We start from the raw sequence: 57,671 nt of genomic DNA on the forward strand, positions 1-57,671 counted from the left end.
GATGATGGTACCATCCGGATTGGCAGAGATTTTGACCTTGATCCTATGGGACCTGCAATTGAAGGCGGCGTTGGCATCAATGCGCAACTGTCTCACAATTTCTCTCTTCATGGTGATGTAAGCTATCAACAAAAGCTTCGAAAAACCGGTATATCTGGTGCAAGCTTTTCAGGAGGAATACGTTATCAGTTTTAATACAAGGCTGTAAAAATAGCGTATTTCTTTTCTATGCATTAACAAAAAAGGCAGCACATCGTGTTGCCTTTTCGCTTTATAAATCCTAATAACACTACACTATCCCTCCTTAAGAGAGCCCTTGCTTTTTCTACTGCCTGTAAATCAACATCCACACCCAACGCCGCAGCATGTTTGAAACAAAGCTTGAGACGCATCAGTGCTGTATTAGCATCTCCAGCTTTTGTATGACAGATGGGAGCGAGGATATTGCGTATTTCTATTTGTGTAATCTCTGAAATAGGCAGACAGCCTAATTTGGGGAGAATATGGAGTTTTAAAGGTGAAAACCTGTTTCCATCTTTACCATCATTTTTTAATTCAGCTTTACGACTTTCAAAAGCATCTAAGGCAATGTTTTTTAAGTAATGGAGATTACGCATTGCCTCACGTTTTCGTTTCTCACGTTTTTTAATGGGATCATGACCATCACGAAGAACAGAACGCTATTGGGTTTGCCAATTCACGAGCTTGTTTTAAAGAGACATCTCTCAAAGCACCCAAGTCCATTTAGCGACAGCGCCCATGAATGGTATATGAATGGTATAACGGTAAATCCATTGAGTACCCCCATCTTTACGTTTGTGAAAGAGCAATCCGGCACCATCATTATATTTTCCAGCTCGTGGGTGTTGCTAAAGCCCTTGGCTCTTGAGACGATTCATAAGAGCCATTTTAGTCCTTTCTTATACATTTTTTACCCACACGCCCAGCCCCGCTTGTAGTATGCAAGAGAATGGTTTTTCTTGATTTAAGACAAACAGGTTTAAAATGAGAGAATCTTACGTTATTCAGAACTCTAACTCAATGAAAGTAACGCTAAATTATCATTATAAATCAGTATATTATACCATTTTTATCAAGATAAAAGATAAGGTATTTTTATCTAGAATATGTCACAAAGTATGCTGCCTTTTCGTACATGAAATCCATTTTTTCCTGAAGTGTTTTCTTTTCTACTTAAATACGCTTTTCTTCCTCTTCACATGGATTGCGCAGCTATTCATCATCGAATTTTCCCATAAAGCTAAGCAAAGTGTATTTCTAGATAATATAAAGATAACAGCATTAAGAATAAATCTTAAAAAATAGAAGATTTCTTGCTTTTTCACTTATGGAAGTACAACAACTTTACCGTTCAATTATGCTCTTCTTTGAAGATAGATATGGTGCAAATATGCACCATGGAGCTGTCCAAGCAAAGATGATATTAGAAAAATGAAAAGTTAACCACTGCACATTTAAAACAGATAGGAAACCTACAGCCACTCTCATTTATTCCAAAGGATATAGAAAATGAAAAAAAACATACCGGATAAATAATCAATCATAGCTTATAATATAAGAGCATAACAGTGTTTTCATATGGCTACACTCTTCCCTTATGATATCTGGACAGCAAATATCTCTAAAACTTCTATAAAAATACTATTAAAGTTATGCTGTAAAAATGTTAATTGCCTCAACAATCATTTGTCAAAAATTTGCAAAAAATAATCAGAGAACTAACCGTTTGAACCACAAACATAGTTTGTGTGCTAATGATTTGATTTTTAACGACTTTTAACATATTGATAATCTTAAAATTAAATCAGACAGCCTCCCCAGTTAGTCCGGATAAGTAGGTATCTAACAAAAACTATTGTTAGGACCGTAGAAGACCATACCCCATCCTTATATAAGAAAGTGAACTTCCTTAAAAAACTTTGATATTGATGATACTAAACAGATTGGTATTCATTTTTACCTTAATCCGATAGATTCTGCCGTTAAAGGTGCGTTTAGCACAATACACAATTATCTCACAATTTAACTCTCTATATTGATGTAAACTATCAGAAAAAACTTTAAAAGACGTGTAGCCGAGACAAGTTTTTCTGATAGAATACGCTACCAATTTTAATATAAAAATTATAAAAAATAAGCATATTAATCCGTTTACTATTAACAAAAAAACGGACTGTATTTTTTTTATTTACAATCTATTATAGCAATAAAATAATTTCTTTCTTTACGATGTGTTGTCGCTATCTATAAAGATTTATTTACACTTCCATTGCTGGTTCTTCTAAACAAACAGTTTTGAGAAAATTAATGCATGAAAAGAAAATCTAACAACAAGCGCTTTATCTTTCATATACAAAATGCTCAAGAAAGCTAATTTTTTCATTTATAAAATGAAATCACTCAATAAAGTTCTTTTTATATCAATAAAAGATGTTTTAAATTGAATATTCAAAATATTGATTTATAATGATAATTTATCATTACTCATATTGAATTAAAATCTTGAATATCGTAATCTCTCTCATTTAAAACCTGTTCCATGTTGAACTAATCAAAATCATTCACTTGCACATTACAAGCAGAGCTGGCGTGTGAAGCAAAGTTATATAAGAAAAGCCTGAGAAGTCCTATAATGAACTGTCTCAAGTGCCAAGGGCTTATCACAAATATTGGGAGCTAGCAAAATGTGTGACGGGCTTGCTCTTTTATTAAGCGTAAAGGTATCGGCTTGCTCCTTCGTAAGCGTAAATATGATGGAACTCTACGGCTTTAGCGTTATAGCATTCATGAACACCGTCGCGAAATGGGCTGTGCTTCCTTAGAAAAATAGGCTTTGCTACCCTTAGCCTCCTTAAAGAAAGCCTGTGAATAGCCCCCCTCATCTCTTCTTCTTATAGCAGAAAAAATTTGCTGATCGTTTTGGTTAGTGCATCAAATAATACATCTCAACACTATAGAGCTTTTATAGCGATTATCTTTAATAGACAATTTTTAAATATCATACTTCATAGTGCTTTTAGCATAAGCTTAACCAAGCGAGGTTTTATGAAATCCACTTTTCTCAACTTTTTATGATCATGAAAAAAGTTTTTCTGAAGCAAAACTTCAAATCATAGAGAACACCATCAATATAATTCGTTTTGTTATTTACAATAAAAACATAATGATATAGAAACTGTCTGGGTACTTGCGCCATCAGGGGAATGAAGTAAGCATCAAAGCATACCAAATACTAAAGGCATATCTATGTGTAAGAAATATATTTATAAGAAAAATTTTTTGTTATGTACAATTGCTGGAACTTTGATTTTTTCTCATTTCGGTTCAACTTATGCAAATACATCGGCTCCTGAAACTCCTGGAATTTTTGGGAAGATTGAATTAAATAAGGGAGAAGAAAAGACTTTAAATAATGTTCTTGTCCGCGATAAAGGACCTGGAATATTAGCGCATGATAAAGCAGCTATCACAATTGTAAAATCAACAATACACACGGAAATGTCTGCACTTTCTGTATCAGCAGGTGGACGCATTCATGCTAAAGAAATTGAAGTCAATACAGTGTATAAAGGTTTAGAAACAAAGAATGGTATAATCGACGTCGAAGATTCAACCATAACCGTCCAACGAGGAGGTGCCGGTGGTATCGTTTTTTATGAAACAAAAGATTCTTCACTGAAAAGTGGAGAAAAAGTTGTCAATAAGATTGTTCTTAGCAATACAAAACTTCTTGTGAAAAACGGTACCGGTATTCTTGGTCCCTACTGCTCAAAAGCCGTTGCTGAAGTTCAACTTAAAGACTCAGAAATTCGATCTGACGTATTATTGAGAAATAAAACGAAACGTAAATATTATGATAACGATACTCTTCCTGTAACTTTAGCATTAACCGCTGATAATTCAACAATAGAGGGACGAGCAAGAACTTTAAAAGTCAATACAACGGTTTTGACTCTGAATAACAAGAGCAAATGGTACTTAAAGACCTCTCAAGAGGAAGTCGATACTGACTTTAATACGTTTAACTATGAGCTCAGTGATATTAAACAACGAACCCTTTCTACCGTTTCAGTACTGAATCTTAATAATAGTTCTATCATATTTAAGGTACCGCAAGGGCGGGAAAAAGATCATTATCATACCTTGTATGTAGGGCGAACAGCTGAGGTTCGTAGACCTGAGGGAAGTACAATCCCCGATATAGAAAGCACTTATAATACAGTTTACAATGCCACAGGCAATGCAAAAATTTATTTTAATATTGAATGGAGTGATGGTCTAGTAAAAGAACAGCAAAAAGCTGACCGCCTCCTTATTCATGGTGATGTATCAGGCAGCACAACAGTCCATATCAAGAACCTTGCGAAAGGTGAGATATTAAAAGCTGAAGATTCTGTTTCCTCGAATATGCGTGGTCTTTCAGTCATTCAAGTTTCTGGAAATGCAAATGAAGATTCCTTCAAACTTGCACACGGCTACACCACAATGGAGGGATTGCCCTATAAATATATACTCAAAGCCTATGGTCCAACATCCAGCCATGGGACAGCCGATAGCACACAAAGTCATTTTAGCGGAATATCACAAGAATCAAAAGAAAATACCCTCAAAGACTACACAATCTATACGATATCAGAATCAGGAAAAATGATTGAAGGCGTTTCACCAAAAGAGAAAGAAGCGCAAAATACCGGTTCATCATCCCTTGGACAAGCAAACAACGCACAAAACATTTTGGAAAAAAATCAAAATTTCTGGGATTTTCGCTTGCAAAATGCGACTCTCGATAATGAGGGAAAGATCAGAGCTCTCGTTCCTCAAGTGGCAAGCTATTTGTCCATGCCTAACGCACTATTCTCAGCTGGACTGGCTGATATAAACAATCAAAACACTTTACTCAACTCGATGCAGGAAAACACCTTTGAGACAAAAGATCATAAAAACAAAGGAATCTTATTCTCGACTTATGGAAATAAGATGACATTATCCTCTCACCGTACGCCATTACAATATGGCTATGGTGCCGATATTCACTATGCAGCTTTACAGGCAGGCATTACATTAGCAGCTCTAGAAGATCAAAACATGACCACCAATTTTGGTCTTTTAGGGACATATGGGAAATTAGCTTTCACCCCTAAAGACATGGAAGGTGCTGACAAGAGTACACTCAATAAATGGTCAATTGCTGCATATAGTGGGCTGCACCATAATAATGGGATATACATCCATGCACTCTTCTCCTATGGAATGCTCAAGGGAGATATCACCACAGCTCTCATAGGAAAGACTGCAGAATTGAAAAATGCTGATACATTCAGTGCATCAGCAACCATTGGACAAAAATTCGAAACCAGTAGGAACGGATTGGTCTTTGAACCACAAGCACAACTTGTTTATCAACGTCTCATGCTTGGCACACTCTCAGATGTCGATGGTTTTGATGTGGATATGGGAAATCCTTATCAATACTTAGTGCGTGTTGGTGGACGCTTAACGCAAACGAAGCTTTCTATTGAAAACGGCGATATTCTTTCTTTCTATGGTAAATTGAATATTGTTAAAGCTTTTTCTAACAATGGTACGATACAGATTGGTGAATCATTCCACCTTGATTCTATGGGAGCTGCCCTTGAAGGTGGACTTGGTGTAAATGCACAATTATCACAAAATATCGCACTTCATGCTGATGTTAACTATCAATATAAGCTTCAAAAAACAGGTATATCTGGAGCAAGCTTTTCAGGCGGAATACGCTATCAGTTTTAAGAAAAAGCAAAAAATAATTTATATTCTATTCATTTTAATAAAAGGCAGTACAAATGAGCTGCCTTTTTGATTTATAAAAATCAAATGTTTTTAATAAATTTTTTTGTATTTTAAAACACGTAATAAATAATTTTCTGTGTAAGAAAATCAATTAAAAGCTTTTTGTAAGCGCACAACAATAGCTTCTCCAAAAACTTTGTAGAGTTTTCATAACAACAGCCTTAAGCAACAAACATCCTTGCAAAATATTTTGTTTCTTAACACTTTTAAACGGAATACTTATCAATCTAGCTTTTCTGCAATTCATAGTTGCTCACTGCAATTTCTATTTTAAAAACTCTTCTAAGATCATTTTTTAAACGATAAAGAACAGGACGCAATATTTCGTTTTGTTGTTTACAATAAAAACATAATGATATAGAAACTGTCTGGGTACTTGCGCCATCAGGGGAATGAAGTAAGCATCAAAGCATACCAAATACTAAAGGCATATCTATGTGTAAGAAATATATTTATAAGAAAAATTTTTTGTTATGTACAATTGCTGGAACTTTGATTTTTTCTCATTTCGGTTCAACTTATGCAAATACATCAGCTCCTACAATGGTTATGGCTCGTGCGGATAAAGCAGGAGAAGAAAAAACCTTTAATAACGTTTTTATCCGCAGCGCATATACAACAGTGGTTGCTGATGACAAAGCCTTTATCACCATTACAAATTCAACAATGCGTTCAGACTCAAATTTATTTACCGCAACAACAGGTGGACGTATTCATGCTAAAAAAACTGTAGGAAAATCAAATTCCCGTGGTTTAGAAATTTCAAACGGCATCATCCATATTGAAGATTCAATCATTAATGTTTCCGGACATCACAAAAGTCGTGGTATCCTTTTTGATTACATCCCAAGTTCCCAAGTAAAAGAGGGCGAAAAAGTTATCAATAAAGCAATTCTTACCAACACAAAACTTCTTATTGAAAATGGTATTGGTATTCTAGGACCAGATTATGCAAAATCTGTTGCTGAGGTAGAACTTAAAAGTTCAGAAATTCGTTCTGATATATTATTAAAAAATAAAATCCCAGAAAACTCAAAAGATATCGATCCTCGCACTTTTATATTAAGCGCTGACAATTCGATTATAGAAGGACGAGCAAAGACTTTACCTCAAAATACAACGATTTTTACTCTCAACAATAACAGCAAGTGGTCCCTAAAGATTAGTCAATTTGAAGTAGACAAAGAATTTGACAGCTCTAAAGGATACTTGCTCACTGATATTAAACAACGTGCACAGTCTATTGTCTCAGTATTGAACCTTAATAATAGCTCTATTATATTTAATGCGCCGCATAAACTAGCAGACAATCAGTATCAGACCTTGCATGTGGGAAAACAGCCAATAGCTGAAGCTGCAAAAGCAGAGCAAAACAGAAGCTTCGATACAACAACGGTTTACAATGCATTGGGCAACGCAAGGATTTACTTTAATACCGAATGGAGTAATGGTCTTATAAAAGAACAACAAAAAACTGACCGTGTTCTCGTTCATGGTAATGTCTCAGGCACCACAACGATCTATTTCAACAATCTTTCAAAGCGTGCAGAACCATTCGATGATGATGAAGTTTCCATTCCTTTGAATGCGCGTGGTCTCTCACTTGTTCAGGTGTCTGGAAAAGCAGAGGAAGCCGCCTTCACGCTGGTAAATGGCTACACTACAATGGATGGATTACCCTATAAATATGTATTAAATGGCTATGGACCAACATCCAGCCGTGGGAGAGCTGACAAACAGCAAAGTCTTTTGCAAGAAAGTGAAGAGTTTTGGGATTTCCGTCTACAAAATGCGACTCTTGATGATGAAGGAAAAATCAAAGCTCTTGTTCCTCAAATGGCAAGCTATTTGGTTATGCATAATGCAGTATTCTCCTCTGGCTTGGCTGATATAAACAATCAAAATACACTGTTAGATAATATGCATTCAACAGTTTTTGGATTAGAAGGTCATAAACAAAAAGGGATATTTTTATCGACTTATGGCAACAAGATGACGTTATCTTCCAGCCGTAGTCCATTGGAATATGGTTATGGTGCTAATGTTCACTATGCTGCTATACAAGCAGGCATGACATTAACAACGTTAGAAAATCAAAATATAACCGCGAATCTTGGTCTTTTAGGCACATATGGAAAGCTCGCTTTTACGCCAAAGGACATGGAAGGTTCTGACAAAAGCATACTGGATAAATGGTCCTTTACGGCATATGGAAATCTCCACCATGACAATGGTCTCTATATTAATGCACTGTTCTCTTACGGCATTTTAAACGGACATATTACAACAGCCCTTATCGGCAACACCACAGAATTAAACAATACGGATACATTAAATATATCAGCTACCGTTGGACAAAAACTAGCAACTGGTGTTGAAGGGGTGTCCTTTGAACCACAAGTACAACTTATTTATCAACATATTGCCTTTGGCACTCTTTCAGATATTGATGGCTTCCAAGTTAATATAAAGACCCCTCATCAATGGTTGGTCCGTATTGGAGGTCGTTTAACAAAAACAATACTTCCTATTGAAAAAGATCGTGTTCTTTCTTTTTATGGTAAATTGAACGTCATTAAAGCTTTTGGTGAGAAAAATACAATTGATATTGTTGATTCTTTCCATCTTGATTCTATGGACTCTTCTCTTGAAGGTGGGCTTGGCATTAACGCGCAACTTTCTAAAAATATCGCACTTCATGCTGACGTTAATTACCAACATAAACTTCAAAAAGCTGGGTTCTCTGGAATTAATTTTTCCGGAGGAATGCGTTATCGCTTTTAAACAATTTTAGCTCTCTATTTTGACGCATAAGCAGCGCTGAGATGAAAACAGTGCTGCTTAACTACATTACAAAAAACCGTAATGTGTCAAAAAGTGGTTCATTTTTAGCAAAATAAAGAAAATATCTTAAGGAACATCTCTATGCATAAGAATCTTTTGTTATGTACAGCCGCTTGTGCTTTATTTTTTTCTTCTTTTAATTTCACATCTACCAGCACCGCCTCTGCTCTAAGCCCCCAGGAACGCCATGCCATTGAAGGGATTATGAAATTACCTGAACAATATCGCCATGTCATTGATTTAATAAACACACCAACACAAGCAGAAAAAAATCTTGAAAAGATAGCCTCTGGCGCCATGATGGAGGATAATTCGCACTTCAATCAAGCACTTGATGCCAATAACCAACGACGTGTTAATGCTGCGCGCCAAGAATGGATGAGCCAAGACAATCGTAATTGGTCTAAACTGCAAAATAAAGCAGAAATATTACATAAAGCAGTACAATTGGATAGTGCTTTACAAGGACAAAACAAGGAACTTTCCAATACTTTACGCAAAGCAGTATTAGAGACTTTGAACAACGATGGAATAACCAACGTGAAGAAAAAAGAAGAACCAACCCCTCCTGCATCTGAAGAGAATAAACAACCTCTTATTGACTCCAGCACAAGACAAAAACGCGCTAGTGATAAATTACCACCCGCTCACGTTGCTGCCCAACACAAGGACAATTCATTCACAAGAACAGATCATGGAATGAGACAGCCTAAAATAAATGAAAATTCGCAATCTGATATTGATCCCCAAACAAACACCACTTCCTCGGAATCAAAAACGACTCTTAATACATCAGAAAAAGCGCATATGAAATTGCTCCCAAAGGTTGAGAATACCGCTACCGCTGCGACAGAGAGCTCCTCTAAACTTACAGATGATGATAAAGCAACCGCAGCTTCTACTTCTCTTGATGGAACAGAAAAAAGCACAACTCTTACACCACAAGGAGAAAGTTCTTTAACCATGCCTATTGCGATGTTTGCTGTTGGGTTTAGTGATGTCAACAATCAAAATATCTTGTTAGACAATATGCAAATAACAATGTTTGAACCCAAAGATCATCCAGAGAGAGGCGTTTTCTTATCCTCTTATGGCAATAAAAGCACCTTTTCTTCTAAGGTTCAAGCAAAACAAGATGGTATCCAAGCAGATATTCGCTATGCTGCATTGCAAGCAGGAGCAACACTAATAGCGCTAAAAGATCAAAATATCAGCAGCAACTTTGGTCTTTTCGGAACATATGGGAAACTGTCTTTTACTCCTAAAAACAAGGAGAGCTTTCAAAAAAATATGTTTGATAAATGGTCACTCACCGCATATGGAAATATTCAGCATGACAGTGGCATCTATGCAAGTGCCTTTCTCTCTTACGGAATTTTCAAAGAAAATCACGCTACAACTCTCATCAAACATACCTCAAAAGTGAAGAATAGTAAAACATTAGGAGCCGCTGCAACTGTTGGTCAAAAACTGTCAACCAGTTTGGAAGGTGTAATCCTAGAACCGCAAGCACAACTTGTTTATCAACGTCTCATGCTTGGTTCTTTATCAGATAGGAGCTCTTTCTCAGATGACGATAACTCTAAAATAGACATAAGTAATCCTTATCAATGGCTGCTCCGTATTGGCGGACGTTTAACGCAAAACAAAGGACATGCTGTTTCTTTCTACGGCAAACTGAACATGATCAAAACTTTTAGTAAAAATTTTCAGCTTGCAGCTATGGGATCTTTAATCGAAGGTGGTTTTGGTATTCACACACACTTATCACAAAATATTCAGCTTCATAGTGATCTCAGCTATCAACATAAATTCAAAAAAGCTGGCATCTCTGCAATAAATATTTCCGCTGGAATGCGCTATCACTTTTAAAAATACTTGTATTCCTTATCTTGAAATATGAAGAGATCTTATTATGTTTCGTTTTGTCTCTTACAAAAGAGACATAATGAGGTCAAAGTTTTACTTTTTATGAGAGAGGGGGAAATATTTTAGGAATACATCCATATGAAAAAAAGCTTCTTACTATACACAGTTTCCGGAGTTCTGTTTTATTCTTCCAACAGTTTGTCTTATGCTATTCATGCTATGACTCCAACGATAGATCTCTCTTCTCCCCCGACAACATCTGACTCCAAAAGAACGATCATCCCCCCTCATCCTACCGGAAATGAACCTACAAAGTCTACTCCTACAAGCACTGTCGTTCCTCACATGCAACTTGGAGAAAAATTAAGGAGATATACACGCTCTTCATATGGAGAAACGACACATTCTTCAACACACCCCCAATCATCTGAACACCCTACAAAGCCTAAAACCTCCACAGAATCTTCTGAACCTGGAACAATTACACAACCTGAAACACCCCCTAAAAACACAGAAACGTCCAAGGCTTCTTCTCAAAATTCTAAAGGAAAAACGACATTCCCAAATGTAACCATTGAAAATACAACTTCTTCCTCAAAACAAAAGCATAGGCATGCTCGAGAAAGTATACAAACATCAAAAACTAAAACGACAGAAAGTTTACAGTCTAGCCTTACAGCCACACAAAGCGATATTACACAATCACCATCGACAGAAATAGCTCCAACGAGAGAAGAAACTGCAACAACAAAGATAGTTTTAACAAAAGGAACAGCTTCAACAACAGGAATGGAAGCAAAATCGAGAAGGCGTTCAGGAGCCACCACCTCTTCTACAGATTCTTCCAGCGAAAAGACGCCTCCAAATTCTGCTGTCTCTTCACAATCAGAAGCGACACAATCTGCACCCAATTTACAACCAACACCTGCAAACTCTGAATCTACAAGAGCGGAATCTACAAAACCAGCAACAAAGCTATCACCAACGTCTAAAGAACCAGAACTCACACAGCCAACATCATCACGATCACCAGAATCTGTACGACCAACGCCCACACAACCCACATCTGCCCAAAAGGTATCTGGAAACTCTGAATCTACAGAGGCGGGCATTACAAGACCAACAGCAGAACAATCACCAGTGCCTAAAGAGTCAGAACGCATACAGCAAACATCTTTAAGAATAGAAACTGGAAAACCAGCATTGCAGGTACCACCAAAATCTGTAAAACCAGCGCCAGTGCAATCTTCATCTGCACAAAAAATGTATGAAAAACCAGAGATTGAAAAACCAATATCACCGATAAAACAATATGAAAAGTCTACACAAATTGAGGATATAAGCACTGGAGTTGAAGCTAAAAACGGTAAGACCATAACGTTACATAACAAAAAAATTCAAGACAATAGTTTTGCTGTACATGCAGAGGGAAATAATTCAAAAGTCAACATGATAGGGGGAACAGTTGATGCGCGTTTTGTTGCACTAAGCGTATCAGATGGTGGAGAAATTGATGCTACAGGCATTACTGCAACAGCAGAAACAGCTGCTTTGGTAAACATAGAGGGCACAATAAAACTTAAGGATTCAAGCGTACATGTCACGGGAAATTATGAAGCAGACGGTATTATTTTCCGCAACAATCCGTATAATGCCCCTAGAAAACGATATACACGCAATGCTAAAAAGAACACCAATGCCGTTCAAGAACAAGATGTAGCCAATATTGCTGATAAAGTAACCCTAGAGAATACAAAGCTTTTCGTTGAACATGGTAGCGGTATCAACCTTTATGGAACAGGCGTAAACGGAGAAGTCAACCTTAAAAATTCAGAAGTTCATGCCGATATTTTATTAAAAAATATCAAGAACGAAAGTGCCTCCACAAACACCATTACATTAGTTGCAGACCACTCTTCTTTAGAAGGTCGGGTAAGAACTTCTGAAGATAATAGAACAGTTTTTGATCTAAAAGAGAGGACGAAATGGCTTTTAAAGGCGAATAAAAATGTCACAAATAATGATAATATTTTAAATGACTATAGACAGTTTGGTGTTGATGAAAAATCATACTCTAATCTTTCTGAATTGCACCTTACAAACAGTGTCATTATGTTTGACAAGCCAGTGGAGGGACATTATCAAACTCTGTTTATAGGACCTAATCTTTCGCAAGAAGACGAAACAACTCACACAGCAGCGGTTTATAGTACAGCGGGTCTTGCAGAGATTTATGTAAACACTCAATGGGATAAACATTCTCCTATCACGGAACAACAAACTGATCGCGTTGTGATTAATGGCGATGTCTCAGGGAGTACTGTTGTTCACATCAATCTCCAAACCGATAGCTCTGCTATTTGGGAAGAACGCATGGCGTCACTTCCTTTAGGGACACATGGGATTTCAATCATTCAAGTTTCCGGACAAGCAAATGAAAATTCCTTCACGTTAGCAGGAAACTATACGACAATAGGTGAACAACCTTATAAATATGTACTCACAGGCTATAAACCAGGAACATCTCATGAGAGCCAAAATCTTTTTGGCAAAAATAATCATGATTTTTGGGATTTCCGCTTACAGAATGCCTACATTGATAAAGACAAAAAAGTTCGAGCCCTTTTACCACAGGTAGCAAACTATTTAACCATATCTAATACTTTATTTTCTGCTGGATTTACTGATGTAAACAATCAAAACACGTTGTTAGACAATATGCGCACAACAGTATTTGGGGCAAAAGACAATAAAAAGAATGGTATCTTTTTCTCTTCCTACGGCGAGAAGGTCACCCTATCTTCCAACCGCGATCCACTGCACTATGGTTATGGTGCTGATATAAACTATACTGCCTTACAATTAGGAGGCATATTAGCCGCCTTAGAAAGCAAAGACATAAGCGCATATTTTGGTCTTTTAGGAACGTACGGAAAGCTTGCCTTTACGCCAAAAGAGATGCAAGATTCTGAAAAGACAACGCTTGATAAATGGTCACTTACCGCTTATAGCGGCATCCAGCATAGCAATGGTATATATGTCAACGCTCTTCTTTCTTACGGAACCTTAAAAGGAAATATTACCACAGCTCTTGTTGGGAATGCCGCAAAATTAGATGGTACCGAGATGCTTAATATATCTGCAACCATTGGTCAGAAATTAGCAACCGATACAAAAGGGCTGGTCTTTGAACCACAAGCTCAATTCATTTATCAAAATCTCATATTTGATATTTTCTCAGATACCAATGGCTTAAAAGTAGACATGGGCAATCCACATCAATGGTTGATCCGTTTTGGTGGACGTTTAACAAAAACGATAATGGCTGTTGAAGAAAACAAGGCTGTTTCCTTCTATGGTAAAATGAATGTTATCAGAACTTTTGGCGATGGTAAAACAATAAAAATTGCTGATACCTTTCATGTTGATCCTACCGGCTCTTCAGTTGAGGGAGGCATGGGGGTGAATGCATATCTTTCTCAAAATATCGTACTAAACGCCGATATCAGCTATCGGCAAAAACTGCAAAAAGCCGGTGTATCTGGCACCAATTTTTCTGGCGGGATACGTTATCGTTTCTAAAGCAGAAGTTAATTTTAACTTAAATAAAAGGGCAGCACAAAGTGCTGCTTTTTTATTTAAGTTTATACATTTTTTAATTCTCAAAAATCATTATCACATCAAAGAAGATTTTGACTTATAATATTTCTTTTGCGTATTGAATAAAAAACTGAATACCATAACAATCTCTCATCAAAATACCCCACGCATAAAATTTTTATGTCTTATATTATGACCACACCTCAAGCGATAATGTTTTTATAGCACAACAGAATAAGCATTCATGCGGATTTTAAAAAAGTCAGCACCTTCTTCGCTGTAGACGCTCCATTTATTTTAGATGATGTGCATTTAATATACCTGCTATAAAGACTAGTATCTGGTATAAATTCTTAAAGGCATGTTTTTCCTCTAAAATCTCAATGCTACAGCAGCTCCATTATAAGACAAGATATTGATTTATAAAGACAATTAATTGTTTTCCATGTTAAATGAGAATCCAGAATATCGTTAGATTCTTTCATTTTAGACCTGTTCCATGTTGAAGCAACAAAAACCATATTTCTTACAAGTGACAAGAGGGAAGAGCCATGGGGATAAAAAACTATTAAGAAAAGATTAAAAATGCCTCTAATGAACTATCTCAAGTGCCAAGGGCTGTAGCAACATTGGGATCAAACAAAAAATATGACAGTGTTGAAAAATATAACAATATCAACTTGCTCTTTTATTAAGCATAAAGATGGTCGCGCCCTATAGATTTTATATTATTTCCATGGGAACTTTCTTATTATACCATTCACAAGCACCGTTGCATCAAAGATGTCGTTGCACTGCCCCACAAACACCATCCGAAATAGACTTGAGAGCTTAGATATCTCTTTAAAACAAGGCCGTGAATTAGGAATAACAAATCCATTCTATTTTGAGTATTTTGTTGAGTATGAAAGCCATCCCCCCAGTAAAAAACACAATAAAAAAAGCGTGAAACAATGTGTAATCTTCATTATTTAACAGATAGTGCTTTAGATACTTTTGAAAGACATAAGCTAAATTAAAGGACAGTGGTACAAAGGGAAGCTGATTTCTACCCTCTTTATTCTTTCCCAATAAGATCACCTCCCCATTTCAAATATTACGCCAACAAAGGTATCGCACTATATTCACTCAAATCTGGATGCTCTCTCCAATCTGGTATACAAAAACTAAAAACAGCAGAAGAGAATATTAAACCGCTTTAATTTTTGTCTCAAACATATAGATTTAAGCAACTAACCGCTTCATATCACCACACTTCAAAGGACAATACTTCATGAAGCTTAGGCAATATTCATCACATACTCTTCATCATTCATGCTTTTTGCTGACTTGGTGGTTATAGCAGAGTGAACGCACCCGATCCCATCACGAACTCGGCCGTGAAACGCTCCAGCGCTGATAATATTTTACCTTAAGGCAAGGGAGAGTAAGTCGCCGCCAGATCTGCTAAATGCATGCAGAAGACCAATGTATAAACCTTACATTACCACAGCCTCAAGGAAGCTGTTTTTAAGGCATCACAGGCTGGTCTAAATATTCTCTTGATCGCCTCTCCCCCTAAACTAAAAAATGAAGCTCCCTATTAACTCAGTCTGCAAACAATGCTCTGTAAATAATCCGCCTTCTCTGAGTTCTCTTCCGGCCAGCTTCTCACCGCATGCGGTTCACATCACGATACCTTTAAAAATACTGTTTTAAGAACAGCGTTTTACAGTACATCAGGATAATAATTTAAATACCAAAATGCGCTTAAAACAAGTCTACTCACTAAACGCACTATTTATCCAAATCAACTGCCCCACCTAATCATTGTCATTAGTTAGAACAGCCCGTATTAATCAGATTTGAATTTATTCCTCTATTTCTTTTGCACGTCCAGATAGTTGTATAGCTTTAGAAAGATCATTAACTGCATTTAAATGTGTTTGAAGTAATTCACTATTACGCTGTAATTTTTCTTGTAAATCAGACAACAAACTTTCAACCTCATGCTCAATATCTTGATTCATGTAGCGCTTCACATCACTCATGGATTTATTAAGATCACGCAAACCACGTATTTTACGCAAATTTATTTCTTCGTAATCTGGAACACCACTGCTCTCTAGCATATTGCTTTCATAATCAACAACTTGAGCTAATCCTTTAACAGCAGCAACAAATTTTGTCATCGCCCAATCACGATCAATAAGGTTGTTATCAAGAACTTTTGCTTTTGCCGCAAAACTATCATCACCATATTGCACTACAGACATTTTTACTTCCCCTTCAACACTATTGTTCAATCTTACTTTCAAATGAGGGAGATTAAACAGGTTCTCTTCAATGCTGATACACTCAACCAAGCTCGTAATCGAACATTGCTACAACAGCACGACAATCCTTCAAAGTGTATACCACTTCAACTTTTAACGCGTTCTCTCAAATATTTTTTCTTTGCTCCAAAACCATCATTGTGGCTATACTAATCCATCAAAACGCTATAAACTCAAACCTTACAGCAATATCGAAACTTCCATATTTGCTCTGTCTATTTCGCCTTGCCGATTTTATCTTTGCCGATTTTATCACGAGCTCATCTTCAATAGAAAATAACAATGCTTTCACGAGAACTTCAGCCACAAAAATATCTGCCGACAAAAAACCGCAGTCTATCTTGCAGCATATAAAGACTTAAGCCCATCAAAAATTTCAGCATTTTACTGATAGAAGCACTTTACCCTCCATAACCTCATGGCTCTCTCTGCACTTAAACTTGTACACCTTCTGGCACCCCATAAGATGGCGCCCGACAAGATCAGTTTGCACCCATTCAAAAGGACACCCCCTCTCCCATACTCTTTCTGCACACATGCAGTATTTTGCATAAAACACAAAAAGAATGCTCTTTTGAACAGATCAGCCATACAGCAATATAAAAAAAGACACCTTAAAATAGCTAAACAGCCATCAATCTTCCTTTTTTAAATTATCATTCGCTTTTCTTTGCAATGAACGACTATATAAGATTTTTTGAACCTTTTCAAGAGTTTCTTAGCCAATCAGTTCGATACGTCTTCAATCGCATATTCACGCGCTTGTTTTAAAGAAATATCTCTTAAGTGCACCCAAGCCTATTTAGCACCGCGGCCCATGAATGCATGAATGGTACAATGATAAATCTTCCATGACATGTATAAAATCCATTGAGCACTTTCCATCTTTACGCTTAATAAAAGAAGCAAGCCAGCACCATCACATATTTTTCTAACCCCTTATGTTCTGATACCCTTGGCATTTAAGACGGTTCATAAAGCGTGGCCTTTCTTGTATAATTTCTCTGCGCATGGGCGCTCCCTGCTTGTAACTGCAAAAGACATGGTTTTGGTTAATTCACCACGAAACAGATTTGGAATGAAAAAAATTCCAGTATTCAGGGATCTAATTCAAGTTGAATAACGATGGATTATCATTATAAATCAAAATATTATCCAATGCATAATGCTTAACGCTCCCCCCATTGATATTTTCAGAATTTTCACAGCATCTTCCTATAGATTATTTCATTCCATAACACATTTTTCTCTTAATATCGCGACTTTACATGCGCTACTGGTATAAAAACAGAGAAACAATCATTTTATAATCAAGGTACAATTTTTGTTACGATCTTTCTCTCGTTTAACCTTTTAAATGCGGCTCTTCTTTTTCATAATCATCACATTTCAAATCTATTCCATGTTGAATAAATTAAAATCACTTGCTTGCACATCACAAACAACGCCTTGATGTGTTGATAAAATACGCTGAAAGAAAAATGCCTCTTATGAACCTTAGCAAATGCCCAGAACTATAATAAACATTGGAAGCAAGCATACGATAATTGCGACTTGCTCTTTTATAAGTATAAAGATGATAGCATTCTATAAATTTTTATATTATTCAAATTTTATATTATTTCACGAGAGCTTTACTGTTATACTATTCACATTTACCGTTATACCATTTACGAGTGTCATCGTAAAATGTCTGTCGTGTGCGTTGAGAGATGTTTCTTTAAAACAAGTACATAAATATGCAATACAAATATACGAATATACAACATAAGTATATTTCGTTTGGAGCGTTCTTTACTTTTGTGCAAAATATGCCCCATTAGAGCAGCATTAACCAATCTTGCTATGAGATAAACGATCAGAAAACATTTTTGTCTTCCGCCGCTCACCTTAAAGAACCAAGATCTTAACTCAATCGGCTCTGTACGCAGTCCGAATTTTTGTCAAACGCTCTTCTCTTGACTTTCCCCTCATCTGATTCACTTAAACGAAAGGCTCAACAAATAAACCTACGAATATTCATCGTACACTAAAAAATACTTAAACGTTCCAAGAAAACTTATATGTCTTATATTACCGTTATAAATGACAGTGCTTTATAGCATAACAGGATAAAAAAGTTTCCAGAAACACAAAACTTACAAAATCAATCAATAGTCCTTTTAAAACTTTCTTTTTTAGTATTCACAATACTCCAACTCCTTAAGCTTTTATAAAAAAAGGAACGATTTTAAGCTTGCCGAATATGTTGTATCAGAATATATTACAGATTGTAACATATTGTTATTCATAAAATCACCTCAAAAAGAACAGAAAGAGGTTTTTATGGCTGATCTCGTAAAAGCCGCTATGCTTTATTCAACCTTGATTATCACCATCAATGCTTTTGTTGTTATTTTAATTCTCGTAATAGAAATATACTAATACTCTCTTGGCTTTTTATAATCTGTGCAAATAAGCATCTTAATTTCACATAAGAGCAAAGCAAAATTTTAATTCTACAGATAAACCACACACCCAACTTCAAACATCGCTTGCAACTATTTGAGGGTAAACTCTGCTTTTTGTATGCATTTTTAACCATCATTGTCCGTCTTTTCACGCTATCTTGAATCTCAACTTCATTCCCAGCTTAAAAAACGAAATTTTCTACCAGATCCGATCTGTAAATAATTTGTCTCCTTATTGAGTAAGTTCCTTTTTCTTCCCCCTTCAGGGCATATCACAATCCTAAAGGATAATATTTCATGAAGCTTATGATAAATCCATTGAACACCATCTTTACCCTTATGAGAAAATAAACCAGCAGCATCAAACACTTTTCCAGCCCCAAATGTTGCAACAACCTTTAGCACTTGAGATCGTTTATAAGAGGCATTTTTACTTCTTTCTCCAACAGTTTTTATCTACACGGCTCTCCATGCTTGTACCATGCAAGAAGATGGTTTTAATTAATTCAACCGAGAACAGATTTGGAATAAGAGAAGCTTACGTTATTCGAGATCCTTATTTAACATAATAATAATTAAGTTATTTTTATAAATCAAAGTGTTATTTATAAAAACATTTATCACACACTCAAGAACAAAAAACACCTCATACGTAAAGTTTTATATGAGCTCCACTGCTCAACATGATAATATAACGACACAATTAAGATAAAAAAATAATAAGGAAAGACCTTGCAAACTCAGAAAAGAGAGGAGAAAAATGAAAAGATGTGGAGAGCGCTCAATTCCTCACACATCCGGCAAAACCGTCCTAGCAAAACAGCCTCACAACTTAACTAATGTTATAATATTCTCAAATCAAAAGCAATTTTTTTAAAATAGTTTGAGAAAAACATTTGAGTATGAAACGATAATAATTCCATTCAGAATGTTTTTCTCTTTATTAAAACAGAGAAAAGTAATTTCCAAACAAATGTTTCCTCCGAATTTTTCCGAAATTAGCCGCAACGCTTAAAGACGATCTTAGTGTTATGAAACATTTATTTGTGATAAACGCAAAAAAACACCCCAAAGATAAATTTAATCTCATATTTTAAATACATGTAACCAAAACATTAAAAAATTAGCAGTAACACGTAACAACTCATTGGGAGGCAATACTATCTACAATTGAAAGCACTTTTGGGCTTAACAATGACAGTATAGCATCCGTTTATACAAAGAGTACTAAGCGTAAAAGACTAATTCTTGAAGCCATAAAAAGACTCTCTAAAAGTTAGAGATAGCCTAAAAACGCAATAGAATCAAGAACTAAACAATTATTTATTTATTGAACTGTATGTTTTTAATTAATGCCAAACATAAGTTCCATATATGCTTGTCTGGCATGTTGGCAATTTTTAGATTTCTCCATAGAAGATTGATCCAGCTTTTCACATTTTTTTGCCCACTCTTCGAGTAATGTTTTATCTTTCTTAAATTCCGCTACGCTGTAGTTTTTTTCACAACCAGCAACGACAAGTCCAGTACAAACCAGCAATGCTGTAATAATAACTTTATTCATAAATAAATTCCCCTTTTTTCAAATTTACAAAGTTTAGGACACAATTTAGGGCCTTAAAAAAAGTTCTATATATGCTTGTCGAAGGTTTTTACAATTTTGAGAGGATTTGAGCGGTGAATCATCCTTCTCACATTTCTTTGCCCATTCCTCGTATAATTTTTCATTTGTTTTAAATTCTTTTACACTATAAGTTTTTTCACAACCAGTAACAGCAAGTCCAGTACAAAGGAGCAATGCTGTAATAATGACTTTATTCATGATTTAATTCCCTTCTTTTTTATCTTCAGTTTTTTCTTGGTCGTCCTTTCCAGAGCCGAAAATTCCCCATTTTTTACGAGTTTCTAATTCAGCTTGTTCTGCGTTTTTACAATTTTTTGAATCAAAACTTCCTGCAATAAAACATTTCTCTAACCACTGATTGAGTAATTTGGGATCTTTCTTAAACTCTGCTACACTATAAGTTTTTTCACAACCAGCAACGACAAATCCCACGCAAAGCAGTAGCGCTGTTATAATGATCTTGTTCATGATTTAACCCCTCTCTTTGTTTTATATTTTATTAACAATATCTTTGGGTTCACATCCCCTCCTATATTGTGACCTTGCGTCTAACTTTCCTTTGCAAATACGTACACTTCCAACGCAAACATATTAAATCATGAAAACTGCTTTCATTTATCAGACTTGCATTTGTAACATTATCTGCACGGCTGCTCTTTGTATTTGAAGTGTTAAAACTTCAGCAAAAATTCTGATATCTTGACATTCTCAAAAAGCTTTTTAATCATTTCTTTTCCTTCAAGAACCTCTTGGTAACGAGAAACAGTACGAATATCTTACCCAAAATTCGTTATGCCTATACCCATTGCAAATTCCCTGCAAACGAAAGAATACACCTTTTAATCAACTAATTGCGCTCTTATCATTTCTAAACCACCGGAAAAGAAAGCTTTAAGTCCCCCCCTGCACTTTTTAAAAGCCAATAGAAATGCTAAAAAAGCAATCTTATACATTTCCAATTGAAGAAAAAAGCCTATTGCCTTGTATATCATTACGAATGGCATTAACTATTTAAGACTATAAAATCATATAAATGTAAGAAATATTGTCTATAGTATACTCAATGACTTCTTTTGTTTATTAGGAAAAATTATAGCGCGTCAATATCAGTAAATTTTACTTATTTTTATTCCCCCCCTTTATAAACATGAATATAATTTAATAAAATGGATTGCTGCATAACAGAAAAAAATAATCAACGCTACTCTTAATTACATTATTACATTATTTACCCATGTATTAAGTAAAATAAACAAAAATAACCTGATGTTTAAAATCATTATCAAGATAATTTTTATGGAAGAATAAACTTATCTATTCATCTAGAGATATAAGATAACAAGTAGTATGATGATTATCACATTTATAGGGAAAAGTTTGAAATGGAGAATTTTTCGCAAACACATAGCTCTTTCATAAGATGATACAGAACCTTATGAAAAACAACTTAAATGAAGCAACCATCATGAAAAAGGAAGAGCGCTTTTATTATTAACTTCGTATAAAAACAATCGTTATCATCTCTAGAAAAAGCACTCAAACCAACGAAATTATCGTATCATTTTTTACACTTTTCCGTATTTTTGTGAAAGCAATTCGCGGACCTCATCAGCTATTTTAGTTCCACGACTTGCACAACTGACCTTAATCAACCGATGCAAACTTTCTGGTATATCAATCGTAAGGCGCTTCATCCCTCCATTCATGCTCCCTTTGTGGCTTCCTACCCATGCATCCGCTGTTAAAGGAATTGATTTATTCGTTGGTTTTGTGCCGATTTTAATTTTTTTATTCATCGCGCTAACTCCTTGATTTCCGCTGCAACCGCTTCAATCTCTGCTGCTGCTGGTCCTTGCTCATCAACTTCATAAACCGCCTTCCCCTGTGCTGCTGCTTCTGCAAAAATCACGCGCTGCGCAACGCTAGAAGAAAGAACATGCACGTGGTATATGCCAAGAGCTTCGTTCACATCACGCCCTATCGCTGTATTGACGATTTTACGATTAATGACAAAAGCAGATTTAAGATTTTCTTTATAAACACGTGCTTCATCAATCAGCTTTACAATTCCATCCGCTGCCCAAATATCATAGGGACTAGGCAAAACAGGGATAAGCACCAAATCCGAAGCCATAAGAGCACTACGAGCAAGATCAGTTACACGCGGAGGGCCATCGATAATAATATGATCATAACCATGCCCAATCTGTGTAATCTCTTTGTGAACCGTTGCACGCGGTAAACCAATAACCGAAAACAAAGGTGCATCTTCACGTGCAGCAGCCCAATCCAATGCGCTTCCCTGTGGATCAACATCAATAAGCAATACACGTGCACCAGTACGTGCAAAACTGGCGGCAAGATTAACACTCAACGTCGTTTTTCCGACACCTCCCTTTTGATTCAAAAGTCCAATGATCATCCATTACGCCTTTCAGTATTATCGTTTTTACGATAATACTGAAAATAACAAAAGAAGCAAGCATTCAACACATGAAAAACAACTACTTCTCCCATTTTTAGGATAAAAACGACACCACCCAATTTTATCTTTATAATATTCTTTTAACTTTTAGCATTGAGCGAAATATTATAAAAATAATATTCTTGAGGATAAGAAAAATTTAAACACGAAACACGCTCTTCTTCCCCACCCTAAAACAAAGATTTTTAAATCCATGTCGATCTGTAAACAATGCTCTGTAAATGATCCAGCTTCTTATTTTGCGCCGGCCTTTTGGGCTTCTCCTTTCATGCAATCCACTTAATGCAACTCTACAAACAAGCTCCACTCTGAATATACAACAAACTATAAGGAGAATTCATTGTTTCGCACGTTGAATGAGAGAGCCGAAATCAGGAAGATTCTCTCATTTCATACCTCTTATATTAAATTAATCAAAATCATATCTCTTGTACGTACAAGCAGGGCTGGCGTGTGAGTAAAACTGTACAAGAAAGGATTTAAAATGCTTCTTATGCAGAATCTCAAGTACCAAGAACTATTACAATATTGGGGGTTGGCAAATATAACAATGGTACCGACTTCCTTCTTCATAAGCGTAAAGAGAGTGGTGATCCGTGAATTTTATACTCTTTGACGCTCGACAGAGTAAAATGGGCTTAAGAGAAATAAGGATACCTCTAGCAAGCGTGTAAACAAACAACACAATGAAATGTCTATGCTGAGTAAACACTATAGATTATCCATAAAGACCAAACATCCGTCTTTTATAAGATCGCATAACGAACATGTTGCGGAATGAGATATTTTGCATCTTAAAGCTCGTTTTTCCCAAATAGATCTTCTCGACAAAAAGAATATTTTTGTTAAGATGCCACTGAAAAACTTACCTTCATTATCTTCTTTCTATATAACAGACCAGAGGGTATCGTGAAGATCGTGCAATTGGGAATAAACAAAAATGAATTTACAACAAATTGAACCTGATATTTTTATCAGTGCACAAATTAGCATAGAAAATATCAAAGCATTGGCACAAGCTGGTTTTAAAACAATTATCTGTAACCGCCCCGATCACGAAGAGCTCCATCAACCTGACTTTTCTAGCATTAAAACGGTCGCAAATGAATATGGCATAAAAGCCTATCACATTCCCATTTCTCCTCCAACTATAGAAAAATCAGCTGTTGAAGCCATGCAAACAATTTTAAAAACAGCCTCTCTGCCTCTTCTTGCCTATTGTCATCACGGATCACGCTCGCTGCATCTTTATCGTTTAGCGCATCTTTAAACAGAGGGTATGCACACTTCCTCCTCGCCTTAAAAGACAAAAATTCTTAAATACACATCGATTTTTAACAAACAATCTGTCAATAATCTTTGTCTTGCGCCTTTCCCTTGGCTTGCCTCTTCATAAAACTCTACAAGCAAGCTTTGCTCCTTAATATACAACAAGCATGCACACCCGAAGCCATAAAAATGCATGAAAATGCATATGATGATCAAATAAAATTATTTTCACCTCACTTTTTATCACTGCTCCACCTTCTTTTTCTCTTCCTTTACCAATACGAGCTCATTCGTACGCCACAGACACCTAAAACGACAGTAAAACCACTAAGAAAAACCCATATTCCGAATAAAAGGCATGCAGAGTATTTTATAAAAAAACCGTAAGCCATAATCTATGATTAACTACAACATATTGATTTATAACAATTAATTATTTTGCACATTGAGTAAAAAATCCTAATACCGTAAGATTCTCTCAAGTCTATTTATAGTGAATCAATCAAAAGCGTGTTTCTTACATGTCACAAGCAGGAAGTGTTCATGTGAAATAAAACGAGTTAAGAACAAACTCTCATAAACGCTCTCAAATAGCCAAGGCTGTACAAAACTGAAAGCTTGTCAATATAACTGATGGTGTCGGATTCTCTTTTATTAGGCATAAAGAATGATAGCGCTCAACGAAACTTGCATGATACCATTCATGAGAGCCATCATGAAAATGAATATGAGAAGCGTTGAGAGATATTTCTTTAAAAGAAGCGCATAAATTAGTAAAACAAGGACATTCCAGCATTTTATTTTACCTGTGGGATCTGATATCCTATTCAAAGAACAACAAAAGCCTGAAGCTGTTATTTTCATGATTTAAGAGATATTGCTCTGGACACTTTTGAAAGTAGCAAAGCCAAATTTAAAAAAGACAGTCATCTGGACTGATTTTCCCTTGATAACTTCATATTTTTTTCCAATAAGGCTGTAAACCGATTTCAGAGATTACGCAAATGGATAATGCAATAGGGCTCTCCTCATCTAGCATACAAAAGCTGTAACAGTAGAAAGAGCATTAAAGCGCCTTAATTTTTATCTCAAACATATTGCTGCATTGGGGATCGCTAAAGAAAAAGTTTTATGAGAAAAATAATACGATAAAGTCATGAATAGACCGAACATAGACTGGAAAGATGTTCTAACTTTTATCCAATACTTCTACCAAAAAACAACAAAACATTATTGGCTTTGTGTTTTCATATCCTTACAAGACTGTCTTTCCTTTGCATTATAGGCCTTACCTTTGTGAAGGACAAAGGAAATATATGGATAGTTCTTAGCTTGAGAATCTAAAAGATTGACATATTACGACAACAAAATTGTACCTTTATCCATCAAAAGCATTAGAAATTTTGAAACAAATATACCTGCTTTCTCGCAATGATTTCTTTTTATCTGCAATCAATCGCAGTCTCCTTAATATGTATTCCCCATCACAACATATGAGAGAAACGAGACTTAAAGCCTTTCTCATCGGCTTCATTCTCATTGACGCGATTGGTTAACACGAAAGCCGCTGCTCACCACTGATCTACTTTACGAGACTCGACAAACAAACCTTTTTTAAAAATATTCATCACATAATACAAAATATCACACGTGTAAGGTCACACGAACCAACTCTCATCATAAACGATGATAAGACATAAATGACATAATAAAACAAATTAGAAAAAAGAAACAATAAACTTTTAAAATAAAAAAGTCATCAATTAAATTTTATCAAACTATAAGCTTAAAATAGCAAGAAATTTTAAAAACAGCCTTTCTCCCTTTTCTCGTCTATTATTGCTAAATAGGCTGGATGCTTATTATTTACTGCATCTTTTATGATGCAGTTTTAACGGATCAGAAAGAAACAAGTAGTAAAATTTTGAATGACAACAAAAACCATAAAGTTAACTTTGAAAAAAATGATGCCAAAATCAGATCTTCAGATATTCGATTCTCCCTCTCAACAACGGAAAAAACATATATTTCATGATGTTTTGGAATATATCTTTGTGATTATAATCACTTTAAGTGCTATTTTTACAGCTCTTCTCTCTTTTTCAGATAAATTTAGAACATATTTTTAAAAGTAAGCAGTCTGTCCAACGTTGATAATGGTTGTACTGTTTTTAAAATTTCTTTTGCTTTCTTTTCATCACGATGCATTTGGGCAATCAAAGGTTCAAGTCCATCAAACTTTTCTTGTCCTCGCAAAAACTGGAAAAAAGAAACGGTACAATTTTCCCCATAAAGGTCGTCGTTAAAGTCAAACAAATAGGTTTCCAAAAGGGGCGCCCCATCCTTAACAACCGTTGGACGACAACCAAAGCTTGCAACACCATCATACAAAACACCGTTCGCACGACGCAAACGTACCGCATAAACACCATGTGCCAAACGAACTTGGGGAGGCAACATTTGATTAGCGGTAGGAAATCCCAAAAGACGTCCAAGTTTTTCACCTTGAATAATATTGGAGCGTATCCGATAGTGATACCCTAACAAATGGGCTGCTTTGTCCACTTCCCCTTGTGAGAGAAGTTGCCGAATAAAACTCGAGGAAATAATCAAAGATTGTGATTCTTGAGGACGAGCAACGCAAGGAACTTGCACAACCTCAAATCCATATTTCTCTCCCCTTTTGCAAAGAAGATGTACATTTCCACTTTTCTGATGACCAAATTGAAAATTTTCGCCTGTCACCACAACTGAAACATCAAAAACTTCCTTTAAAAAAGACTTAATAAATTCGTCCGCTGAAAGAGCGGCAAACTGTGCATCAAAGGGCTGTTCAATCACACCATTAAAGCCAAGGGTTTTAAAAATTTCAGCTTTTTCAGCTGCCTCTGTCAAACGATAGACAGGAGTTGAATGTTGAAAAAAACTTCTTGGATGTGGTTCAAAGGTTAAAACAACGGCTGGTTTCTTTTTTATCCGCGCAAAGTCAAGTGCTTTTTGCAACACCACCTGATGCCCACAATGAACACCATCAAAATTTCCAAGTGCCAACACTGCTCCCCGCCAAGCCGAGGGAAACATATGAATTCCCTGAAGACGCAAAAAATTAGTCATTACTGAAGTGCCCACATGATTGCTTGTGGTTTATAACCATGATGTTCAAGAAAAGAATGCAAAGCTTGCTTATCAACCACACCATTTTGCGTATAATCATAATGATGAATCCCCCCCATAATATAAAGGGCATCAAGACCAAAGTGAGCCGCTCCCTTAATATCCGTTAAAAGACCATCACCAATAGCTAAAACTTGACTTTTTTCTACTGTTCCCCGTATTTTTTGAAGTTTTTCAAAGGCACATTCATAAATAGGCTCGTGAGGTTTTCCAGCAATGCGCACTTCCCCTCCTAATTGTTGGTAAAGACGAGCCAATGCACCAGCGCACCAAAATTCTTTATTTCCATAATGGACAATCACATCTGGGTTCGCACAAATAAAAGGTAAATTCCGCGCCCGCATACGAAGAAACATCTCCTCATAAGCAGAGGGTTCTTCGTCAAAATCTTCAAGAAAACCGCTACAGACGACAACAGAAGCCTCCCATTCTTCAACAAATTCACACTCTAACCCTTCAAACAGCACCAAATCACGTTGTGAACCAATGAAAAAAACTTTACGTGGAGCATTCTGAATGAGATCGCGCGTTACATCCCCTGAGGTGATAATGGCATCATAATAGTCGCTATGAACATTCATACTTTGTAATTGAGCAGCAACATCTTCCCGTAGCCGAGGGGAGTTGGTTAATAAAATGACAGTTTTTCCCATTTGTCGGATTTTATACAACGCCTTCAACGCTGGTTCAAATGCATGTACACCATTATGCACAACACCCCACACATCACAAAAAACAGCATCATAATGCGCTATAATAGTCTCAATATGGGTAAGTTCATTCATGGTGCACCTATCTCTATTTGTCATTTAAAGCTGTCTTTTACTTCAAAACTACTTACCGAAAGATAATACTTGTGTCATCTGCTTTCTCAAACCATATCCCAACTTTTTATCGTCTATAGAGATCATAAGAAATGATAAAATAACTAAGTTATCATTAAGTTGTGCAAAATTCTAAAATGCTTGATAGCAAAAGCTTATCATTCCCCAATGCTCATTTTTCTCATAAAAATTTTAATTCTAACAACAACGACGTTGATAGAGTTTTTTATCTAAAATACTCAAATTCTTCACTGAGAAAATAAACGTATCCCCCTCTTAAAAACATGCATCATGAGAAAGCCCAATATATTTTCTCATTTCAAATTTGTTTATATTGAATCAATCAAAACCTATTCGCTTACACATTATAAGCAGAGAGCGTACAGATAAAAACATGTGAAGAGAGAAAAACTCTTATGCTCCCTTTCAAAGGCAAAAACTGTCGTAATATTTTGAACTGGCAGAGAGTATGTGCCGTCCGAGCATCTTTTTTTCAGTAAAGATAGGAATATAGCTTTTATCCCATTCATAGAAGCTTTTACACTATATATTTTACGAAGCACCATTGTAAAATAGGCGCTAACATTGAGAAATATCTTCTAAAACAAACATGTGAATATACAACAATCAGATCTATAATGTTTTGAGTTTATTTTGCATGAGGGCTCTTTACTCATAAAAGCTTTCCCCTATCATCATGATATCTCAGACGTATCAAAACAAGCCATTTTGGTTATTGGTTAAGAGCAACACCGTAAGCGGTGCCTTGAGCTTAAAAACCAAGGTTTACCTTCGTAAAATGCATATCTGATGTCATGCGTTTAGTAAGCAAACCTTAAAAGTTTGAAAGGCAAAAAACATCCTATTTAAAAAAATTTATCCGTCTCAAGAAAAACTATTTTTATTGCCAATCTCCTAAAATTACTTTATGAGTCAGAAAGTGTCTTGGTCGCATACGCAACGACCAATAGGGATTAAAAGCCTGAAAACTCAAACATGAATTGACCCCGCTTTTCGGGTATCCCGGAATTCGGGGAGATTTTGCTATGTCCAAGTGTGTCGACGCACTAAAAGCAAAATACTGATTTAAGTTCAGTACTTTTAACTCCCGGAACTCATGCGAGGGCGCTCGCAATCGGTGGGGGGAAAATGCAAGCTCCAAATCTTAATATTGATCTTTTTGTGGGCAAAAAGATTCGCTTTAGGCGAATTGTGGGCAAAAAGATTCGCTTTAGGCGAAAAATGCTAAAAATGTATCAAAAAACATTAGGGCATCATTTAGGTATCACTTTCCAACAAATCCAGAAATATGAAAAAGGCTTAAATCGCGTGAACGCAGGACGTTTAAAGGAAATTTCCGATATTTTTAATGTTCCACTTGCCTTTTTTTACACTGATATCATCAAAAAAGACAATACCCCATACCATTATGATGAAATCGCCTCGAGCAAAGAAGAATATTTGCTTTTAAAAAGTTTTAGAGTCCTCACATCTGTTAAACAGAAAGCGATTTTAAACTTAATTTGTGATCAAAATTAAAACACTTTAAAAGCATAGCTATAGGGTACTACACGCCCTATTATTGGCTTTCTCCCCACACCTCAAGGGACGCTCCCTCCTCAAACCGGTTGATAAATGATCCGCCTTCTCAAAAATAACTCCTTCTCAGCTTCCAATTTCATAGGATTCCTTTCACAAAATTATATAAAAAAGCCCTCCCTTGAATATTCATCACACTCTCTTATCAAAACAGCCTATGCATAAATTTTTGTGTCTTACATCACCATACCGCAAACAATAGTGTTTTACAGCACAATAGGACAAGCATTCATACGTATAAAGGGTAGCCCCCTCTTCGCTGTGGACACTCCATTAATTTTAAACGATGTGCATTTAATATACTTTCGTAAGATGCCTGCTTATAAAGGCATAAAGGTGAAAACCATTTACCATCTTTCCCATCTCCTTTTAATTCAGCTTTACGGCTTTCAAAAATACCCAAAGCAATATCTTTTAAATAATGCAGATTGCTTATTGCCTCACGCTTTTGTTTATCGCGTTCTTTAATGGGGTAACAACCCTCACGTAAAATAGAACGCCACCCAATTTCCAATTCATAGACTTGTTTAAAAAAACATCTCTTAAAGTACCCAAGCCCACTTCGCGACAATGCCCATGAATGGTATAACGGTAAATTCATTGAGCAGCCCCATCTTTACGCTTGTGGGGAAGCAACCCGGCACCATCACAAACTTTGCCAACTCCCAATGTTGCAACAGCTCTTGGTACTTAAGACGATTCATAAGAACTATTTTTAGTCCTTTCTTATACAAATTCTACCCACATACTCACCCCGCTTGTGATATGCAAGAAAGTGATTTTGATTGCTTCAACATAAACAGGTTTGAAATGAGAGAATCTTACGATATTCGGGACTCTCACTCAACATACAAAACAGTAAATTATCATTATAAATGAATTTATTGTATAAAGACTTGGTATCATTATGCATTCCTAAAAGCATATTCTTTCCTCTAAAGTCTCAATGCGATACCAATGCCATCATAAGACAACGCGATCCTATACTCTCGTGAGAATAATCCTCAATTTTACAAAGTTGAAACAAACAACATAATGACCAATACAATTTGAGGCAATTATCTAAAAAATGATAACGATTACTACCTATAAAAATTAAAGAAGCAATTATTCTTTGAATAGTAACTTCTTTATTGAGACATTAATATATCAAAATTTATTGTAGAGTGTATATTTCTATTAAAAGCCGTGTTCACGACCTGTAGAATCAAGCTTTGGCGAGAAAAATAGTTCATTATCTGCTTGGAGAACATTTTGACAATTTTTAGATTCCTGAACAGCTAGTCCTGAAAGAAAACATTTCTTTCCCCATTCTTCTCTTAATTTTGCATCTTTCTTAAAATCTTCCACACTATAAGTTTTTTCACATCCCACAACGAATAATAGAGCCATGCATAATAAAATAATTTTTTTCATTTTACCCCTCTTTAAAGAGCTTATTTGTTAACATCATCCCCTAAATGGATTTTTAATTTTCACACTGTATGAGAATACAGCCTTACTATTACTTGCTTGCTTTCACAGCAAATACTCTGAGTAAAATAACGCAAGAAGAGCTCACGACAACCATTGTATGAATTTGTCATAAATACTATGAGAAGGAAAAAGCCAAAACTGACCACAAATGATAAAATCAGAAAGCGGACTAAAGCTTTTGTCCAACTAATTTCAAATATAGAGACTGTGATAAAAATTATCCCTATCCAGTAGGATAATCTATGAACATTATAATGGTTAGTATTGCGATCAATGAACTATGAGGCCATAATAAAAAAGTACGAGCCCCTTCTTTTACCTATTTATATTTTGGTCATTGTTCCCCATCGAAGGCCTAAATAGAAACGTTTTGTGATATATAGAAAACAATCAGCAATGCAAATCATTTTTACGAAGATTTCTTCGTGTAGAGTCTATTTGAAATCCATCCATCATTTGGAAGTCTGAATTTAAAAGCAGATAATTATGAAAGCTTTTCAAGGAATGCAACAGATTGATCACTTTTAAAGAAGTAAAAAACGTGATCCAATCCTGAAGACAAAATTCTGATGAAAAAACTTTTTCTATGAATTCTTTTAAGGCATTGTGAAAGATTTTATCCATTATATCAAACGTTACACCATTTGGAGATCTGTTTATTTTTTACTTTCATCAACACCGCTCTAGAAATCCGTTTCTTGAGCGTTTTTTATCGCCTCACTTTCTCCTTCAAACACAAATACTCAAAAATGCTTTGCCACCAACAATGACATTTTCCTGCTTTTATAAAACACATCAATAAGAGAAGCTATTTTAAGAGCAAATCTCTCTTCAACATGAATGTATCATCCATTTACTTCAAAAACGAAAATAATCTCACCGTTTATTCAAACTTGCTCTACGATTTGGTACAATTTTATTGATAAAGTTTTCTCTATAAAAATTTAAGTAAATATGTTCGTTAAAACCAATCATGGACTAGCAAAGGGGTTATAGGATCCATTATCTCGCCGCCATTTTAAAGGTTCAGTGAAATCACTCGACCAAAGACCAATCTTGTTGCCACGTGCTTTTTCTTCCGCATGATGATACTGGACTGGAATAGGATTTTTCCCCTCTTTTGAGAGTACCAACATACCTTCTGTAAGACCTGCCTCAGCTAAATCAACCCCTTGAACAAAACATTGCGCATAATAAACACCATGGTGCATCAAAGCCTGTTTACAGGATAAATCCTGCCCAAGTGTTTTGGTGACAAGCCAAGCCATTGTAACCACACCACAGGGCCATTCTTGATCATTTAATCTTGCTTTTTGACGGGGTGCACATGTGTCCACACCATAAAGATGAATATCACGGGAGATATGTGAGCGCCAAGATTGTGCAGCAGGCGTCAGTAATTTAAATGTAACCCCACTTGTAACAGAAGCCTTACCATGAAAAACAACAGCATTATTTGCAACATCATTTAATGAAACACTCTTCTGCAAATCGAGAGCTGGTTCATTTTTTTCTAATTGCTGTTTAGCGATAGGTCTACCCAACTTTTTTTCTTCTCGATAGAGATCGACAATATCTTGGATATCTTGCGTCTCAAATGTTTTAAGAATGCTGAAATCCATTTTATCTTTATATTGGCTTAATCCCCACACTGTGGCCCCCATAATGTAAATAATAACAATCAATTTAAATAGCATCTCTTAACACGCTCGCTCAAAAAATTCGTTTTTTTCCTATCATGTCAGATTATTGATCAGAAATCCCCTTGTTTTTTAAAGAAAAAATCCAAATATAAGTGTTGCAGATTAACTACATTTTGTAAAGAATGATATTCTTTCTTTCATTATTTTAATATTGTTATTTTTACCAATATACACAACTTAAAATTGCCATTTTCATATAACACAATCTCAATTTGAAAAGACTTCTGTCTCTTTACGAAGAAGAGCTTGAGAGTGAACAGATCCACGATCAAGGCTTTTAAAACAAACAAACGAGGAGAATTAACTGTCATAAAATGACAGCAGTCTGCAGTTTGTTAGAGGCAATAGAATATCGACATATGAACAAATATTATTTGTTAAAGAGAGGTAAAATGACAGATAATAGATTCCAAAACATCATTTTTATCGTGACCATGCTGTTTTTTACAGCATTGCTTGTATCAGATCTTTCTTATGCTGCTTCTTCTACTAGTGGAGGTGGTCTGGGAAATCTTGATGGTGTTTTAGACAACATTGTCAAAGCGATGACAGGTGCAACAGCAAGGCTTATTGCAATTATATGTGTTGCTGCTGTAGGTATTGGCTGGATGTATGGCTTTATTGATTTACGCAAAGCAGCTTACTGTGTTCTGGGGATTGCTATTGTTTTTGGAGCCCCCACTCTCGTCACGAAATTAACGGGCTCAGCATAAATGAATGAAGATACTCTTTTCCTTGCCTGTACCCGCCCGACTATGTTTGCCGGTGTTACAATGGAAGCGATGGCGCTCAATGTCATGGCGACATCCATTCTTTTCATTTTGACCAGTGATTTTACCATATTTGGTCTTGGGATTGGGATGCACTTTATTTTGCGAGAAGTGACAAAGTACGATCACAACCAATTTCGCGTATTATTTGCATGGCTCAATACCCGAGGAAAACAAAAAAACCTCAACCGATGGGGAGGAGGTTCAACCTCCCCTTTACGCCTTATCCGCACTTATAAGGAACTAAGCTGAAGGAACGAAACTGGTGAAACAGATGTCAATCATGAAACGGGAAACTTTGCCTGAAGAATATATTCCCTATATACGCTACATCAACCAACATGTCGTTGCTTTAAATTCACGCTGTTTAATGGTTGTGATGGCTGTTGAGGGTATAAATTTTGACACTGCGGATATTGATCAATTAAATTCTTTACACAACCAATTAAACACCCTTTTAAAAAATATCGCAGACGAACGGCTTGCTTTATATTCTCACATCATCCGCCGCCGTGAAACGATATACCCAGAAGGTCATTTTCTTTCATCTTTTGCAGCAATATTAGATGAAAAATATAAAAAGAAGATGGTTTCGCAAGAACTGTATAGAAATGATCTATTTATTTCACTGCTTTGGAATCCGGCCGCGGATAAAACAGAAAAGCTGGTTTCATTTTTTCAGCGCTTGAGCAAAGCGAAGAAAACACAATCTGAACCCGATGAGGAAGCTATTCGTAAACTCGAAGAGTTAAGTCAAGATCTTATGCAAGGTTTGGAAGAGTATGAAGTCCGTCTACTATCAATCTATGAACATGAAGGACTTTTATTTGCCGAACAAAGTGAATTTCTCCATCAACTAGTGGGGGGAAGACGTGAGCGTATTCCTCTCACATTTGGAACTATTGCTTCAACAATTTACTCGGATCGTGTTATTTTTGGGAAAGAAATTATCGAAATTCGCCATGAAAGCAATGAACGCTTTGTGGGCATGTTTGGATGGAAAGAGTATCCTTCTAAAACACGCCCAGGTATGACTGATGGTCTGCTTACGGTGCCATTTGAATTCATCTTAACACAATCCTTTGTCTTTAAAAGTAAGGCAGCCGCCAGTGCAATTATGAGCCGCAAACAAAATCAAATGATCAATGCAGCTGATCGTGCTAGCTCACAAATTGATGCACTGGATGAAGCGCTGGATGATTTAGAATCAAACCGTTTTGTTTTGGGAGAACACCACATTTCTTTAGCTGTTTTTGCTGATCATCCCAAAATATTGTCTGAAAACTTATCAAAAGCACGTTCCCATTTAACCAATGGGGGAGCCGTGATTGCCAGAGAAGATTTAGGATTGGAAGCAGCATGGTGGGCACAGCTTCCTGGAAATTTTAGCTATCGTGCGCGTTCAGGCGCCATTACTAGCAGAAACTTTGCCGCTTTATCGCCCTTCCATTCTTTCCCCGTTGGCAAACTGAACGATAATGTTTGGGGGGCTGCTGTCGCATTGCTAAAAACGCAGGCTGGTTCACCTTACTATTTTAATTTTCATTATGGCGATCTTGGAAACACATTTGTTTGTGGTCCATCGGGCTCTGGTAAAACAGTGATTGTTAATTTTCTTCTTGCACAATTACAAAAACACAATCCAACTATGGTTTTTTTTGATAAAGATCAAGGAGCAGAGATTTTTGTACGGGCTGGAGGAGGGAAATATAAACCTTTAAAGAATGGGCAGCCCATGGGTATTGCTCCCTTAAAGGGCATGGAATACACCGAAAAAAATAAAATCTTTCTTCGTAATTGGATCTTAAAGCTGGTGACCGCTGAAGGGCAAATCGTAACAGAAGAAGAGCGACAAGATATCGCCAAAGCCATTGATTCCTTGGAAAACTTACCCCCAACCCAGCGCTCTCTTGGTGCCCTTCAACTGTTTTTTGACAACACATCCAAAGAAGGGATTGCCATACGGCTGCAACGCTGGATTAGAGGCAATGATTTAGGATGGGTTTTTGATAATGATCAAGATGATCTCAATTTAAATGCGCAGTTCATTGGATATGACATGACCGATTTCTTAGATAATGAAGAAATTCGGCGCCCCTTAATGATGTATCTCTTTCACCGCATTCTTGATTTGATTGATGGGCGGCGCATCATTATCGTCGTTGATGAATTCTGGAAAGCTTTAGAAGATGATTCATTTAAAGCTTTTGCGCAAGATCGGCTAAAAACAATTCGTAAACAAAATGGCATGATGCTCTTTGCAACACAAAGCCCTAAAGATGCTTTGAACTCAACAATCGCGCACACAATCATTGAGCAATGCCCCACCCAAATATTTTTTCCAAATCAAAAAGCAAATTACAATGATTATGTCGAAGCTTTCAAACTTACTGAGCGTGAATTTGAACTGATACAGTCAGAGTTAAGCAGAGAATCCCGTCGTTTTCTCATCAAACAAGGACAAAGTTCCGTCGTTGCAGAACTTAACTTACGTGGAATGAATGATGAGATCGCCGTTTTAAGCGGCACAACAAAAAACATTGAACTCATGAATGAAATTATCAACGAATATGGAGCTGACCCTGACAAATGGCTGCCCATATTTTATCAAAGGAGAAAAAATCAATGAAAAAATATGGCTTAGTTACACTGTTATCTCTTTCTTTTATTTCTCATGCAATATCACAAACGACACCCGATGTAGATGAATATTATAAACAAGCACTCGAGAACACACAAAAATTAAATGCTGCAAAATCAGAAACAGCTGAAAACATTTATAAAACAGCAACTGAAACTGCAAAAAAAATCAAAGAAATAAGTCAACAACTTGAAAATATTAAATCAAAACCAGAAACAAAACCAGAAGAATTGCAAGCCCTTCGACAAGATCTTCAAGTAAAGCTTTCTCTTCTTCAAGCCGATCTTCAAGTGAATTCTTTAAAACTTCAGTCTCTTGATATGATTCAAGCAAGAGATACGAAAACAAAAGACGAATTGCGTGAAGAAAAGGAACAACAAAAGCATAAACATATTGAAAAACAGTTAAAAGAAAAAGAAAAACAATTAAAAGAAAAACTTGAAAGTGCGCGTACAGATGTCAGACTTTAGTTTTTCTCCCTTTGAAAGCGTTTCTGGGTATATTTTAAAACCCCTCGATAATGTGATGGATACAACGGTGAGTGGGCTATCTTCTGCTATTTCAGCGCCCTTAAATCTCGCTGCAATCATTTTTATCTTTCTTTATGGCTATAATGTTATGACAGGTCGCGTTGCGCTTTCCATGCATAGTCTTCTCAATAATGTTGTTAAAATCGTTGTTGTTACAACAATGGCAACGAATGCGGATATATTTAATACTTATGTCAAGGATATTTTCTTTAATGATTTATCCAATGCTATTGGGAATGCGCTTAACAGTAATCCTGCAAGCTCCAATGTTTTTGATTATATTTTGTTAAAGGCAAGTTCGCGTTATCAAGAAGTCTTATACAATGCTTGGTTTTTTGAAAAGATCATTGTGGGTCTTCTTGGTTCTATCATGCTTCTCGCAGTTATTCTTTTTTGTATAGGTGGTTTTATTGTGCAAATGTTTGCACAAGTTGCACTCGTCATGATTATAGGTCTTGGGCCTCTATTTATTAGTTTGTATTTGTTCAATGCAACGCGAAAATACTCCGATGCATGGATTACAACTTTGATCAATTTTACCATTTTACAAGTTCTCGTAATCATGCTTGGAACCATTATATGTCAAGTTATCCTACAGGTTCTCAAAGTTTCATATGAATCAATTTACGTTCTTTTTCCCCCTGTCATCGTCATTTCGATCATAGGAGTTATTATCTTCCGTGCGCTTCCTGGTATTGCAACAGCGCTGGCCTCTGGCGGACCATACTTTAACGCTGGTGTCTCTTCAGGAGGACAGATTTTTACAATGCTTTCAAATGGTGCAAGAGCGAGTGGCAATGCAGTAAAAAGTGCCACTTCACAAATCTCAGGAGCTGCTGGTAACGCTGTTAGAAGTGCGGCAGGGGCGGCCGCAAAAGCAGGTAAATCTGGAGGTGGTCGTGGTCGATTTTAAGATAAAGCACCTCTTTAAAAGAATAAGAATTTTTGTTTTTTCCTTGTGTGCGCCAAAGGGTGCACACGCCATGATCCTGTTCCAGATAAGATCTAACACCTTGGGTCTAACAACAAAACCAATCGAAATCTTGCATCACATAAACTTGTAAAAATGTTCAGAACAAAGGCTCTCATGCATTGTATTCCAAGATATTTGTGAGTTTAAAAAATGAAACAAAAAATAACTTTTGTTATGGTCCTAACAATGGCTCTTACTGGTTGTGCCTCTTTGAGTGGCCCTAAAAAACCACCACGCTGTAATGGCAAACATACACGCGCTTTAAATAAAGATAAGTGGAATTGGGACAATAAAAACATTGTCTACCCAGAAAAGAGCGTAAAGCCTGTTACTACTCCCATCATTCTCAATACTTTGGAAAGTGAAAAAGTAACAGCCAATTCAGCTTTATTAAAGCCGGTTATTCATGAAGCACGATCTGATAAAACTGTGGAGGTTATGCGTGAAAAGTGATGCCCTTGAAGAATATATAAAAGAAGCGCGCTCATTTGACATTGATCGCATGCATAGCATGCGTGTGCGGATGAAAATCTCCATGGCTTTAACAGTGCTTTTTGGATTGATGACGATTGCGCTAGCTTTAGCTGTCGCAGCTTTGACGCCTTTGAAAACGGTAGAGCCTTTTGTTATCCGCGTTGATAACTCAACAGGCATTATTGATACTGTAAGCGCCCTAAAAGAATCCCCTAACGACTATGATGAAGCTATAACGCGTTATTTTGCCAGCCAATACGTTCGCGCTCGTGAAGGTTTTCAAGCATCAGAAGCAGAAAACAATTTTCGCTTAGTCTCTCTTTTATCTTCTCCAAAAGAACAAAACCGTTTTGCAAAATGGTACGCGGGCAATAATCCAGAAAGTCCGCAAAATATTTATCATAACATGATTGCTACCGTCACAATCAAATCAATCTCTTTTATAAGCAAAGATCTTATCCAAGTTCGTTACTATAAAACGATCAGAGACTTGAATGAAAAAGAAAATATTTCCCATTGGATTTCAATCTTAAATTTTTCCTACGTGAACGCACACATTTCAACGTCTGATCGTCTTATCAACCCTCTTGGTTTTCAAGTATCGGAATATAGATCTGATCCAGAGGTGATAAAATGATCAGACTTTTGCAAACAATCTCTTTAATTTTTACGATCACTCTCAGCTTTCACACAGTTCTCTCACTTGCAGAAACAGCGCCTATCAGTGCACGTAAAGATAACCGCATCAGATTTGTCAATTATGACCCCTACAACGTCGTACAAATCATTGGCTCCATTCGCTCTTCGGTTCAACTAGAATTTGCCGTTGATGAAGAAGTAACCTATGTAGGAATTGGAAATTCGGTTGCTTGGCAAGTTGCACCGGCTGGACACTTTGTTTTTCTCAAACCACGTGAAGTCCAGCCTGTGACAAATTTACAAATTGTCACAAGCCGCCAAGATGGAACACAACGCTCTTATCAATTCGAGCTACAAGTCCGTGAAGGCGATGTTTCAGCGGGTAATGAGACGTATTTCTTAGTAAAGTTTCGTTATCCAGAAGATGAAGCCTTACGTAAGAAATTAGCCGAAGCAGAAAAAGAAAAACAACGTGAAGAAAACTTTGTCAATGATATTTTAAATATCCATGAAGATTTTGGACCACGCAATTGGGCTTATGAAGCTCAAGGCTCATCCCTCATTGAACCTGCTTCTGTCTATGATAATGGGAAAACAACAACCTTTACCTTTTTAGGCAACATTGAAATCCCTGCCATTTACATTGTATCGCCTGATGGGCAAGAAGCCCTTATTCCCAAATCGATTAAAGGCAACAAGGTTATTGTCCATGCGACATCTGCACAATTCACGCTACGACGTGGGAATGAAGTATTGTGCATCTTTAACAAAAGGTTCGTACCAAAAGGAATTAACCCTGAAACAGGTACGACATCACCATCTGTACAACGTAAAGTGAACCTAGGAAGCAGCCATGAATAACACCGTGGATGAAAAAAGCATTAATGATCGCGATACAATAAAAAATGCTCAAGGGAAAAGTCAACAGAACAATGTGGGGAAAGCTATTGCTCTTATTATTCTTTTCAGTGTCTGTCTTTATTTAGCCTATTCAACACTTGTTACAGACAAAAAGCAACCGGTTGAATCTTCAAAAGAAGGAAAAGTTATAAAACAAACAGAGCTTTTTCGTCCTGCAAAGCCTACCCCTCCCCCCTTTGAACAGCCTCAACGAAATAACGCTCTATTACCAAAAGTCGAGCTACCAACACCAAACATCAATCAATTAAATTCTGATGACTCACTGCTGGAGGCAGCACAACGTGCTCCTGTATTAGCTTATGCAAGTACACAACAAAGCAAAATAGATTCACAAACAAATAATGGTGCTTTGCCTCACCAACTTGAAAGTAAATCTGATGAAACGACACAACGTTTTAATCATCTTCTCAAACCCACAGTGCTTGAAGGTATTCGTGCTTCAACCCTTGGCAATCGAAACTACATCATCGCGATGGGAACTTCTATTCCTTGTATTTTAGAAACAGCCATCAACAGTGATCAACAAGGTTTTGCCAGTTGTATCATCTCCAGAGATATCTTATCAGACAATGGTCGTGTTGTGCTTCTTGATAAAGGCACCCAAATTGTTGGTGAATATCGCGCCGGATTGAAAAAAGGCCAAACACGTCTCTTTGTACTATGGAATAGAGCAAAAACCCCCAATGGTATCATTATATCCTTAGCTTCACCGGCAACGGATGCTTTAGGGCGTTCTGGTATGGATGGAGATATTGATAACCATTGGCTCGAGAGGATTGGGTCTGCGCTTCTTGTCTCACTAATAAAAGATGCAACACACTATGCCAATAAACGTTTATCAAAAAAACAGGAAAAAGAAGAAACTGAAACTCTCTCTTCAGGACAAAACATCGCAAACATTCTCGTAGAAAATTACGCCAATATTCCTCCAACATTATCCAAAAACCAAGGGGAAATGGTGAATATCTTTGTTGCCCGCGATTTAGATTTTTCCAGCGTTTATAAATTGAAAGTCATCGAAAACAAAAAACAAATTATCAATCGAGCTGTTTCAAGAAACTTTTACAAAAATTCTGCGGTAACTTTAGAATGAACTCAAACTTACATACCATGTGCGATGAAACCGTTGCGATTGTTCTCACAAAACTTGAACCCATCAATGCTTTTTTGAAAGATGATAGTCTTTTTGAAATTGTTATCAATCGTCCCTATCAAGTCATGACTGAAGGATTTGATGGATGGAAAACAATAGAAGCACCGGCTCTCTCTTTTAATGAGCTTATGGGGATTGCGAAAGTTGTCGCCTCCTATTCCAAGCAAAACATATCGGACAAAAACCCAATATTATCTGCAACGCTACCAGGCAATGAGCGCATTCAAATTGTCATTCCGCCGGCTGTCGAAAAAGACACGATTAGTATGACAATTCGTAAACCATCATCGCAGAGTTTTTCTCTCGAAGAACTCGACAAGAAAGGCCTCTTCTCGCTCTGTGAACAGGTCTCTTTCACACCTTTGAATGACTATCATTCTCGTTTTAACGAACTCAAAATCATCGAGCATAATTTAGCCAATGCCTACTGTAATAAAGACTTTGTCTCTTTTTTAAATCAAGCTGTAGAATGTCAGAAAAATATTTTAATTGCGGGAAAAACCGGTTCGGGTAAAACAACATTATCAAAAGCATTAATCGCCAAAATCCCTCAAGAAGAGCGTATTATCACCATTGAAGACACGCAAGAATTGGTGATACCACACCCTAACCATGTCTCAATGTTCTATTCAAAAGATGGACAAGGCTTAGCCTCCGTTGGCCCCAAAGAGTTGCTTGAATCATCTTTACGGATGCGTCCTGATCGTATTCTTTTGCAAGAACTTCGAGATGGTACAGCCTTTTATTATATCCGCAATGTCAATTCAGGCCATCCAGGTTCCATTACGACGGTTCACGCATCAACAGCACTTGCAGCCTTTGAGCAGATGACCCTTTTGGTCAAAGAAAGTGAAGGCGGTGGTGATTTAGAGCGTGATGATATTCGAGGACTGTTGATTTCAATGATTGATATCATCATCCAATGCAAACGGATTGAAGGAAAATTTAAGGTCACAGAAATTTATTACGATCCCTTCAAACAACGAAACATCTTTGGAGGTGACTAAAAGAAAGATCACACCGGCTGCCAAAGGCTCTTTTAAAGCAACAATTGCAAATAAGAGAAAAAATGCATGAAAACCAACGAAACAGAAATAGAGAAAATCTTTTATCGATGACAGAGGAAGAATTAAAAAAACGCCGTGAAGCCGTTGAAGCAGCCATCAGCACCCATACGATAGAGGGAATAGCGCTTCATCCTACAACACTCAAAATTTTAGAAGAATACGCAAAGGGGAATATTTCACTCGAGAAATTTAACACTCTTATGGACAACGTAAAATTATAAGGAAGCTGCGATGCCAAAAGCAAAAGCAAAGACAAAAAATATACAGACAGTTTCTCCCCATCATTATGTCTACCCAAACACCACAACACTCAAAAATAAATATGGAATAAAAGACTTAAAATCCTTTCTGGATAAATGTTCAAAGGATACAGCAGAAGCGATGGTTAATCTGCGTGAATCCCCCGTACCAGAAAAGTTTGATAGCTCCTATCTATGCTCTATACATCACCACTTATTTAAAAATACCTTTGAATGGGCTGGATATCTGCGCCATCTCCCCTTTACATTTGAAGATGGTACCACAGCCGCCATGCCCGAAATGAAAAGAACAGGATGGGAAAATCCTTTTGCACTGGGCGATGAAATCCAAGACGGTTTACAAAAATTAGATCAAACGCTTGCCGAAAAAGATAATTTGCAAGGCTTAACGCGTGAGAAATTTAACGCTGAAGCAATAAGCTTATTTAACTTCCTTCACCAACTCCATCCTTTTAGGGGAGGAAATGGACGTACACAACGGGTCTTTTTTGAAAATCTCGCCAAAGCCGCAGGGCATCAGCTTGACTTTTCACTTGTTACAAAAGAACGCATGATGCTCGCCAGTGTTGCTGTAGCAGAAAATGGTGACCTAGAGCCAATGCAACATCTGTTTGAAGATATCTCTAATCCCAATAAAATACTTCTTTTAAAGGAATTCATGAACAACATGAAAGAACTTGGGCGCAATGTTAATAATCGTCCTGTTATGGTTGCAAAAGAAGGTGAAACCTACACAGGTACCTATAGGGGTGCTGGTTATGATAGCTTTGCTTTCAATGTGAAAGGCGCTTACATCATCGGCAATAAAGAACAGCTCACGCCAGAACAACTCAAAACATTAAAACCTGGTGATAGATTTACCTTTACCGTTCCCAAAACAAAAAAGCTTGAAAGCATTCTCATTCCAGAAGAAAGATTAGCCCCTTTGACAGAAAATGAAACGGCCCAAATGGTTGCAGAAGATTCTTGTGTCCACGCAAGCCTAAAACAGGTTCAGCAATTGTCAAAAATTGTTTATGGTAACGAAAAAACATTAAACAAACAGATGGTAGAAATCATCAAAAATCCAAGCTTAGGCCAACAGCTCGCTAACCAGATTGAAAGAGCACCGCACTCTATTTCTCATCTTGCCGGTTTCAGTTTATGTGGACTACAAAACCAGACACGTGCAAACGCTAAAAATCATCTTGAGATGCTCTGTACTGCCGTTGCAAATTTCGCGTATGCTGTAAAACATGCTGAAAAGGAAATTACGCAAGAACATGCAACAGAACAAAGTCGTCGTGCAAAAACGGTAGAAATGCCAAGTCAAAGCTTGCAAGATCTCTTCGCCTTGCCAAAAGAATTACAGCAAGAAGCTTTAGCAAAAAATCCTTCACTGCAAAAAGAGCTTACAAACTTTGCAAAAAGCATCAATAACCGCCTCTCACCAAATGAACATAAAGCAGTCCAAAAGAATGACTCTGAAACATTGGCTCAAAGTATTGGTGTATCAGAAAGTAAAGCTAAGCAAATTACAGAAATTATTAAGCAAACCAAAGAAGTACATCAAGGAGCGCAAATATGCACAATGCATCGTTCCCAAGCATTTGCTATGGCCTGCTAAGAATAGATAAAACCTTTCTCCTTAATGAGAAAGGCTCATAAGCAAAAACTGTCTGGCGTTATCTGCACCTTTGCAAAAAGAGATGAGAGTTCATATCACACACTTGGAAAAGAGCATTTCGCAACATATTCTGACAGAATTGAAAGTAAAATACAATGAAATATACCAAAACACAAATGGTACTCATTTTAACACCGATCGCTTTAGGTGCTTTAACAATATTCCTTGTCCCTCACTTTTTGTTGTTTATAACAAATGGACTAAAGAGCGATCAAATTTATTGGACTCTTCGTTCAGAACCTTTATTAGTCCTAGCACTAACGGCTACTGTTTCATTGTTGTATAGTCTCTCGCAAAAACTGCACCTGCGTAGAATAATCACTTTTGTCTCCGTTGTCTTTTTTGGAATGACTGCTCTTTACTATATTGGTGGTGAAATAAAACGCTTAAGTCCCTATGTTGGACAACAAGGAATAACGTGGAGCTACGCTCTTCAATTTATGGATCCCATGGTTGTCTTTGGCATCATCATTGGTGTTTTTTTGTCCCTCATTCAATTCATAACAACCTCTCCACCTAAAAGTAAGGTCAAGCGTGCAAAAAAAGGTGTTTTTGGTGAAGCATCATGGATGAATTTAAGAGAGGCAGCAAAAATCTTTCCTGCCAATGGGCAAATTGTTGTGGGTGAAAGATATCGTGTCGATCAAGATAATGTGTGCAACATTCCCTTTGCACCTGGCAATAAAACAACATGGGGAAAGGGTGGAACAGTCCCTTTGCTAACCTTTAATCTTGATTTTGGTTCAACTCATATGATCTTTTTTGCTGGTTCTGGTGGCTATAAAACAACAAGTACAGTAGTTCCTACGTGTTTAACCTATCCAGGGTCTATTATTTGTCTTGATCCTTCAACAGAAGTTGCCCCAATGGTCAAATATGCGCGTCAAAAAATGGGAAATAGAAATGTCATTGTTCTCGATCCCAACTCATTGTTAACAAAAAACTTTAATGTCATCGATTGGCTTTTAGACGACAGCGTACCACGCACACAACGCGAAGCGAATATTGTAAGCTTTTCAAAGTTGCTTCTTACAGATAAAAAATCAGACAATTCTTCAGCGGAATATTTCTCAACACAAGCCCATAACCTATTAACAGCTCTTCTTGCTCATGTTGTATTTTCTGATGAATATGAAGACAGCGAGCGCAATTTAAAAACATTGCGTGGTATTCTCTCTCAATCAGAAACAGCTGTTGTTAATCAATTACGCATGATTCAAGAAACAACACCTTCTCCTTTTATTCGCGAAATGGTGGGTATTTTTACAGAAATGGCAGAGCAAACCTTTTCAGGAGTCTATACAACCGCCTCAAAAGACACCCAATGGCTTTCTTTATCCAATTATGCAGATCTTGTCTGCGGAGATGATTTTTTTTCCTCAGATATTGCCAATGGCAATACAGATGTTTTTCTCAATCTCCCCGCAAGCATTTTAAACAGTTATCCAGCTATTGGACGTGTGATTATTGGCGCCTTTCTCAATGCCATGGTTACAGCAGACGGTAACTATAAAAAGCGTGTTTTATTCGTCTTAGATGAAGTTGATCTTCTAGGCTATATGAATATTTTAGAAGAAGCCCGCGATCGTGGACGTAAATACGGCACATCCTTGATGCTCTTTTATCAATCCACGGGTCAGTTGGTCAATCACTTTGGCGAAGCAGGAGCACGTTCATGGTTTGAAAGCTGCTCCTTTGTCAGTTATGCGGCCATTAAAGACCTTCAAACAGCTAAAGACATTTCAGAACGCTGTGGTCAAATGACCGTTGAAGTCACCGGAACGAGCAAATCAAGAGGTTTATCTTTAGGAAAAAGTTCTTACAACATCAATTACCAACAAAGAGCTCTCATTTTACCCCACGAGATTATTCAAGAAATGCGTCAAGATGAACAAATTATTCTTATGCAAGGACAACCCCCTTTGCGATGTGGTCGCGCCATCTATTTCAGAAGAAAAGAAATGTTAGCCGCAGCTGCAAAAAACCGTTTTGCCCCAAAAGCACAGAAAAACTAAAAAACACCCTCCAATGGAGGTCATGCATCAAAACAAAAACATCAAAGGATAAAAGCAGAGATTCTATCTCATAAAAGCCTATAAAGAAGGAATTCCCGCTTGATACAACAAGAAAAATATAGGGAAAAGTCTTTGAATGATGGTATTATGCCTGTGCTTACCAATGCCAATTTTCTTTATAAAGCCACTCTCCTCATCTCCAAATAATAAATACCAATCATATCTATGCCTTGAGAATCCTATCAAGAAACTTTTGAAGGCACCGCTTTTATAGGAAAATTTTTCTACAAAAAAATTAAAAGACAATATGCATGAAAACAACCCAAATGAACTATTCTCTCTCAGTAAAAGAAAAAAGTGCCAAGATAAAGATTTATACACTCAAAAACACCTACGAATTTGAGGGATTTTTTCCTCACCCAAGTCTCAACATCTCAAAACAATATGCGTGGGGGATTTTCAAACAAAAAGTTTAACACACTCTCATAGACAATGTAACATTATAAGGAATGTAACAATGCCAAAAGCAAAAGAAAAAACAAAAGGAATTCCCTCACCCCATAATTATATCTATCTTGGTACCCAAATTCTCAAAAATAGATATGGAGAAACAGATTTAAAACGCTTTCTGGAAAAATGCTCACATGATAGGCAAAAAGCCATGATCAATCTGCGTGCAGAACCCCTGCCAGAATATTTTAATTCAACTTATCTATGCCATATCCACCAACAATTGTTTAAAAATACCTTTGTATGGGCTGGACATCTGCGTCATATCCCCTTCGCATTTACAGACGATAGCATTGCCGCCATGCCAGAAATGAAAAGAATGGAATGGGGCAATAATTTTGCAACTGGTGAAGAAATCCCTGAACTCTTACAAAAATTAGATCAAACGCTTGCCGAAAAAAACAATTTGCAAGGCTTAACACGCGAAGAATTTGTCAAGGAAGCAACGAGTCTATTTTATTCTCTTCACAAAATCCACCCATTCATAGATGGCAATGAGCACACAGAACAAGTCTTTTTTGAAAATCTTGCCAAAGCTGCAGGACATCAGCTTGACTTTTCGCTTGTCACACAAAAACGTATGATGGCTGCCTGTAGCGAAGCAATGCAATATAGCAATACACAACTGTTGAAAGATCTTTTTGAGGATATCTCCAATCCCCCCAAAATACGTCTTTTAAAAGAATTTATGGACCACATAAACAATACGGGACGCAACGTGGATGATCGCCTTGTTATGGCAACAAAGGCAGGAGAAACCTATATAGGAACTTATAAAGGTTGTTATTCAGAAAGTTTTATACTCGATATGCAAGGAACTTACATCATTGGTAGCAAAGATGATCTCACACCAGAACGATTAAAAACATTAAAACCTGGTGATATCATTACCTTTACCGCCCCCAACAGCAAAGAGCTTGAAAACACGCTTATTCCAAAAGAAACATTAGCGCCTCTCACAAAAAGTGAATGTGCCAAAACAGTTGCGCTAGATAGTTACGTTCTCAAAGCTCAAAAGCAAGTCCGAGCTTACGCAAAAACTGTTTATGGTGACGCAAACGTATTAAACGAACAGATAGAAGAGATTATTAAAAATCCAGAATTAGGCAGACAGTTTGCTAATCAGATTAAACAGGCACCGCACTCTGTTTCTCCTCTTGCAGGTTTTAGTATATGCGGTCTACAAAATCCGACACGTGTACACGCTCGAAATTATCTTGATGTGCTCTCTCTTGCAATTGAGAATTATGTGTATACTGTAGAAGCTACCTATAATATAGTCACTCGAGACCATAAAATTAAACAAGAACGCCTTGGAAAAGCGGTAGAGAATCCCAGTCAAAACTTGCAAAATATTTTTGCTTTATCACCGGAAAAACAAAGAGAAATCTTGTCTCAATCTCCTCAATTATACCAAGAGCTCCGTACTTTTATAAACAGTTTAGAACATCGTCTCTCATCAAACGAATGTAGTGCGATCACAAACAAAGATTATGAAACACTTGCACAAAGTATTGGTATATCAGAACAGAAAGCACGAGAAATTACCGACATTGTTCAAAAAGCAAGGAACACTCATAGCCAATTCTACACACGCACACAAAATCGTTCAAATACACTTGCTATGGCCAACTAAAAAATATGAAACTTTGTTTTTTTGATTTAAACACCTATGTGGAAGAGATATTTTAATATTCTTATCATACATGCAAAAAACAGACTACTTAAACGCCCTACCACCAATTTTGCACATAGCATATACACCATATCCAAAGCAATTGGACAGGATAATTGTTAATTCCTTTTAAACGTCATGATTACTACTGACGAAAGCTACAAAAGCCTATTTTATTTGTCTTAGATGGAGTCGATTTTCGTGGTTATATGAATATTTTAAAAAGAGCTCTCATTTTACCCCATGAGATAATTCAAGAAATGCGTCAAGATGAACAAATTATTCTTATGCAAGGACAGCACCCTTTGCGATGTGGCCGCGCCATCTATTTCAGAAGAAAAGAAATGTTAGCCGCTGCTGCAAAAAACCGCTTTGCTCCACAAAAGAAAAACTAACCTTCTATTATGAGATCTTGACTATGAAAAGAACAACCACAGAAACAACATAGATTTCTGTTTTTTAAAAACCCGTTAACAAAAAGTTTTTGACCGCTTCCACACACACATATAAGGAAAACATGATAAAAAAATCCGTGTTTTTCCTTTTTGTATTTTGTGTATCGTTTTACCAGCGCCCATCGTCTTTATAAGAAATACCAAAACCCTCAAATTATCTATAACTAAACCAACCTCTCCACTTGGAAAAGTCCTGCAAATACATTCCTACAAAGCTTTTTGTGTATAATTTATCCCCTACAAACAACCAAAAACATTTCACAACGCTAATCACCAATATCAAGGCTTAAGAAAAACAAACGATTGATCTTTGAGACAAGAACTCTCAAAACACCTACACTCAAGAACATCGATTTTTTCCCAAAAAATATTTAAGATATACATCAAAATGAATAAATCATTCTTACACAAGCTTTCCCCCCTTTACGATATCATAAAGTGTTCTATTTTAACGATAAAGCGCTGAAAAAAGCTTTTTTTTCAACCAAAGAAAGAGTTTTCTCTCTCATGGATCTTAGAGCAGCGCAATATAATAAGAGCAACAATATAAAATAAAAAACATTTTGTTGCAAAACACACAAAAAAGATATCCGTATGGCAAAATATTCATATGGAGCAATAAGAAAAACATAATGGAGAAAAATTTTTGATGACTGCTTTTGCCCATAGATTCACCAATCTGAGAGCTGTGTATGAAAAGTACCAGCACCATCTGCTAACCAAGAGCGATTACACCCGCTATATCCACGCCCCTCATCAAAGCGCTCTTGCAAATAACTTTGTTAAAGGAAAAAACAGTTTTAAGCTACATTTTTCTTTTTGACCTCTTTCTTACACCTCAAAGAACGAAGATTTTGCCCAAAGTCAATTTATAGAAAATCCATTTTCTGGCCACTCATGAGCTTCATATCAGCACCCTAAATACCAAGTATTTTACAGCACAAGATAATAAACACAGGAAACATCAGAAAAGCTTTTCAAAAGCATCACAAAACGATTGATACAACCCATACACTTGAGGGAAAAATGCTCCCTCTCATAACAACCAAAATCTCAAAAGAATACGCGAAGGGGAATTTTTCACATGGCAGCGTTTAAGACGCTCATCAACCACCACCCTACCTACTTAGGAGAGATTACATGTTAGAGCAAAATTATCTATATAAAGGAACCAAAACACTCAAAAATAAATATGGCATCAAAGACCCTAAAAAACTCTATCAACGCAGTACCCATGACGTCACTAAAGCAGCCGTAAATTTTCGCCATGAACCACCCCCACAAAAATTTGATGCTTCCTATCTAAAACTAATCCACTGGAGCCTCTTCTACGAAACTTTTGAATGGGCGGGCCACACCCGCGATACATCCTTTACATTTGAAGACGGCACTTCTGCCCATATGCCGGCAATGCGTCCCAAAGGTTATGAAGCTCCTTTTGCTATCGGTCCACAGATAAAAAAAGAACTCATACAACTCGAAAAAACACTTAATGAGAAGAACAATTTAAAAGGTTTATCGCGCCAAGAATTTGCTGAAAGTGCCGCTGAAGTTTTTATGGCGCTTGAACACGCGCATCCTTTTAGAAAAGGGAATGGGCGCGTCAATCGAATGTTTATGGAAAAACTTGGACAAGCAGCAGGGCATACCATTGACTTTTCTTTCATCACAAAAGGACGCATGACAGCAGCTTGTATTGAAGCCATGCAATATGGCAATCCTCAACCGATGAAAGATCTTTTTGAAGATATCACGCATCCGCAAAAATCCCTTGTTTTAAAAGAATTCATCTCCCAGATGAGAGAAGCTGGACTGGATGAAATTAACGATCGTGTTGTTGTTGCTGCAAAAGAAGATGTAACCTATGAAGGCATCTTTAGAGGTTTTTCAGCAGAAGGTTTTGTCATGGAAGTAGAGGGAGCTTTCGTCGTCGGACACAAAGATGATCTTCCCCCAGAACAAGTCAAAACATTACAAAACGGTGCTCGCCTCTGTTTTCAAAAAACCAACGTTCAAAGCTTAAAAGAAATACTGATCCCAAAAGAAACATTAGCCCCTCTTACCCATGAAGAGTTATTTGAAAGGATTTCAAATGACGCTTATGTTGAAGGAAGCCGAAAAGAAATCGAAAATTTATCAAAGCTCGTTTATGGTAAAACCCACGCCTTAAAGACAACATTAGGTATCGTAACGGCAGCTCCAAACTTGGGAAATCAATTTGCCGATGAAATTTTAGAAAACCCTCAATCAATTTCTAAATTTGCAGGAAGTAAAATACTTGGTATGAAAAGTTCAAATCGCAGACAAGCCGAACAGACTGTTCCACAACTCAGCCAAGCCTTTAAAAATTATGCCACAATAACACAACAAACAAAAGAAGAAATTTTAGAGCAACACCAAAGAGAACAAAATCGATTGAGTCACGCTGTCGAAAAACCTGGAAAAAATTTACAAAACCTTTTTTCCTTATCAGAAGAACAACAAAGGGAAGCTTTATTGCATTCTCGTTCACTGCGACAAGAACTCCATACCTTTTCACGACAACTACACAATCGTCTATCCTCAGAAGATCGTAAAGCCATACAAGAAAAAGACCATACCAGACTAGCGTGCCTCCTTGGGACATCGGAAAGCAAAGCAAAAGAAATTGCGAATACTGTAAAGAACACCCAAGAAGCACAATGTCAAGCCCGCAGCTTGAAAGTTAGTCGCTCTTCATCGCTTGCTCTTACCGGCTAAAAACGCGTGAACTTTTGCCTTCCAACTAACTCTTAGCGCCAATCATTTTATCTCCATTGCGCCCACCTATTGTTTTAAAATGTTACAAAAGATAGTCCTAAAAATGAATCCTATAATTTACTATAACTTATTGATAATATTTCATAAAAAAACTGTATAAAAGACATAAATGTCCATTACATATCAATATGAATAGCGCGAAGTCTTTGGAGACCATTCAGTTTGATATTCTTCTTTTGTCTTAAAAAATATCAAAAAGTGGGAAATGCGCCAAAGAGGTTTTCTAAAAATATTGAAAGGAAACAGCCATGAAAAAAAATCACCCAAGCCCTTCTACCAATGTAGAGGAACTAAGACGACAAGTTGACCAACAAAATCTAGGTGCTTCTAATGTAGAAGACCTCTACGCAAAGGTTAATAAACCACCCAAAGAACAGCGCACCTCACCTCAATATACACTTCAACAACCACCAGAAACGGTCTTTGCTCCCCAAAAGCCACTTGACCAACAAAACCTAGGAGCTTCTAATGTAGAAGACCTCTACGCAAAAATTAATAAGCCACCCAAAGAACAGCGCACCTCACCTCAATATACACTTCAACAACCACCAGAAACGGTCTTTGCTCCCCAAAAGCCACTTGAACAACAAAACCTAGGAGCTTCTAATGTAGGAGACCTCTACGCAAAGGTTAATAAGCCACCCAAAGAACAGCGCACCTCACCTCAATATACACTTCAACAACCATCAGAAACGGCCTATGCTCCCCAAAAGCCACTAGGAAATCCCTATGACAGACTTGGTGGAAGACCAAGTGATGGGCGACGCACCGACAGACTCGTAAACCCCTATTCAATAACAGATTTGGCAGCGCAAGATTGGCAAACACCTTACGACACAATTGGTGAAGGTGCACAGGGTGGACGACATCCCCAAGAATCAAAACATCATCTCTATTCAGAGCTTGAATTTGGTACAGAAGGTGGTCGCTCTCCCCAAAGACCACTCGAATCTGTCTATGCAACGGTTGGCATGGGAGCTGAAGGCGGGCAAGAGTCTGAACAACTAGAAAATCCCATCTATCAAGGCGTTGGCGGAGGCAGAATCTCCCCTCCCAGAACCCCAAAAGATGTGGTTACAACAAAGCTTTTAACAAACGTAGACTTTCAATATGGTGTAAGAGAAACGCAAGAATGGTGCAGAGTTGTTTATGGTAACGAACATGCTTTGAATCAACAACTGGCTAAGATTCTTGACGACCCTCAAAATGCAGAAAAAGTCTTATGGAGCCTTGCAGAAAATCCTGAAAGCGCTGGTAAGCTTGCAGGTCACAAAATACTTGGTGTAAAATCTCTAAGCCGCAGAGAAGCTGAAGATGGTTTTCGTCCTCTTTGCTCAGCTCTTGAGAGACATATATATAATACACAAAAGCTCCATAAACAGTTTACACGGGAGCAGGAAAGAGAAAGAGGTCAAAGACAAGAAAGTCCAGAAAGAGACCCAGAACACAGACATCACCACCATCATCGTCACGCAAGAGGACGAGAATACAATAGTCCAGAGCCCAGCCCACAACAACAAAGACATGGAGAAAAAGGAATGGCTTTTGCCATGTAAGGGGAGCATAAACATAAAAACAGATAGTTTTTGTTTTTCATGTAATCTTTTTTTCAGTGAGTTTCTTGGTGCAAATCATTTTATCGTGATTGCACCAAGAGTTGTTTTAAAATATTACAAAAAATAGTTCTAAAAGTGGATCCTATAATTTATCATAACTTATTGATAAAATTTCATAAAAAAACTGTATAAAAGACATAAATGTTCATTACCTATCGATATGAATAGCGCAAAATCTTTGGAGGTCATTCGGTTGGATATCTTCCTTTATATAAAAGTTATCAAAACTAAAAGTGGGGAATGCACCAAAGAGGTTTTCTAAAAATATTGAAAGGAAACAGCCATGAAAAAAAGTCACCCACAACCCCAGAGCACAGAGCCCCTCTATGCACAAGTTAATAAACCAACCAGAGGAAACCAGCGCGGACCAACCCCAGAAGAGGAAGTTCTATACGCATCCGTTAGCAGTGTTTCTCCTTCAAGAGGGAGACATCCTGATCGGGGAAGAGAAGATCCTGAAACCGACTATACAACGGTTGCTCCCCCAAAACGCGAAGCTGAGGTTACATACGCATCCGTTAGCAGCGTTACCGCTTCTTCAAGAGGTAAACATCAAAGGACAGAAGATCCTGAAACCGACTATACAACGGTTGCTCCGCACCAAAGAGGAAAGCCTTCACCTTCTCTCACAACTGACCAAAAGAGTGTAATGCTTTTAAAAAATCCACAGGTCCAAGCACATGCAGAAGAAGTCGTACATTGGAGTAAAATTGTTTATGGCAATGATACAATTTTCCAAAAACATTTGCAAAGCATACTTACAGATCCCAATAAAGGAAAAGAGCTTTCAGATCAACTTGCTGAAAATCCTGAATCTATACATAAACTTGCTGGCCGCTCCACACTTGGCTTAAAAAATCAAACACGCAAAGCAGCTGAAGATGGTTTTAGATCGCTCGTTGATGCCGTTGATGGTTATACAAAGGCTGTACAAGACGCAGCAACAAGACTATCGCAAACCCCTCTAGCGGAACAAAGACGCCGTCAAGAAAATTCTCAGCAAGTTGAGAGCCCCCATCATCATCGTCATCATCACGAAAGAGGACAAGAACACAATAGTCCAGAGCACAGCCCTCAACGACAAAGACATGGAGAAAAAGGATTTTCTTATGCCATGTAAGGGGGCATAAACATAAAAACAGATAGTTTTTGTTTTTCATGTAATCTTTTTTTCAGTGAGTTTCTTGGCGCAAATCGTTTCATTGCGATTGCGCCGAGAATTGTTTTAGAATGTTACAAAAAATAGTCCTAAAAATGGCGCCTGTAATTCACGATAACTATTGATAACTTATTGATAATATTTCACAAAAAAACTGTAGAAAAGACACAAATGTCCATTAAGCTTATTAAAAATAGCGCAGATCTTTGGAGCTCATTCAGTTCGATATCTTCCTTTATCTCAAAGCAATCCAAGCATAAAAGGCAAGAGTGCTCCAAAGAGGTTTTCTAAAACAATTTTTGAAAGGAAACATGCATGAAAAAAAAACACCCTCATCCTTTTCCATCCTCTTCAATACAAGAACTTATAAAGCTCTATGAACAAGCGGCGGCAGAGGTCTCAGGCGCTGCCCCCCTTCCTAAAGAAACACCTTCAAAAAGCAAAAGACTATCATCCATACCGGAAGAAGATGAGGAAAGACAATCTCTTTTAAGCGAAGAAACTGTACATGCATCAACAAATCGAACAGCTTCGTTAACAAGAGGCAGCTCTACCAAAAGGCAGCAAAAACCTGAAACGACACACTCAACAGTTACTTCACAAGTTACCCAAAGGACAACAAGAGTTCTCTCAGAGGAAGAAATCATTCTATTGCTTCCACACCATTCATTGGTTCGAACCTATCAAGAGGAAATCCAACGTTTATCCGCAAGTGCCTATGGTAACCCAAACATTTTGCAAGAAAAAATGCAGGAAATTCAAAGAGATCCCGCTGCAGGAGAAGAGCTCTCATGGCGCATGGCAGCATATCCTGAAAGTTTTGCTAAACTTTCCGGCACCAGCGCGTTTGGCTTCAAAAGTCGAGTACGTAGACACGCGGAAGAGAGTTATTCCGCTCTCAGTATCACCGTTGATTGTTATACAGAAGCTGTAAAACAGGCAAGAGAGAGCCTCTTACAATCTCCAGAGCAAGAACTCAAAAACTATGAACGCTTAATGGGGAAGGAAGCCGTCGCTAAACTTCTGCAAAAACCAGATCATCGTGAAAAAGAAACTCTTTCAGAGACAGAAATTTCTACCCAAATTCAACAACATTCAAAAGTCAAAAGACACCGCGCCCAAATCCAATATTGGTGTAAAGTTGTTTTTGGGAACGAAAACATTTTGCAATCACAAACAGAAGAGCTTTTCCAAAACCCTGAAACAATAGAAGCACTCGCACAGCAACTTGTCGGAAATCCTCAATCTTTTCACAAGTACGCTGGTCATAACTTTTGTGGCTTTAAAAATCAAGCACGCAGACATGCTGAAGCGGGTCTTTCTCACCTCATTGACGCCGCTGACAATTATGCAACAGCTGTAACACAAGTAAGAGAGAGCCTTTCAAACACTCAGCAGACAAAACAAGGACACAATGAAGCATCTTCTGAGAGAGCGCAAATCTTGCATCAACAACAAAGCGTCTCACAGTCTGCTCAACGCGTTGAGCTTTCAACAGTAACGCATGAAGGAGCAACAACCTCTACTCAACAAAGAGAAACAGATATTCGTCCTCGCAAAACTGCCGCCCCAAAAGCGATGGCTTTTGCCAGTTAAACAGACATAAGTTTTCACGTTGAATCTAACGTCTTGGCGCAACCATAGCAGAGGTGATTTGCGCCAAGAAATGGGGAAATTCATTCCTCCACTACTTAATCTCAGCTATTGATCAAACAATATTTAGAGAGTGATTATGATCTGAACCATGAGAGTCAAATCTTGTGAAGCTTCTCAGTTTCATATTCTCTTTCATATTAGAGTAAGTGAAAAAGCATAAAACAGAATAAAAACCAACGTACATTTTTAAATAGTATTTAAAAACAATATTGAAAGAGTTTGAAAGGAACATGCATGAAAAAAAGAAATCCCTCCCCTTTTATCACCGAAATGATGGAAAAATTTCAACAACAGGCTGAACAATCCCCCACCAGCCCCCCCCCTCCCCAAGTTTCTCAAAGTTTGCCAAAACCAACTGTACAAAAACGCCCAGATAATTTATCCTACCACCCAAAAGTTGCTCCACCACCTCCCCCTCGTATGAAAAGCCCAGTGCAAACCAGCACAATGCCTCCTAACACCAAAAACCAAGAGACACCTCCCCCACAAAAAAAAGCAGCTCCGCCAAAACCTCAGCGTGTAAAAGAGAGACAACAACATAAACCGACAGTTCAAGAGTCCCCCTTCCTACAGACAAAAGTGGCTCCCCCCCCTCCTCCACGCATGAGAGAAAAAACACAAACCGGCACAAAAATCTCCAACTCAAAACTCCAAGAACACTCCTCTCCGCACACAAAAACAGCTCCACAAAGACCTCCACGTGCAAAAGAGAGGCAACAACATAGACCAACAGTTCAAGAGTCCCCTTCCCCGCAAAAAAAAATGGCTCCGCCCCCGCCCCCACGTATGAGAGAAAAAACACAAGCCGACGCAAAAATCCAAAAGCATGAAACCCAAGAAAGCCCCTCCACGCGCATAAAAATGGCTCCACAAAGACCACCGCGTGCAAAAGATAGAGAACAAAATAAACCAACTGCTCAAGAATCCCCTTCTCTACAGACAAAAGTGGCTCCGCCCCTTCCCCCACGCATGAGAGAAAGAGTACAAAACAGCACAAAAATTCAAAATCCTGAAACACACGAACCAAGTGTTAGACCCAAAACATCATCACATATGAAAGTCAGGCAGCAAAGCAGTTCATCATCACAAGACAGTGGAACATATGCCGTCCCGCCTTCAAGAAAACCGCACCGTATGGAAAACAGAAAACAAAGCGATACTGTCGTCCCAAAAACTTCCTCTCCACACACAGCAATTGAACAACCAAAACCGTCTCACGAACAAAAACCATCTATTAATACAATGGAAAGAGAGCTATTGCTCGTAGCATATCAAGAAGAAATACGATTTTTGTGCGAAAAGGTTTATGGCGAACGGCTTATTTTAAGTGAAAGAATAGAAGCAATCAAAGAAAACCCCGATATGGGAGAACAGCTCTTATGGGATGTTACAGAACGGCCTAAGTCTATTTCTAAGCTTGCTGGTAGAAAAGTTCTTGGCATAAAAAATCATGCGCGCAAACAAGCTGAAGAAACTCTTCCTACCCTATGTGCTGCTATTAACGGTTATGTGTATACTTCAAAATATACAAAAAGTGAAAGTATTTCTCAAGGTCCTCACACGGAACAACAACATCAGCGACAAACACAGGAGGAAGAGCTAACAAATCA

The 57,671-nt window shown here is 37.3% G+C and carries 37 protein-coding genes, 1 rRNA gene and 3 pseudogenes (1 of these 41 running past the window's edge); 28 read left to right on the plus strand and 13 right to left on the minus strand.

From position 1 onward, the window contains the following. A partial coding sequence (locus ACFIM8_RS06710) for an autotransporter outer membrane beta-barrel domain-containing protein (protein WP_375607277.1) occupies window positions 1–195 on the plus strand: 195 nt, incomplete at its 5' end. Window positions 196–305: 110 nt separating this feature from the next. Here the strand turns inward: ACFIM8_RS06710 and ACFIM8_RS06715 are convergent. Beyond that, window positions 306–908: pseudogene (locus ACFIM8_RS06715) on the minus strand (integrase arm-type DNA-binding domain-containing protein); the annotation flags it as partial. Between the two features lie 2,359 nt (window positions 909–3,267). On the opposite strand from ACFIM8_RS06715, the gene ACFIM8_RS06720 reads away from it, so the two are divergent. From ACFIM8_RS06720 to rrf, 5 genes are all read left to right on the plus strand, one after another. Then, the gene (locus ACFIM8_RS06720) at window positions 3,268–5,790 is read left to right on the plus strand and encodes an autotransporter outer membrane beta-barrel domain-containing protein (RefSeq protein ID WP_375607276.1); all 2,523 of its coding nucleotides are present in this window, start codon (window positions 3,268–3,270) and stop codon (window positions 5,788–5,790) included. Window positions 5,791–6,285: 495 nt separating this feature from the next. After that, window positions 6,286–8,634: an autotransporter outer membrane beta-barrel domain-containing protein gene (locus ACFIM8_RS06725; RefSeq protein WP_375614684.1), complete on the plus strand. Its 2,349-nt coding sequence runs from the start codon at window positions 6,286–6,288 to the stop codon at window positions 8,632–8,634. 141 nt (window positions 8,635–8,775) lie between these two features. Then, window positions 8,776–10,566, plus strand: coding sequence for an autotransporter outer membrane beta-barrel domain-containing protein (locus ACFIM8_RS06730; RefSeq protein WP_375614685.1), 1,791 nt, complete (start codon window positions 8,776–8,778; stop codon window positions 10,564–10,566). A 135-nt stretch (window positions 10,567–10,701) separates the two neighbouring features. Next, window positions 10,702–14,145, plus strand: a complete 3,444-nt coding sequence (locus tag ACFIM8_RS06735) for an autotransporter outer membrane beta-barrel domain-containing protein (protein ID WP_375614686.1) — start codon at window positions 10,702–10,704, stop codon at window positions 14,143–14,145. A 1,346-nt stretch (window positions 14,146–15,491) separates the two neighbouring features. Then, window positions 15,492–15,606 (plus strand): 5S ribosomal RNA (gene rrf, locus ACFIM8_RS06740). A gap of 407 nt (window positions 15,607–16,013) precedes the next feature. Here the strand turns inward: rrf and ACFIM8_RS06745 are convergent. The 7 genes from ACFIM8_RS06745 to parA form a co-directional block, all read right to left on the minus strand. Continuing rightward, window positions 16,014–16,418, minus strand: a complete 405-nt coding sequence (locus tag ACFIM8_RS06745) for a flagellar protein FlgN (RefSeq protein ID WP_375607272.1) — start codon at window positions 16,416–16,418, stop codon at window positions 16,014–16,016. 2,681 nt (window positions 16,419–19,099) lie between these two features. Then, window positions 19,100–19,333 (minus strand): hypothetical protein, encoded by a 234-nt coding sequence (locus ACFIM8_RS06750; RefSeq protein WP_375607271.1) that lies wholly within the window; start codon window positions 19,331–19,333, stop codon window positions 19,100–19,102. A gap of 940 nt (window positions 19,334–20,273) precedes the next feature. Further along, the gene (locus ACFIM8_RS06755; protein WP_375614687.1) at window positions 20,274–20,492 is read right to left on the minus strand and encodes an EexN family lipoprotein; all 219 of its coding nucleotides are present in this window, start codon (window positions 20,490–20,492) and stop codon (window positions 20,274–20,276) included. A 45-nt stretch (window positions 20,493–20,537) separates the two neighbouring features. Beyond that, entirely contained in the window at window positions 20,538–20,750 is a 213-nt protein-coding gene (locus ACFIM8_RS06760; RefSeq protein WP_375614688.1) for an EexN family lipoprotein, read from the minus strand. A gap of 3 nt (window positions 20,751–20,753) precedes the next feature. Next, on the minus strand, window positions 20,754–21,020 hold the full coding sequence (locus ACFIM8_RS06765; protein ID WP_375607268.1) for an EexN family lipoprotein: 267 nt from the start codon (window positions 21,018–21,020) through the stop codon (window positions 20,754–20,756). Between the two features lie 1,097 nt (window positions 21,021–22,117). Further along, complete coding sequence (locus ACFIM8_RS06770; protein WP_375607267.1) at window positions 22,118–22,348, minus strand: hypothetical protein; 231 nt, start codon at window positions 22,346–22,348, stop codon at window positions 22,118–22,120. Next, window positions 22,345–22,974, minus strand: a complete 630-nt coding sequence (gene parA / locus ACFIM8_RS06775) for a ParA family partition ATPase (RefSeq protein WP_375607266.1) — start codon at window positions 22,972–22,974, stop codon at window positions 22,345–22,347. The genes ACFIM8_RS06770 and parA overlap by 4 nt, the downstream gene beginning before the upstream one ends. A 1,003-nt stretch (window positions 22,975–23,977) precedes the next feature. Between parA and ACFIM8_RS06780 the strand changes: the two genes are divergently transcribed. Further along, on the plus strand, window positions 23,978–24,307 hold the full coding sequence (locus ACFIM8_RS06780) for a TIGR01244 family sulfur transferase (RefSeq protein ID WP_375607265.1): 330 nt from the start codon (window positions 23,978–23,980) through the stop codon (window positions 24,305–24,307). A 2,111-nt stretch (window positions 24,308–26,418) separates the two neighbouring features. Here the strand turns inward: ACFIM8_RS06780 and ACFIM8_RS06785 are convergent. Together ACFIM8_RS06785 and ACFIM8_RS06790 are read right to left on the minus strand one after the other, a co-directional pair. After that, the gene (locus ACFIM8_RS06785) at window positions 26,419–27,420 is read right to left on the minus strand and encodes a bifunctional riboflavin kinase/FAD synthetase (protein WP_375607264.1); all 1,002 of its coding nucleotides are present in this window, start codon (window positions 27,418–27,420) and stop codon (window positions 26,419–26,421) included. Next, on the minus strand, window positions 27,420–28,265 hold the full coding sequence (locus tag ACFIM8_RS06790; RefSeq protein WP_375607263.1) for a TIGR01459 family HAD-type hydrolase: 846 nt from the start codon (window positions 28,263–28,265) through the stop codon (window positions 27,420–27,422). The genes ACFIM8_RS06785 and ACFIM8_RS06790 overlap by 1 nt, the downstream gene beginning before the upstream one ends. 1,188 nt (window positions 28,266–29,453) lie before the next feature. On the opposite strand from ACFIM8_RS06790, the gene ACFIM8_RS06795 reads away from it, so the two are divergent. Next, on the plus strand, window positions 29,454–29,843 hold the full coding sequence (locus ACFIM8_RS06795; RefSeq protein ID WP_375614689.1) for a helix-turn-helix domain-containing protein: 390 nt from the start codon (window positions 29,454–29,456) through the stop codon (window positions 29,841–29,843). Between the two features lie 382 nt (window positions 29,844–30,225). On the opposite strand, the pseudogene ACFIM8_RS06800 reads toward ACFIM8_RS06795, so the two are convergent. From ACFIM8_RS06800 to ACFIM8_RS06810, 3 genes and pseudogenes are all read right to left on the minus strand, one after another. Beyond that, window positions 30,226–30,616, minus strand: a pseudogene (locus ACFIM8_RS06800) (integrase); the annotation flags it as partial. Window positions 30,617–31,082: 466 nt separating this feature from the next. Beyond that, on the minus strand, window positions 31,083–31,319 hold the full coding sequence (locus ACFIM8_RS06805; RefSeq protein WP_375607261.1) for an EexN family lipoprotein: 237 nt from the start codon (window positions 31,317–31,319) through the stop codon (window positions 31,083–31,085). A 1,031-nt stretch (window positions 31,320–32,350) separates the two neighbouring features. Next, the gene (locus tag ACFIM8_RS06810; RefSeq protein ID WP_375614690.1) at window positions 32,351–33,076 is read right to left on the minus strand and encodes a hypothetical protein; all 726 of its coding nucleotides are present in this window, start codon (window positions 33,074–33,076) and stop codon (window positions 32,351–32,353) included. 398 nt (window positions 33,077–33,474) lie between these two features. On the opposite strand from ACFIM8_RS06810, the gene ACFIM8_RS06815 reads away from it, so the two are divergent. The 20 genes and pseudogenes from ACFIM8_RS06815 to ACFIM8_RS06910 form a co-directional block, all read left to right on the plus strand. Next, window positions 33,475–33,795, plus strand: a complete 321-nt coding sequence (locus tag ACFIM8_RS06815) for a TrbC/VirB2 family protein (RefSeq protein WP_375614691.1) — start codon at window positions 33,475–33,477, stop codon at window positions 33,793–33,795. Continuing rightward, window positions 33,796–34,104: a type IV secretion system protein VirB3 gene (locus ACFIM8_RS06820; protein ID WP_375607258.1), complete on the plus strand. Its 309-nt coding sequence runs from the start codon at window positions 33,796–33,798 to the stop codon at window positions 34,102–34,104. Window positions 34,105–34,126: 22 nt separating this feature from the next. Further along, window positions 34,127–36,481 carry a VirB4 family type IV secretion/conjugal transfer ATPase gene (locus ACFIM8_RS06825; protein WP_375614709.1) on the plus strand — a complete coding sequence of 785 codons (2,355 nt, stop codon included), beginning with the start codon at window positions 34,127–34,129 and terminating at the stop codon, window positions 36,479–36,481. After that, a complete protein-coding gene (locus tag ACFIM8_RS06830) occupies window positions 36,478–36,963 on the plus strand; it encodes a type IV secretion system protein VirB5 (protein ID WP_375607257.1) in 486 nt (161 codons plus the stop codon). Before ACFIM8_RS06825 ends, ACFIM8_RS06830 begins: the two co-directional genes overlap by 4 nt. Next, window positions 36,950–37,936, plus strand: coding sequence for a type IV secretion system protein (locus tag ACFIM8_RS06835; RefSeq protein ID WP_375607256.1), 987 nt, complete (start codon window positions 36,950–36,952; stop codon window positions 37,934–37,936). The genes ACFIM8_RS06830 and ACFIM8_RS06835 overlap by 14 nt, the downstream gene beginning before the upstream one ends. 210 nt (window positions 37,937–38,146) lie before the next feature. Then, window positions 38,147–38,449 (plus strand): type IV secretion system protein VirB7, encoded by a 303-nt coding sequence (locus ACFIM8_RS06840; protein ID WP_375614692.1) that lies wholly within the window; start codon window positions 38,147–38,149, stop codon window positions 38,447–38,449. Further along, window positions 38,403–39,107 carry a virB8 family protein gene (locus tag ACFIM8_RS06845; protein ID WP_375614693.1) on the plus strand — a complete coding sequence of 235 codons (705 nt, stop codon included), beginning with the start codon at window positions 38,403–38,405 and terminating at the stop codon, window positions 39,105–39,107. Before ACFIM8_RS06840 ends, ACFIM8_RS06845 begins: the two co-directional genes overlap by 47 nt. Continuing rightward, on the plus strand, window positions 39,104–39,970 hold the full coding sequence (gene virB9, locus ACFIM8_RS06850; protein WP_375607253.1) for a P-type conjugative transfer protein VirB9: 867 nt from the start codon (window positions 39,104–39,106) through the stop codon (window positions 39,968–39,970). The genes ACFIM8_RS06845 and virB9 overlap by 4 nt, the downstream gene beginning before the upstream one ends. Further along, window positions 39,963–41,123: a type IV secretion system protein VirB10 gene (virB10, locus tag ACFIM8_RS06855; protein ID WP_375614694.1), complete on the plus strand. Its 1,161-nt coding sequence runs from the start codon at window positions 39,963–39,965 to the stop codon at window positions 41,121–41,123. Before virB9 ends, virB10 begins: the two co-directional genes overlap by 8 nt. Further along, entirely contained in the window at window positions 41,120–42,190 is a 1,071-nt protein-coding gene (gene virB11, locus ACFIM8_RS06860; RefSeq protein WP_375614695.1) for a P-type DNA transfer ATPase VirB11, read from the plus strand. The genes virB10 and virB11 overlap by 4 nt, the downstream gene beginning before the upstream one ends. Before the next feature lie 62 nt (window positions 42,191–42,252). Continuing rightward, complete coding sequence (locus tag ACFIM8_RS06865; RefSeq protein WP_375607250.1) at window positions 42,253–42,471, plus strand: antitoxin VbhA family protein; 219 nt, start codon at window positions 42,253–42,255, stop codon at window positions 42,469–42,471. Window positions 42,472–42,481: 10 nt separating this feature from the next. Continuing rightward, the gene (locus ACFIM8_RS06870; protein ID WP_375614696.1) at window positions 42,482–44,116 is read left to right on the plus strand and encodes a BID domain-containing T4SS effector; all 1,635 of its coding nucleotides are present in this window, start codon (window positions 42,482–42,484) and stop codon (window positions 44,114–44,116) included. A 155-nt stretch (window positions 44,117–44,271) separates the two neighbouring features. Beyond that, on the plus strand, window positions 44,272–46,191 hold the full coding sequence (gene traG, locus ACFIM8_RS06875) for a Ti-type conjugative transfer system protein TraG (RefSeq protein ID WP_375614697.1): 1,920 nt from the start codon (window positions 44,272–44,274) through the stop codon (window positions 46,189–46,191). Window positions 46,192–46,708: 517 nt separating this feature from the next. Then, on the plus strand, window positions 46,709–48,337 hold the full coding sequence (locus tag ACFIM8_RS06880) for a BID domain-containing T4SS effector (RefSeq protein ID WP_375608084.1): 1,629 nt from the start codon (window positions 46,709–46,711) through the stop codon (window positions 48,335–48,337). A 248-nt stretch (window positions 48,338–48,585) separates the two neighbouring features. After that, a pseudogene (locus ACFIM8_RS06885) lies at window positions 48,586–48,771 on the plus strand (type IV secretory system conjugative DNA transfer family protein); the annotation flags it as partial. 1,200 nt (window positions 48,772–49,971) lie between these two features. After that, window positions 49,972–51,570: a BID domain-containing T4SS effector gene (locus ACFIM8_RS06890; protein WP_375614698.1), complete on the plus strand. Its 1,599-nt coding sequence runs from the start codon at window positions 49,972–49,974 to the stop codon at window positions 51,568–51,570. 308 nt (window positions 51,571–51,878) lie between these two features. Further along, entirely contained in the window at window positions 51,879–53,186 is a 1,308-nt protein-coding gene (locus ACFIM8_RS06895) for a BID domain-containing T4SS effector (protein WP_375614699.1), read from the plus strand. Between the two features lie 343 nt (window positions 53,187–53,529). After that, window positions 53,530–54,366 (plus strand): BID domain-containing T4SS effector, encoded by an 837-nt coding sequence (locus ACFIM8_RS06900; protein ID WP_375614700.1) that lies wholly within the window; start codon window positions 53,530–53,532, stop codon window positions 54,364–54,366. Between the two features lie 354 nt (window positions 54,367–54,720). Beyond that, window positions 54,721–56,001, plus strand: a complete 1,281-nt coding sequence (locus ACFIM8_RS06905; protein ID WP_375614701.1) for a BID domain-containing T4SS effector — start codon at window positions 54,721–54,723, stop codon at window positions 55,999–56,001. A gap of 294 nt (window positions 56,002–56,295) precedes the next feature. Then, on the plus strand, window positions 56,296–57,671 hold the 5' portion of the coding sequence (locus tag ACFIM8_RS06910; RefSeq protein ID WP_375614702.1) for a BID domain-containing T4SS effector. 589 nt of this gene lie beyond the right edge of the window; 1,376 of the gene's 1,965 nt are visible here — the first part of the coding sequence; the start codon lies at window positions 56,296–56,298; its stop codon lies beyond the right edge, outside the window.

The sequence above is a fragment of the Bartonella sp. AC535YNZD genome (assembly GCF_042196625.1).
In the GTDB taxonomy this organism is placed as follows: Bacteria; Pseudomonadota; Alphaproteobacteria; order Rhizobiales; family Rhizobiaceae; genus Bartonella.

What these genes read in the sequence shown, in the direction of transcription:
- ACFIM8_RS06870 (WP_375614696.1), top strand. Translation starts at nt 42,482, where the DNA reads ATGCCAAAAGCAAAAGCAAAGACAAAAAATATACAGACAGTTTCTCCC.
- ACFIM8_RS06795 (WP_375614689.1), top strand. Translation starts at nt 29,454, where the DNA reads ATGCAAGCTCCAAATCTTAATATTGATCTTTTTGTGGGCAAAAAGATT.
- parA (WP_375607266.1), bottom strand. Translation starts at nt 22,974, where the DNA reads ATGATCATTGGACTTTTGAATCAAAAGGGAGGTGTCGGAAAAACGACG.
- ACFIM8_RS06745 (WP_375607272.1), bottom strand. Translation starts at nt 16,418, where the DNA reads ATGTCTGTAGTGCAATATGGTGATGATAGTTTTGCGGCAAAAGCAAAA.
- ACFIM8_RS06790 (WP_375607263.1), bottom strand. Translation starts at nt 28,265, where the DNA reads ATGAATGAACTTACCCATATTGAGACTATTATAGCGCATTATGATGCT.
- virB9 (WP_375607253.1), top strand. Translation starts at nt 39,104, where the DNA reads ATGATCAGACTTTTGCAAACAATCTCTTTAATTTTTACGATCACTCTC.
- ACFIM8_RS06770 (WP_375607267.1), bottom strand. Translation starts at nt 22,348, where the DNA reads ATGAATAAAAAAATTAAAATCGGCACAAAACCAACGAATAAATCAATT.
- ACFIM8_RS06900 (WP_375614700.1), top strand. Translation starts at nt 53,530, where the DNA reads ATGAAAAAAAGTCACCCACAACCCCAGAGCACAGAGCCCCTCTATGCA.
- virB10 (WP_375614694.1), top strand. Translation starts at nt 39,963, where the DNA reads ATGAATAACACCGTGGATGAAAAAAGCATTAATGATCGCGATACAATA.
- ACFIM8_RS06840 (WP_375614692.1), top strand. Translation starts at nt 38,147, where the DNA reads ATGAAACAAAAAATAACTTTTGTTATGGTCCTAACAATGGCTCTTACT.
- ACFIM8_RS06780 (WP_375607265.1), top strand. Translation starts at nt 23,978, where the DNA reads ATGAATTTACAACAAATTGAACCTGATATTTTTATCAGTGCACAAATT.
- ACFIM8_RS06880 (WP_375608084.1), top strand. Translation starts at nt 46,709, where the DNA reads ATGCCAAAAGCAAAAGAAAAAACAAAAGGAATTCCCTCACCCCATAAT.
- virB11 (WP_375614695.1), top strand. Translation starts at nt 41,120, where the DNA reads ATGAACTCAAACTTACATACCATGTGCGATGAAACCGTTGCGATTGTT.
- ACFIM8_RS06760 (WP_375614688.1), bottom strand. Translation starts at nt 20,750, where the DNA reads ATGAATAAAGTCATTATTACAGCATTGCTCCTTTGTACTGGACTTGCT.
- ACFIM8_RS06755 (WP_375614687.1), bottom strand. Translation starts at nt 20,492, where the DNA reads ATGAATAAAGTTATTATTACAGCATTGCTGGTTTGTACTGGACTTGTC.
- ACFIM8_RS06905 (WP_375614701.1), top strand. Translation starts at nt 54,721, where the DNA reads ATGAAAAAAAAACACCCTCATCCTTTTCCATCCTCTTCAATACAAGAA.
- ACFIM8_RS06830 (WP_375607257.1), top strand. Translation starts at nt 36,478, where the DNA reads ATGAAAAAATATGGCTTAGTTACACTGTTATCTCTTTCTTTTATTTCT.
- ACFIM8_RS06820 (WP_375607258.1), top strand. Translation starts at nt 33,796, where the DNA reads ATGAATGAAGATACTCTTTTCCTTGCCTGTACCCGCCCGACTATGTTT.
- ACFIM8_RS06725 (WP_375614684.1), top strand. Translation starts at nt 6,286, where the DNA reads ATGTGTAAGAAATATATTTATAAGAAAAATTTTTTGTTATGTACAATT.
- ACFIM8_RS06815 (WP_375614691.1), top strand. Translation starts at nt 33,475, where the DNA reads ATGACAGATAATAGATTCCAAAACATCATTTTTATCGTGACCATGCTG.
- ACFIM8_RS06720 (WP_375607276.1), top strand. Translation starts at nt 3,268, where the DNA reads ATGTGTAAGAAATATATTTATAAGAAAAATTTTTTGTTATGTACAATT.
- ACFIM8_RS06845 (WP_375614693.1), top strand. Translation starts at nt 38,403, where the DNA reads ATGAAGCACGATCTGATAAAACTGTGGAGGTTATGCGTGAAAAGTGAT.
- ACFIM8_RS06805 (WP_375607261.1), bottom strand. Translation starts at nt 31,319, where the DNA reads ATGAAAAAAATTATTTTATTATGCATGGCTCTATTATTCGTTGTGGGA.
- ACFIM8_RS06865 (WP_375607250.1), top strand. Translation starts at nt 42,253, where the DNA reads ATGCATGAAAACCAACGAAACAGAAATAGAGAAAATCTTTTATCGATG.
- ACFIM8_RS06810 (WP_375614690.1), bottom strand. Translation starts at nt 33,076, where the DNA reads ATGCTATTTAAATTGATTGTTATTATTTACATTATGGGGGCCACAGTG.
- ACFIM8_RS06895 (WP_375614699.1), top strand. Translation starts at nt 51,879, where the DNA reads ATGAAAAAAAATCACCCAAGCCCTTCTACCAATGTAGAGGAACTAAGA.
- ACFIM8_RS06735 (WP_375614686.1), top strand. Translation starts at nt 10,702, where the DNA reads ATGAAAAAAAGCTTCTTACTATACACAGTTTCCGGAGTTCTGTTTTAT.
- ACFIM8_RS06785 (WP_375607264.1), bottom strand. Translation starts at nt 27,420, where the DNA reads ATGACTAATTTTTTGCGTCTTCAGGGAATTCATATGTTTCCCTCGGCT.
- ACFIM8_RS06730 (WP_375614685.1), top strand. Translation starts at nt 8,776, where the DNA reads ATGCATAAGAATCTTTTGTTATGTACAGCCGCTTGTGCTTTATTTTTT.
- traG (WP_375614697.1), top strand. Translation starts at nt 44,272, where the DNA reads ATGAAATATACCAAAACACAAATGGTACTCATTTTAACACCGATCGCT.
- ACFIM8_RS06835 (WP_375607256.1), top strand. Translation starts at nt 36,950, where the DNA reads ATGTCAGACTTTAGTTTTTCTCCCTTTGAAAGCGTTTCTGGGTATATT.
- ACFIM8_RS06825 (WP_375614709.1), top strand. Translation starts at nt 34,127, where the DNA reads ATGTCAATCATGAAACGGGAAACTTTGCCTGAAGAATATATTCCCTAT.
- ACFIM8_RS06765 (WP_375607268.1), bottom strand. Translation starts at nt 21,020, where the DNA reads ATGAACAAGATCATTATAACAGCGCTACTGCTTTGCGTGGGATTTGTC.
- ACFIM8_RS06890 (WP_375614698.1), top strand. Translation starts at nt 49,972, where the DNA reads ATGTTAGAGCAAAATTATCTATATAAAGGAACCAAAACACTCAAAAAT.